At 60.6% G+C, this 56,468-nt stretch carries 52 protein-coding genes, 2 tRNA genes and 1 pseudogene (2 of these 55 running past the window's edge); 37 read left to right on the top strand and 18 right to left on the bottom strand.

What is annotated here, in order from left to right:
- The 3 genes in view from bufB to AB4N53_RS25865 are tightly spaced (each overlapping or abutting the next) and all read left to right on the top strand, a layout consistent with a single transcriptional unit that may run on beyond the window.
- On the top strand, positions 1–443 hold the 3' end of the coding sequence (gene bufB, locus AB4N53_RS25875) for an MNIO family bufferin maturase (protein ID WP_460124689.1). It extends 445 nt beyond the left edge of the window; 443 of the gene's 888 nt are visible here — the last part of the coding sequence; the start codon falls outside the window, past its left edge; it ends in the stop codon at positions 441–443.
- Complete coding sequence (locus AB4N53_RS25870; protein ID WP_460124686.1) at positions 440–1,198, top strand: HvfC/BufC N-terminal domain-containing protein; 759 nt, start codon at positions 440–442, stop codon at positions 1,196–1,198. Before bufB ends, AB4N53_RS25870 begins: the two co-directional genes overlap by 4 nt.
- Positions 1,195–1,671 (top strand): DoxX family protein, encoded by a 477-nt coding sequence (locus AB4N53_RS25865; protein ID WP_460124683.1) that lies wholly within the window; start codon positions 1,195–1,197, stop codon positions 1,669–1,671. The genes AB4N53_RS25870 and AB4N53_RS25865 overlap by 4 nt, the downstream gene beginning before the upstream one ends.
- Positions 1,672–1,769: 98 nt before the next feature.
- Here AB4N53_RS25865 and AB4N53_RS25860 read toward each other — a convergent pair whose 3' ends face one another.
- Positions 1,770–2,684 carry a LysR family transcriptional regulator gene (locus tag AB4N53_RS25860; protein WP_460124680.1) on the bottom strand — a complete coding sequence of 305 codons (915 nt, stop codon included), beginning with the start codon at positions 2,682–2,684 and terminating at the stop codon, positions 1,770–1,772.
- A gap of 103 nt (positions 2,685–2,787) precedes the next feature.
- On the opposite strand from AB4N53_RS25860, the gene AB4N53_RS25855 reads away from it, so the two are divergent.
- From AB4N53_RS25855 to AB4N53_RS25845, 3 genes are all read left to right on the top strand, one after another.
- A complete protein-coding gene (locus AB4N53_RS25855) occupies positions 2,788–3,387 on the top strand; it encodes a short chain dehydrogenase (RefSeq protein ID WP_460124677.1) in 600 nt (199 codons plus the stop codon).
- A gap of 60 nt (positions 3,388–3,447) precedes the next feature.
- Positions 3,448–4,101 (top strand): COG3650 family protein, encoded by a 654-nt coding sequence (locus AB4N53_RS25850; RefSeq protein WP_460124675.1) that lies wholly within the window; start codon positions 3,448–3,450, stop codon positions 4,099–4,101.
- A gap of 96 nt (positions 4,102–4,197) precedes the next feature.
- On the top strand, positions 4,198–5,811 hold the full coding sequence (locus AB4N53_RS25845) for an NAD(P)/FAD-dependent oxidoreductase (RefSeq protein ID WP_460124673.1): 1,614 nt from the start codon (positions 4,198–4,200) through the stop codon (positions 5,809–5,811).
- A 138-nt stretch (positions 5,812–5,949) separates the two neighbouring features.
- Here the strand turns inward: AB4N53_RS25845 and AB4N53_RS25840 are convergent, their stop codons facing one another.
- Complete coding sequence (locus AB4N53_RS25840; protein WP_460124671.1) at positions 5,950–7,044, bottom strand: PLP-dependent cysteine synthase family protein; 1,095 nt, start codon at positions 7,042–7,044, stop codon at positions 5,950–5,952.
- A 248-nt stretch (positions 7,045–7,292) separates the two neighbouring features.
- Here AB4N53_RS25840 and nhaA point away from each other — a divergent pair, with 248 nt between their 5' ends.
- The 5 genes and pseudogenes from nhaA (at position 7,293) to AB4N53_RS25815 (ending at position 10,642) form a co-directional block, all read left to right on the top strand.
- The gene (nhaA, locus tag AB4N53_RS25835; RefSeq protein ID WP_460124669.1) at positions 7,293–8,477 is read left to right on the top strand and encodes a Na+/H+ antiporter NhaA; all 1,185 of its coding nucleotides are present in this window, start codon (positions 7,293–7,295) and stop codon (positions 8,475–8,477) included.
- Positions 8,478–8,629: 152 nt separating this feature from the next.
- Positions 8,630–9,863: pseudogene (locus tag AB4N53_RS25830) on the top strand (S-type pyocin domain-containing protein).
- A gap of 7 nt (positions 9,864–9,870) precedes the next feature.
- A complete protein-coding gene (locus AB4N53_RS25825; protein WP_434767940.1) occupies positions 9,871–10,122 on the top strand; it encodes a colicin E3-like toxin immunity protein in 252 nt (83 codons plus the stop codon).
- Positions 10,123–10,368 (top strand): colicin E3-like toxin immunity protein, encoded by a 246-nt coding sequence (locus tag AB4N53_RS25820; RefSeq protein WP_460124666.1) that lies wholly within the window; start codon positions 10,123–10,125, stop codon positions 10,366–10,368. It begins immediately after the preceding gene.
- 22 nt (positions 10,369–10,390) lie between these two features.
- On the top strand, positions 10,391–10,642 hold the full coding sequence (locus AB4N53_RS25815) for a pyocin S6 family toxin immunity protein (RefSeq protein ID WP_460124664.1): 252 nt from the start codon (positions 10,391–10,393) through the stop codon (positions 10,640–10,642).
- Between the two features lie 72 nt (positions 10,643–10,714).
- Here AB4N53_RS25815 and AB4N53_RS25810 read toward each other — a convergent pair whose 3' ends face one another.
- From AB4N53_RS25810 to dinG, 6 genes are all read right to left on the bottom strand, one after another.
- Positions 10,715–11,179, bottom strand: a complete 465-nt coding sequence (locus AB4N53_RS25810; RefSeq protein WP_016771369.1) for an outer membrane lipoprotein — start codon at positions 11,177–11,179, stop codon at positions 10,715–10,717.
- 180 nt (positions 11,180–11,359) lie between these two features.
- Entirely contained in the window at positions 11,360–12,007 is a 648-nt protein-coding gene (gene pdxH / locus AB4N53_RS25805) for a pyridoxamine 5'-phosphate oxidase (RefSeq protein WP_460124661.1), read from the bottom strand.
- 24 nt (positions 12,008–12,031) lie between these two features.
- Positions 12,032–13,135 carry an OmpA family protein gene (locus AB4N53_RS25800; RefSeq protein ID WP_460124658.1) on the bottom strand — a complete coding sequence of 368 codons (1,104 nt, stop codon included), beginning with the start codon at positions 13,133–13,135 and terminating at the stop codon, positions 12,032–12,034.
- Between the two features lie 113 nt (positions 13,136–13,248).
- Positions 13,249–14,394, bottom strand: coding sequence for a serine hydrolase domain-containing protein (locus AB4N53_RS25795; protein ID WP_460124655.1), 1,146 nt, complete (start codon positions 14,392–14,394; stop codon positions 13,249–13,251).
- Between the two features lie 210 nt (positions 14,395–14,604).
- A complete protein-coding gene (locus AB4N53_RS25790; RefSeq protein WP_460124652.1) occupies positions 14,605–17,073 on the bottom strand; it encodes a beta-galactosidase in 2,469 nt (822 codons plus the stop codon).
- Positions 17,074–17,168: 95 nt separating this feature from the next.
- Entirely contained in the window at positions 17,169–19,313 is a 2,145-nt protein-coding gene (gene dinG / locus AB4N53_RS25785; RefSeq protein WP_024011911.1) for an ATP-dependent DNA helicase DinG, read from the bottom strand.
- Between the two features lie 97 nt (positions 19,314–19,410).
- Between dinG and AB4N53_RS25780 the strand changes: the two genes are divergently transcribed.
- Positions 19,411–19,875: a CopD family protein gene (locus tag AB4N53_RS25780; RefSeq protein WP_460124649.1), complete on the top strand. Its 465-nt coding sequence runs from the start codon at positions 19,411–19,413 to the stop codon at positions 19,873–19,875.
- A gap of 42 nt (positions 19,876–19,917) precedes the next feature.
- Here AB4N53_RS25780 and AB4N53_RS25775 read toward each other — a convergent pair whose 3' ends face one another.
- The 4 genes from AB4N53_RS25775 to AB4N53_RS25760 form a co-directional block, all read right to left on the bottom strand.
- The gene (locus AB4N53_RS25775) at positions 19,918–20,676 is read right to left on the bottom strand and encodes a collagen-like triple helix repeat-containing protein (protein WP_073475903.1); all 759 of its coding nucleotides are present in this window, start codon (positions 20,674–20,676) and stop codon (positions 19,918–19,920) included.
- On the bottom strand, positions 20,669–20,950 hold the full coding sequence (locus AB4N53_RS25770) for a DUF1145 domain-containing protein (RefSeq protein WP_016771375.1): 282 nt from the start codon (positions 20,948–20,950) through the stop codon (positions 20,669–20,671). Before AB4N53_RS25770 ends, AB4N53_RS25775 begins: the two co-directional genes overlap by 8 nt.
- A gap of 160 nt (positions 20,951–21,110) precedes the next feature.
- On the bottom strand, positions 21,111–21,833 hold the full coding sequence (locus tag AB4N53_RS25765) for an OmpA family protein (protein WP_460124646.1): 723 nt from the start codon (positions 21,831–21,833) through the stop codon (positions 21,111–21,113).
- Between the two features lie 90 nt (positions 21,834–21,923).
- On the bottom strand, positions 21,924–22,619 hold the full coding sequence (locus AB4N53_RS25760; RefSeq protein ID WP_024011908.1) for an OmpA family protein: 696 nt from the start codon (positions 22,617–22,619) through the stop codon (positions 21,924–21,926).
- 199 nt (positions 22,620–22,818) lie between these two features.
- Here AB4N53_RS25760 and AB4N53_RS25755 point away from each other — a divergent pair, with 199 nt between their 5' ends.
- From AB4N53_RS25755 to AB4N53_RS25740, 4 genes are all read left to right on the top strand, one after another.
- Positions 22,819–23,316: a DUF6231 family protein gene (locus AB4N53_RS25755; RefSeq protein ID WP_460124643.1), complete on the top strand. Its 498-nt coding sequence runs from the start codon at positions 22,819–22,821 to the stop codon at positions 23,314–23,316.
- A gap of 4 nt (positions 23,317–23,320) precedes the next feature.
- The gene (locus AB4N53_RS25750) at positions 23,321–23,797 is read left to right on the top strand and encodes a YchJ family protein (RefSeq protein WP_460124640.1); all 477 of its coding nucleotides are present in this window, start codon (positions 23,321–23,323) and stop codon (positions 23,795–23,797) included.
- 136 nt (positions 23,798–23,933) lie between these two features.
- Positions 23,934–24,419, top strand: a complete 486-nt coding sequence (locus tag AB4N53_RS25745; protein ID WP_024011906.1) for an LEA/WHy family protein — start codon at positions 23,934–23,936, stop codon at positions 24,417–24,419.
- Between the two features lie 5 nt (positions 24,420–24,424).
- Positions 24,425–24,628, top strand: coding sequence for an SEC-C metal-binding domain-containing protein (locus AB4N53_RS25740; protein WP_003198420.1), 204 nt, complete (start codon positions 24,425–24,427; stop codon positions 24,626–24,628).
- A 199-nt stretch (positions 24,629–24,827) separates the two neighbouring features.
- Here the strand turns inward: AB4N53_RS25740 and AB4N53_RS25735 are convergent, their stop codons facing one another.
- Positions 24,828–25,385, bottom strand: coding sequence for a cysteine hydrolase family protein (locus tag AB4N53_RS25735; RefSeq protein ID WP_460124637.1), 558 nt, complete (start codon positions 25,383–25,385; stop codon positions 24,828–24,830).
- 201 nt (positions 25,386–25,586) lie between these two features.
- On the opposite strand from AB4N53_RS25735, the gene AB4N53_RS25730 reads away from it, so the two are divergent.
- The 10 genes from AB4N53_RS25730 to pdeM all read left to right on the top strand — a co-directional run bounded on the left by AB4N53_RS25730 (position 25,587) and on the right by pdeM (position 38,722).
- On the top strand, positions 25,587–28,037 hold the full coding sequence (locus AB4N53_RS25730; RefSeq protein ID WP_460124634.1) for a penicillin acylase family protein: 2,451 nt from the start codon (positions 25,587–25,589) through the stop codon (positions 28,035–28,037).
- 188 nt (positions 28,038–28,225) lie between these two features.
- Positions 28,226–29,260, top strand: a complete 1,035-nt coding sequence (locus AB4N53_RS25725) for a ligase-associated DNA damage response exonuclease (RefSeq protein WP_122704997.1) — start codon at positions 28,226–28,228, stop codon at positions 29,258–29,260.
- Positions 29,257–30,945: an ATP-dependent DNA ligase gene (locus AB4N53_RS25720; protein ID WP_460124631.1), complete on the top strand. Its 1,689-nt coding sequence runs from the start codon at positions 29,257–29,259 to the stop codon at positions 30,943–30,945. Before AB4N53_RS25725 ends, AB4N53_RS25720 begins: the two co-directional genes overlap by 4 nt.
- A 257-nt stretch (positions 30,946–31,202) precedes the next feature.
- The gene (locus AB4N53_RS25715) at positions 31,203–31,985 is read left to right on the top strand and encodes a transporter substrate-binding domain-containing protein (protein WP_039762609.1); all 783 of its coding nucleotides are present in this window, start codon (positions 31,203–31,205) and stop codon (positions 31,983–31,985) included.
- 56 nt (positions 31,986–32,041) lie between these two features.
- Positions 32,042–32,770: an ABC transporter permease gene (locus tag AB4N53_RS25710; RefSeq protein ID WP_016771383.1), complete on the top strand. Its 729-nt coding sequence runs from the start codon at positions 32,042–32,044 to the stop codon at positions 32,768–32,770.
- Positions 32,767–33,477 (top strand): ABC transporter permease, encoded by a 711-nt coding sequence (locus AB4N53_RS25705; RefSeq protein WP_460124627.1) that lies wholly within the window; start codon positions 32,767–32,769, stop codon positions 33,475–33,477. The genes AB4N53_RS25710 and AB4N53_RS25705 overlap by 4 nt, the downstream gene beginning before the upstream one ends.
- 27 nt (positions 33,478–33,504) lie before the next feature.
- The gene (locus AB4N53_RS25700) at positions 33,505–34,623 is read left to right on the top strand and encodes a succinylglutamate desuccinylase/aspartoacylase family protein (RefSeq protein WP_460124624.1); all 1,119 of its coding nucleotides are present in this window, start codon (positions 33,505–33,507) and stop codon (positions 34,621–34,623) included.
- 12 nt (positions 34,624–34,635) lie between these two features.
- The gene (locus AB4N53_RS25695) at positions 34,636–35,400 is read left to right on the top strand and encodes an ABC transporter ATP-binding protein (RefSeq protein WP_460124621.1); all 765 of its coding nucleotides are present in this window, start codon (positions 34,636–34,638) and stop codon (positions 35,398–35,400) included.
- A 182-nt stretch (positions 35,401–35,582) separates the two neighbouring features.
- On the top strand, positions 35,583–38,072 hold the full coding sequence (locus AB4N53_RS25690) for a ligase-associated DNA damage response DEXH box helicase (RefSeq protein WP_460124618.1): 2,490 nt from the start codon (positions 35,583–35,585) through the stop codon (positions 38,070–38,072).
- On the top strand, positions 38,069–38,722 hold the full coding sequence (pdeM, locus tag AB4N53_RS25685; RefSeq protein WP_460124615.1) for a ligase-associated DNA damage response endonuclease PdeM: 654 nt from the start codon (positions 38,069–38,071) through the stop codon (positions 38,720–38,722). Before AB4N53_RS25690 ends, pdeM begins: the two co-directional genes overlap by 4 nt.
- A gap of 44 nt (positions 38,723–38,766) precedes the next feature.
- On the opposite strand, the gene AB4N53_RS25680 is transcribed toward pdeM, so the two are convergent.
- A complete protein-coding gene (locus AB4N53_RS25680) occupies positions 38,767–38,973 on the bottom strand; it encodes a hypothetical protein (RefSeq protein ID WP_039762600.1) in 207 nt (68 codons plus the stop codon).
- Between the two features lie 107 nt (positions 38,974–39,080).
- Positions 39,081–39,647 (bottom strand): dCTP deaminase, encoded by a 567-nt coding sequence (dcd, locus tag AB4N53_RS25675; RefSeq protein WP_007940589.1) that lies wholly within the window; start codon positions 39,645–39,647, stop codon positions 39,081–39,083.
- A 355-nt stretch (positions 39,648–40,002) separates the two neighbouring features.
- Here dcd and AB4N53_RS25670 point away from each other — a divergent pair, with 355 nt between their 5' ends.
- Both AB4N53_RS25670 and AB4N53_RS25665 read left to right on the top strand, forming a co-directional pair.
- Complete coding sequence (locus tag AB4N53_RS25670) at positions 40,003–40,212, top strand: cold-shock protein (RefSeq protein WP_002554837.1); 210 nt, start codon at positions 40,003–40,005, stop codon at positions 40,210–40,212.
- 130 nt (positions 40,213–40,342) lie between these two features.
- Entirely contained in the window at positions 40,343–41,797 is a 1,455-nt protein-coding gene (locus tag AB4N53_RS25665) for a toxin-antitoxin system YwqK family antitoxin (protein ID WP_460138996.1), read from the top strand.
- A gap of 50 nt (positions 41,798–41,847) precedes the next feature.
- Here the strand turns inward: AB4N53_RS25665 and AB4N53_RS25660 are convergent, their stop codons facing one another.
- A complete protein-coding gene (locus AB4N53_RS25660; RefSeq protein ID WP_460124607.1) occupies positions 41,848–42,855 on the bottom strand; it encodes a DUF481 domain-containing protein in 1,008 nt (335 codons plus the stop codon).
- 166 nt (positions 42,856–43,021) lie between these two features.
- Between AB4N53_RS25660 and AB4N53_RS25655 the strand changes: the two genes are divergently transcribed.
- The 4 genes from AB4N53_RS25655 to AB4N53_RS25640 all read left to right on the top strand — a co-directional run bounded on the left by AB4N53_RS25655 (position 43,022) and on the right by AB4N53_RS25640 (position 47,794).
- The gene (locus tag AB4N53_RS25655; protein WP_071174585.1) at positions 43,022–43,375 is read left to right on the top strand and encodes an MGMT family protein; all 354 of its coding nucleotides are present in this window, start codon (positions 43,022–43,024) and stop codon (positions 43,373–43,375) included.
- 43 nt (positions 43,376–43,418) lie between these two features.
- Positions 43,419–44,978 (top strand): AmpG family muropeptide MFS transporter, encoded by a 1,560-nt coding sequence (locus AB4N53_RS25650; RefSeq protein ID WP_310406819.1) that lies wholly within the window; start codon positions 43,419–43,421, stop codon positions 44,976–44,978.
- Positions 44,979–45,107: 129 nt separating this feature from the next.
- Positions 45,108–46,823, top strand: coding sequence for a proline--tRNA ligase (locus AB4N53_RS25645; RefSeq protein ID WP_460124602.1), 1,716 nt, complete (start codon positions 45,108–45,110; stop codon positions 46,821–46,823).
- Between the two features lie 17 nt (positions 46,824–46,840).
- Positions 46,841–47,794 carry a hypothetical protein gene (locus tag AB4N53_RS25640; RefSeq protein WP_206420954.1) on the top strand — a complete coding sequence of 318 codons (954 nt, stop codon included), beginning with the start codon at positions 46,841–46,843 and terminating at the stop codon, positions 47,792–47,794.
- Positions 47,795–47,919: 125 nt separating this feature from the next.
- Here the strand turns inward: AB4N53_RS25640 and dinB are convergent, their stop codons facing one another.
- The gene (dinB, locus tag AB4N53_RS25635) at positions 47,920–48,981 is read right to left on the bottom strand and encodes a DNA polymerase IV (protein ID WP_460124599.1); all 1,062 of its coding nucleotides are present in this window, start codon (positions 48,979–48,981) and stop codon (positions 47,920–47,922) included.
- A 279-nt stretch (positions 48,982–49,260) separates the two neighbouring features.
- Here dinB and AB4N53_RS25630 point away from each other — a divergent pair.
- From AB4N53_RS25630 to AB4N53_RS25610, 5 genes are all read left to right on the top strand, one after another.
- Positions 49,261–49,337: transfer RNA gene (locus tag AB4N53_RS25630), tRNA-Met, on the top strand.
- Between the two features lie 217 nt (positions 49,338–49,554).
- Positions 49,555–49,631 (top strand) — tRNA-Met (locus AB4N53_RS25625).
- Between the two features lie 279 nt (positions 49,632–49,910).
- Positions 49,911–52,550, top strand: a complete 2,640-nt coding sequence (gene mprF, locus AB4N53_RS25620; RefSeq protein WP_460124596.1) for a bifunctional lysylphosphatidylglycerol flippase/synthetase MprF — start codon at positions 49,911–49,913, stop codon at positions 52,548–52,550.
- Positions 52,550–53,845 carry a virulence factor family protein gene (locus tag AB4N53_RS25615; protein WP_460124593.1) on the top strand — a complete coding sequence of 432 codons (1,296 nt, stop codon included), beginning with the start codon at positions 52,550–52,552 and terminating at the stop codon, positions 53,843–53,845. The genes mprF and AB4N53_RS25615 overlap by 1 nt, the downstream gene beginning before the upstream one ends.
- 721 nt (positions 53,846–54,566) lie before the next feature.
- Positions 54,567–54,896, top strand: coding sequence for a DUF3077 domain-containing protein (locus tag AB4N53_RS25610; RefSeq protein ID WP_460124590.1), 330 nt, complete (start codon positions 54,567–54,569; stop codon positions 54,894–54,896).
- 197 nt (positions 54,897–55,093) lie between these two features.
- On the opposite strand, the gene AB4N53_RS25605 is transcribed toward AB4N53_RS25610, so the two are convergent.
- A protein-coding gene (locus AB4N53_RS25605; protein WP_372339860.1) for a potassium transporter Kup crosses the window boundary here: on the bottom strand, positions 55,094–56,468 show its 3' portion. Its footprint extends 467 nt past the window's final position; 1,375 of the gene's 1,842 nt are visible here — the last part of the coding sequence; the start codon falls outside the window, past its right edge; the stop codon is at positions 55,094–55,096.

Here is a 56,468-nt window from a genome sequence, read left to right as displayed (position 1 = left end):
AACGACCGATGCTGCTGGAGAACCCGGCGACCTATCTGGGGTTTGAGCACTCGACGATCGACGAGGCCGAGTTCATCGCCGAAGTGATCCGCCGCAGCGGCTGCGGCTTGTTGCTCGACGTCAATAATGTCTACGTGTCGTGCATCAATCATCAGCGCAATCCTTTGGCCTACCTTGATGCGTTACCGCTGCACGCGGTCGGCGAGATTCATCTGGCCGGCTTCGCTGAGGATTGCGACAACCTCGGCGACCGCTTGCTGATCGACGATCACGGCGCGCCGATTGATCAGGCCGTCTGGGATCTGTACCGGCAAGTGCTGCGCCGTATCGGCCCGGTGGCGACGTTGATCGAACGTGATAATCACGTGCCGGCCTTTGACGTATTGCTCGCCGAAGCGCGACAAGCCGCGACGCTGTTGCGTCGCGCGGAGCGTGCGGCATGAGTACGCAAGCGGACTTCGCCGCCGCCCTGCTCAATGTGCAACTGCCGTACCCCAAGGGCCTGTGCAGCCGCAACGGCGCCGATCCGTCACGGCGTTTCGCGGTTTATCGCAACAATGTGCAGAGCTCGCTGATCAATGCTCTGGCCGACAGTTACCCGGTGGTGCAGCAGTTGGTCGGTGAGGAATTTTTCCGTGCCATGGCGGCGATTTTCGTACGCGGTCAGCCGCCGCGAAGTCCGTTGATGAGCCGCTATGGCGAGGACTTCGCCGACTTCATCGCGCAATTCGAACCGATTGCCGGCGTGCCTTATGTCGCGGACGTCGCGCGCCTTGAGTACCTGCGCACTGTCGCCTACCACGCCGCCGATGCGCAGCCCATCCGGCCGGAGCAAGTCAGTGCCGCGCTGGCCGATCCGCAGTCGCTGAGCGAGTTGTGTTTCAAACTGCATCCCTCCCTGCACCTGCTCGACTCAGCCTACGCGGTCGTTGCGATCTGGGCCGCGCATCAGCAGGAGCAAGGTCTGGCGGGAATCGGCCTGAACCAGGGCCAGCATGCCTTGGTACTGCGCAACGGTCTCGACGTTGAAGTATTTGCTCTTGAGCCGGGGGCGAGCGTGTTTATTCGCCATCTGCTCAAGGGTTCGCCATTGCTCGCGGCGGCAGAGAACAGTCCGCCGTTCGATCTCGCCCAAACCCTCGCCTTACTGATTGCGCACAACGCGATCACCCAGCTGAATTACAAGGAGTTGCCATGAACGCTTTTATCCTGCGTGTCATCGCGCTGTTCGAAAAGATCCCGCACAGCCTGATTGCCTTCATCGCGCGTTTCTCCATTGCCGCGGTGTTCTGGAAGTCCGGGCAAACCAAGGTCGAAGGTCTGGCCATCGACTTGATTGACGGCACCTTTGAACTGGGCTGGCCACGTTTGGCCGATTCGACGATTCCGTTGTTCCAGAGCGAGTACAACCTGCCGCTGCTGTCGCCGGAAATGGCCGCGCATCTGGCGGCGTTTGCCGAGCATGTGTTTCCGCTGCTGATCCTGCTCGGCCTGGCGACGCGGTTTTCGGCGCTGGCTCTTCTCGGCATGACCCTGACCATTCAACTGTTTGTCTACCCGGATGCCTACCCGACCCACGGCACCTGGGCGGCGGTGTTGCTGTACCTCATGGCGACCGGGCCGGGCAAATTGTCGATCGATCACCTGATTGCCCGCCGATGCCAAGGCTGACTTGAAACAGTAGGAGCTGCCGAAGGCTGCGATCTTTTGATCTTGCTTCTAAAAATCAAAAGATCGCAGCCTTCGGCAGCTCCTACACAGGTTCGGTGTCAGCGCTGGAGTCGATCCAGTGCCTCGCCACTGCGCTTGAACCAGCCCATCAGATAATCCGCGAGCACTTGCGTGCGTTTCGGCAATCCCCCCTGATACGGGTGCACCAGATACATCGGCATCCGTCGGGTCTGGTAATCGCGCAGCAGCCAGCGCAAGCGGCCGTCAGCCAATTCGGCTTGCAGCAGATACGAAGGCAAACGGGCGATGCCGGCACCGGACAGCGCGGCTTTTTTCAGCAGGTTGTAATGGTTGCTGGCGAATGGGCCTGAGACCCGCACCCGGAGCAGTTCGTGTTGCTGGTGATACAGCCATTCTTCGCGCCCGCTGTAATGACTGTTGAGCAGGCAACGATGCTCGGCCAAGGCATGCGGCGTCGCCGGCTCGCCGAACCGCTCAAGGTAGGCCGGGCTGGCGCAGGTCATTTCGTGCCACGCCAACAGCGGCTTGGCCACCAGCCGATCGTCATTGGCCACTTCGGCGCGAATCGCCAGATCAAAGCCATCGCGCGACAGATCGCGATAGTTGTTGTTCAGCTCCAACTCGATCTGCACCTCAGGGTATTGCCCGGAAAATTCCAGCAGCAAGCCATCGAAGAAAGTCTCGCCGAGCGATACCGGAACCGTCATGCGTACGGGGCCGGCCATGTCGTCCTTCAAACGTGCCAAAGCCTGCCGCGCGCGTTCGACCTGAGCCACCAGCGCCTGCGCCTGTGGCAGCAGCGCCGCCCCCGCTGCCGTCAGGCTCAAGCGCCGGGTGGTGCGTTGCAGCAACACCACACTGAATTGTGCTTCGAGCTGGCTGATGCGCTTGGACAACTGGCCCTTGCTGCAGCCCAACTGCTGTGCAGCGAGGGTGAAACTGCCGGCCTCGATCAGTACCGCAAACGCAGCGAGGTCATCCATTTCGCTCATGGATTGTTTCCATTTGAAAACCAAAGGTTGCCTATTAGTGCGCTTATCCACCGAAAAAACCACTCTAGACTGAAACCTCATTACTCACTTGGGGTACAGCTCGATGAAGATTCTGTTGATAGGCGCCGGTGGCACCATCGGTTCGGCGGTGGACACAGAGTTGTCACAACGCCATGAGGTCATTCGTATCGGACGCAGCAGCGGTGAATTGCAGGTGGATATCAGCGACAGCGCCTCGATCCGCAAGCTGTTCGAACAGACCGGCAAGTTCGACGCGCTGATCTGCGCGGCGGGCAACGTCACGTTCGCAGCGCTGGACGAAATGACCGAAGACAGCTTCGCCCTCGGCCTGAAAGACAAGTTGATGGGCCAGGTCAACCTGCTGCTGATCGGCCGCGAGTACGCCAATGACGGCGCCTCGTTCACCTTCACCACCGGCGTACTCAGCCACGACCCGATTCGCAGCGGCGCCTCGGCAGCGCTGGTCAACGGCGCGCTCGACAGCTTCGTCCGCGCCGCCGCCATCGAACTGCCGCGTGGTCTGCGGGTGAACTCGGTGAGCCCGACCGTACTGACCGAAGCCCTGGGCAAATACGCGCCTTACTTCCGTGGCTTCAAGTCAGTTCCTGCAGCGGAAGTGGCGTTGGCCTACGCGAAAAGTGTCGAAGGCCTGCAAACAGGTCAGACGTTTCACGTGGGTTAAGGCCCTTGTGATGAGCGGTCAGGCTGCGTAACGTGGCGACACTTGTCTGGAGAGCCAAAGATGCGTGTTGCCCGTTCGATCATCCTCGTTGCCCTGCTGCCGTTGTTTGCCGCCTGCCAGTTGTTCGACGGCCAGCGGGAAAGTGTGTCCCATGCCGGGCAGACGCGCATGCAGGGCCAACTGACCGCCGCCGACGGCAAACTGATGTTCCAGCCGTGTCAGGATCAGCGGCAACTGGTGGTCAACGACATCGGCGGTACCAGCGTCCTGCAAGAGGCCGCCACCCTCGCCGACGAGCAGGGCAAGCTGTTTGCCGATGTGCGCGGCAAGGTCTCCGGCGACCGCCTCGACCTGGGTCAGTTGTATCGCGTCGAACGCTCGGGCACGGCCTGCGACGATCCGAACTTCAAACTGTTGATCCTGCGCGCTGCCGGCCATGGCCCGGAGTGGAATGTGAAGGTCAGCGGCAAAGGCATGGTCATCGAGCGCGACGGCCAGGCTCCACTGGCCGTGCCGTATGTGGAAGAGCAACTGGGCGACGGCCGCTTCAATCTCAGCAGCGAAGCCAACAACCAGCGCATTGAATTGTGGGTCGCGCCACAGCGCTGTGTCGACAGCAGCACCGGCAGCGTGCAGCACATGAGCGCCGAGTTGCGCATCGACGGTCAGGTCCAGCGCGGCTGCGGCTATTTCGGCGGCGCACGCAACGACTGATCGTTTTTCCCCCACGGATCCGCTCGCGGCGGCTTATAATCGCCGCCTTCAAACGCCCTGGCGCAGTTGTGCGCCCCGCGAATCCGGATCCCCGCCATGTTACGAATCACCGAACTCAAGCTGCCAATCGACCATCCCGAAGAAGACCTGCGCGTCGCCATCGTGCAACGCCTGGGCATCACCAGCGATGATCTGCTCGATTTCACCTTGTTCAAGCGCAGCTATGACGCGCGCAAAAAGTCCTCCGAACTGTGCTTCATCTACACCATCGACCTCAACGTACGCGACGAGGCCAAGGTGTTGGGCAAGTTCGCCGACGACCGTAACGTCAACGTGGCACCGGATGTCAGCTACAAATTCGTCGGCCAGGCACCCAGCGATCCGGGGCAGCGGCCGATCGTCGTCGGTTTCGGCCCGTGCGGTATCTTCGCCGGCCTGCTGCTGGCGCAGATGGGCTTCAAACCGATCATTCTCGAACGCGGCACCGAAGTCCGTCAGCGCACCAAGGACACCTGGGGCCTGTGGCGCAAAAGCGTGCTCAACCCCGAGTCCAACGTGCAGTTCGGCGAAGGCGGCGCGGGGACGTTCTCCGACGGCAAACTCTACAGCCAGATCAAGGACCCGAAATTCCTCGGCCGCAAAGTCCTGCACGAGTTCGTCAAGGCCGGTGCGCCGGAAGAAATCCTCTACGTCAGCAAGCCGCACATCGGTACGTTCCGCCTGACCGGTATGGTCGAAAACATGCGCGAGCAGATCCGCGAACTGGGCGGTGAAGTGCGCTTCCAGGAGCGCGTCAGCGACGTGCTGATCGAAGACGGCCAACTGGTGGGCGTGCAACTGGCCAGCGGCGAAACCCTGCATTCCAAACACGTGGTCCTGGCCCTCGGCCACAGCGCCCGCGACACCTTCCGCATGCTCCACAGCCGTGGTGTGTTCATGGAAGCCAAGCCGTTCTCGGTGGGTTTCCGCATCGAACACCCACAATCGTTGATCGACCGCGCGCGCCTGGGCAAGTACGCCGGCCACCCGAAACTCGGCGCTGCCGATTACAAACTGGTGCACCACGCCAAGAACGGCCGTTCGGTCTACAGCTTCTGCATGTGCCCGGGCGGCACTGTGGTCGCGGCGACGTCCGAGCCCAATCGCGTGGTCACCAATGGCATGAGCCAATACTCGCGTAACGAGCGCAATGCCAACTCCGGCATCGTCGTCGGCATCACCCCGGAAGTCGATTATCCGGGCGGCCCGCTCGCCGGTATCGAGTTGCAGGAGCGCCTGGAATCCCACGCGTTCATCCTTGGCGGCAGCGACTACAAGGCTCCGGCGCAACTGGTTGGCGACTTCATCAACGGCAAGCCTTCGACCGAGCTGGGCGAAGTCGAGCCGTCGTACAAGCCGGGCGTCGCGCTGGGCGATCTGGCGCTGGCGCTGCCGGACTTTGCCATTGAGGCGATCCGTGAAGCCTTGCCGGCGTTCGAGAAGCAGATTCGCGGTTATTCCCTGCACGACGCGGTGCTGACGGGAATCGAGACGCGCACTTCGTCGCCGCTGCGCATCACCCGCAACGAGTCGCTGCAGAGCATGAACGTCAAAGGCCTGTTCCCGGCCGGTGAAGGCGCGGGCTATGCGGGCGGAATTCTCTCGGCGGGTGTCGACGGGATTCGCATTGCCGAGGCAGTGGCGCGGGATATCCTCGGCCTCGACGCCTGATCCGCTAAGTTCGCAACAACGCAAAACCCTGTGGGAGCGAGCCTGCTCGCGAAAGCGGTCTGTCACTCAACGAAGTTGTTGAATGTGACTCCGCCTTCGCGAGCAGGCTCGCTCCCACAGTGGTTTCTGCATTTGGCTTTAGATATTCGCGCGCAGCACTGAGGTCGGCAGCGCCTCCCCGCGCTCGGCACTCGCCGCCACCGCTGCAATCAAATCACCCAGTTCATACCCCTGCGCCTTCAGCCATTCCTGATCGTAATACGTGTCGGCATAACGCTCGCCGCCATCGCACAGGATCGCCACGATCGACCCCGACTGCCCCGCCGCTTTCATCTGCTGCGCCGCCATCAGCGCACCGATCAGATTGGTCCCGCTCGACCCGCCGACATGCCGCCCCAAACGCTGCGCCAGATAATGCATGGCCGCCAGCGACAAGGCGTCCGGCACCTTGACCATCGCATCGATCACCTTGGGCAGGAACGACGCTTCGACCCGAGGCCGGCCAATGCCTTCGATGCGTGAGCCGCAGTCCAGGCGCAGGCTGGCATCTCCCGTCTGGTAGAAATCGAAGAACACTGAGCGCTCGGCATCGGCATACAACACCCGGGTGCAGTGCTGGCGATAGCGCACGTATCGGCCGAGGGTCGCCGTAGTGCCGCCAGTGCCGGGGCTGGAAATCAGCCAGGTCGGCTCAGGGTGTTTTTCGTAGCGCATCTGCTGGAATATCGACTCGGCGATGTTGTTGTTCGCTCGCCAGTCGGTGGCACGTTCGGCGTAGGTGAACTGGTCGATGAAGTGACCGCCATGCTCGCGGGCCAGGCGCTCGGATTCGGCGTAGATCTGCGTCGGATCCTGCACCAGATGGCTCTGGCCGCCGTAGAAGGCAATCTGGGCAATCTTCTCTTTCGAGGTGGTCGCGGGCATCACCGCGATAAACGGCAAACCGAGCATGCGCGCGAAATACGCTTCCGAAATCGCCGTCGAGCCGCTGGACGCTTCGATCACCGGCGCACCGGGTTTCAGCCAGCCGTTGCACAGCGCGTAAAGGAACAGCGAACGGGCCAGGCGATGCTTGAGGCTGCCGGTCGGGTGGCTGGACTCGTCCTTGAAATACAACTCGATGCCGGCAAAACCTGGCAGCGGCAAGGGGATCAGGTGGGTGTCGGCGCTGCGCTGGAAGTCCGCCTCAATGATGCGGATGGCTTCGCGGGCCCACTGTCGGTTGTCGCTCATAGTTTCGGTTCTCGTTGAATCAGCAGGAGATCGGTCTCCTGAAAAGGTCTGGCGCAAGCTTAGGAAAAATCCGGCAGACGGCAAAGATACAGCTGAGTCTCAATGTGTCAGGCAACTGCTAGGCTCAGTGCTGCCCGAGCCAGACAGCCTGTAACGACATATAACAAAAAAGAATATAACTTTTGTTTTAACAACTAACGGTACGGGTTAGGGTGTTTCACCTTTTCTTGAATCGATGGAGAGCGACCTTGCCTCTGCGTAGCACTTTCACGCGTTTCTTTCAGTTGGAAGCCGCCAGCGGTCTGCTGTTGATCGCCGCAGCCGTTCTCGCGCTGATCATCAACAATTCACCGCTGTCGTGGCTGTATACCGGCCTGCTCGACACCCCTGTGGTGGCGCAGATCGGTGCGTTGAAAATCGCCAAACCCCTGCTGCTGTGGATCAATGACGGCCTGATGGCGATGTTCTTCCTGCTGATCGGTCTGGAAGTGAAACGCGAAGTGCTCGACGGTCAACTGTCCAGGCCCTCACAGATCGTCCTCCCTGGCGCAGCGGCGATCGGCGGCATGCTGGTGCCGGCGCTGATCTACTGGTTCCTCAATCGCGACAACCCTGCCGCCCTGAGTGGCTGGGCCATTCCGACCGCCACCGACATTGCCTTCGCCCTCGGCGTATTGGCCCTGCTCGGCAAACGCGTGCCGGTGTCGCTGAAACTGTTCCTGATGACCCTGGCGATCATTGATGACCTCGGCGCCATCGTCATCATCGCAATCTTCTATTCCGGCGAACTCTCGACCCTGTCCCTTGGCCTGGCGGCTGCGTGCATTGCCGCGCTGGTGGCGATGAACCGGCTCGGCGTGGTCAAGCTCGGGCCGTACATGATCATCGGCCTGATCCTCTGGGTCTGCGTGCTCAAGAGCGGTGTCCACGCGACACTGGCCGGTGTGACCCTGGCTTTCTGCATTCCCCTGCGCACGAAAAACGCCGAGTCGTCGCCGCTGCTGACCCTCGAACACGCGCTGCACCCGTGGGTCGCCTACGGCATCCTGCCGCTGTTCGCCTTCGCCAACGCTGGCCTGTCACTGAGCGGCGTCACCGTCGAAAGCTTCACCCACGACGTACCGATGGGCATCGCCATCGGCCTGCTGCTGGGCAAGACCGTCGGCGTGTTCGGCCTGACCTGGCTGGCGGTCAAGATCGGCATCGCCGCCCTGCCCCAAGGCGCCAACTGGGGCCAGATCCTCGGCGTCGCGATCCTCTGCGGCATCGGCTTCACCATGAGCCTGTTCGTCGGCTCGCTGGCCTTCGAGCCAGGCGTCAGTGATTACGCCGGCATGGATCGCATGGGCATCCTCACCGGCTCGATCCTCGCGGCGGTGATTGGTTATGCGGTGACGGCGGCGGCGAGTCGCAAGAATTCACAACTGCAATGACCCCTGTGGCGAGGGAGCTTGCCCCTCGCCACAGATTCTCCGCCTGACAGTTACGCAGCGAACAATCCCCACGTCATTAGCGACCCGTCCTACAGCCACACTTTCTCCGCTTCGATAACGTCCTGCAGCCCCTTTCCGAGGGGCTGTCGATGATGAACGAAGGGACGATCAGTGGCGCGGAACAGGACATTCCCCGGGTGCAAAACCCACCGCAGGGCGACGGGCATCACGTTACCTGGCGGTATATGACGGCCGCAGAACTGGCCGAGCGCGAAGCCGGGCAAAACGCTTACGACGCGATGCTGGCGCGGCAGGAGGCTTTCGAGCACAGCCGTGAAGTGCCTGCGAAAAAACCTGAAGCCGTGCGTGCCGGCTGTGTATTCGCCAAGTCCTGCAAGTTGTCGGATGCGATTATCGATTACAGCAATCCTTCCGGCATGGTGCCGACCGACAGCCTGAAGGATTACGGCGAGCTGATCCTGCTCGGCGCTCGCGAAGCCGACGCAAGCGGCGGCATTCCTCTCAAGAAAATCAGCGCCAACACCATCCCGGTCGTGTTCGGCAGTCTGGCCTTGGCAGGCTCGGCTTTTGATGTGCTACCGGCGCTCGCCTCCCCTGCGGCGGCTGCGTCTTTGGTGGGACTGGTTGCCCTTTTGATGCCATCCAGCCTGGGCGACAGCGCGCTCTACACCGATGAGCAACTGAGCACACTCAAAACAAGCCCGAACCCGCGTGCGCCTGCGCGTCGAGCAACAGGCCGATGGCAGCCTCAAGGGTTACGGTTTCTACACCGGTAAGACCCGCGATTGGGAAATGGTCGATGTCGTGCAGTTCATTGCCCGCGGCGACCGGTTCGTTGCGGATCTTGGTGAAGGCGTCGAACTGCTCTGGACCCCGGCGGTGGATGGCTCGGACATTCTCGGCATTCCAGCACTGGAGGCCGCACCGCAGGCACCGCATATCTGGGTGTATCCACCGACGAAGGCGGCGGACGGGATACTGGTGAATCCGCTTTATCCACCGGAGTACAAAGATTTCATTCTGGTGTTTCCCGCAGACTCGGGTGTAAAACCGATTTATATCGTTGTCAGCTCTGCGAAAGGCACCGCTGAAGCGGGACATACCTATCACCCCGCTCCCGAAACGTCGGATATCACAGCCTTTCCCGATTTAAGAAGAGCGAAAAAGAAAACACCGTTCAACGGTGGGCTTAGGGATCGCTGGATCAACGCAAAAGGCCGAATAATCTATGAATGGGACTATCTACATGGCGAGCTTGAAGCCTACCGCGCAAGCGATGGTAGCCATTTAGGCTCTTACGACCACAGAACTGGTGAACAGATAGATCCACCCAAAAAGAACCGTAGTATCAAAAAATATTTATGAGGATTACATGGGACTTAAAGCCAGACTCGAATGGTATGACCAACAAACCGAACTGGGTGAAGGGGAGGAACTGTCGAAAGACCTAGGCGAGGACGGCTCATTAATGGAAGCATTAGGCCTACCGTCGAAGAGCTTCAATAACGGCGGATTTGATGTGAAAGCCGATTGGATCAAGACTCTCCAGCCCCACTTCCAGCATTCCATTCAATTTTCTTCTTACGACTATCAGGTATCGTTCGTTTACCGGGATCAATGGTAGATGGGACTGGAACTGAGATTGGAATGGTACGACACAGCAGCCTTGGAGTTTCAGGGGGAAGAGTCGTCAAAAGACCTGGGTGGTGACGAGTCAGTGTTAAGCGCCTTGGGGATTCCCGCCGCGGACAACATCAACAATGGCAGTTTCAACGTCGCTCAAAATTGGCTCGCCACCATTCAGCCGTATTTTCAACATCAAATCGATTTGAGAGTTCACGACTATCAAATTTCGTTTGACTACGGCTAACAGCCCCGGAAGTATTAGCTCCATGCACTTTCTTTTAATTACCGGTTTTTTCCCTGACGAAGTCCAAGATGACTCCTTGCAATTCGAGCTGGATATCACAGGCAGCGAGATGAATGAAAAAGTGGCTCAGCTCATTGAATCCAAGCCCTTGGATGAGGTGGAACCCGGCGAGCTGCTGTTGACTCAGGATCAGGTAACCGCATTGGAAACCCTGCTCAACGTCAGTTTTCCAAAGGGCCTCGAATACTTCATGGGCACCTGCGCCACATACTGAATGAGCAATTCACAAACAAAGAAAAACCCCGACCAGTCACCTGATCGGGGTTTCTTTTACCCGCCTTCCCGCTTAGTGCGAAACGCGGCTGGTTCCGCCAACGGTGGAAATCCGTACCCGCTCGCCAACGCGGAATACTTCATTTTCCTGAACCTGCTGCACATAGGCACGCATGCTGCCGTCGTCTTCGCGGACGGTGATTTCCACGCCTTGGGTGCGGGTCAGGCCTTCTTCGGTGGCCGAGCCAAGCAGGCCGCCAGCCACTGCACCGATGACCGCAGCGACGATGCTGCCCTTGCCGCCGCCGATGGCACTACCGCCGACGCCGCCGACCACTGCGCCCGCTGCGCCGCCGATCGGGGTCTTGGTGCCTTCGATTTTTACCGGTCGCAGGGATTCGATGGTGCCCATGCGAATCGTCTGCACGCGACGCGCTTCGTCACGGGAGTAGGAGTCGCCGGTGAGGCTCGATTGGCAGCCGGTCAGCAACATCGCCATCGTCGAAAAGGAAGCAACCAGCAGAACAGACTTACGCATAGCATCAACTCCAAAAGAACATGTGTTCATTAAACCCCGTGGCCTGGCGCCTGTCACGACACCATCCGGATAAAATTGGCTTCCATTCAGGCCTGGTACAGATGCCCGCGAGCGTCCACTCAAGGTAGCGTCAAATCAGCGATCCTGCGCCATCCGCGTTTATCTCGCTCGGTAGACTGCTCAGGGTGCCAGTCGTTCCAGAATCCACTCGGCGCCCTGGAGGCGGTAGTTGAGGCGATCGTGCAGACGGCTCGGACGGCCCTGCCAGAACTCGATGCGCTCGGGCAACAAACGGTAACCACCCCAATGTTCCGGGCAGTGCGGCTGAGTGTCGCTGAAGCGTTGCTCGGTGGCTTTGAGCAGATCTTCCAGTTCACCACGACCGTTGATGACCCGGCTCTGCGGTGAGGCCCAGGCGCCGAGACGACTGCCCAGAGGACGCACCTGGTAATAAGCATCGGACTCCTGCGGCGTGACCTTCACTACCCGCCCTTCGACGCGCACCTGACGCTCCAGCGTTGGCCAGAAGAAAGTCATGGCGGCAAACGGATTGGCCGCCAGATGCTGGCCCTTGGCGCTGTCGTAGTTGGTGAAGAAGGTGAAGCCCTGCTCGTCCAGGCCTTTGAGCAACAAAATGCGGCAATGCGGACGACCGTCGGCATCGACCGTGGCCAAGGTCATGGCATTGGCTTCCACCGGCGCCTGCTCGGTTTTCACCGCATCGGCGAACCACTGGTGAAACAGCGCAAACGGCTCGGCCGGGGCTTGCGCCTCGGTCAAACCGTCACGGGTGTAGTCGCGACGCATATCGGCCAGAGCCTGGGTCATGGCGGATTCCTTTTCGTTAGCGGATCACTTTTTTGCGGCGTCGGCTGCGGCGACTTTCTTGTCGGTCGCGGCGGCTTTGGCTGGCGCAGTCTTTTTCGCCGGAGTCTTGGCAGGAGCCTTCTTCGCTGGGGCCTTGGCGGCAGCTTTCTTGGCTGGCGCCTTTTTCGCCGCCGGCACAGCGGCTTTTTTCGCGGCAGGCGCCGGAGTAACCGGTTTGGCCACTGGCTTGACGTCTTGCGCAGCAACCATCGTCACCGGCTTCGGCGCTGGCATGTTGTATTTGCTCAGCAGCGCGACCATGGTGTTTTGCGGCGTCACCAGCAGCTCGACACGACGGTTCAAGGCACGGCCTTCAACGCTGTCATTGGCCGCACGCGGCGCTTCGGAACCCATGCCGCGCAACATCAGGCGATCGCGCTGCAAACCACTGAGGCGGAAGATTGCCGCCACCGATTGTGCACGCTCCTGGCTCAGTTTGATGTTGGCCGGCGCAGCACCGCTGGTGTCGCTGTGACCGAGCACCAGCACGGCGGTTTTCGGGTCGGCTTCAAGGATTTTCGCCACGCGAGTGAACGGGCCAAGGGTGACCGGCAGCAGCATCGCCGGGCGATCCGGGTTGAACGAACCTTCAACCGGCGCCGTCACCACCAGCACGTTGTCGCGACGCTCGAGTTGCAGGTTGCTGTCCTTCACCGCCTCACGCAGACGCGGCTCATAGTCGTCGAGCCAGGCCTGAGTCACCTTCGGATCCGGCATCGGCACGGCTTTGACGGTTGGCTGATCCTTGCCGCCGAACGGCCACCACCATTTGCCATTGGACTGCGCCTCGGCTTTGGCCACTTCGACCGGTTTGGCTTCAGGTTTGACCTCGGCCTTCAGATCGGCCTTGACTGCTTCATCGCTGGAACCGAACGGCCAGTACCACGGGTTGCTGCTTTCGGCTTTGGCCACTGGCGCGGTCGCCGCAGGTTTCAAAGGAGCCGGGGCCGGGGCTGAATCTTTGGCCGCGACTTTGTCGGAAGAACCGAACGGCCACCAACTGCCACCGTCTGCATCGTTTTTCGGGTTCTGTGCGCAACCGGTGATCGCTACACACAGGGCCAGGGCGAGGGTCTTTTTAGATGACATTGAAAATCCACAAAATGAAGTAATGAAAAATCAGAGCACTTTCGCCCGGATAAACAGCCGTTTTGAAACGCAAATCCCTTCGAGGTTCCGACCCTGGAACCTCTGTTGAAGCTTTACAGACAAGTGGCAAGCACCCGCGCCAGCTTTTGTGCGCGCGGATCCATCAAAACGTAAGGCCCCAGGGTATTTGTCACGAAGCCGAAAGCCACATCGTGCTCAGGATCAGCAAAACCGATCGAGCCGCCCGCTCCCGGATGGCCGAACGCGCGCGGGCCGAGGCCATAGGTGGCGTTGGGCACGTCCGGTTGATCGAGCATGCAGCCGAGGCCGAACCGGGTGCGCGTGAGCAAGATCTTGTCGTCGCCGAGGCTGTGCTCGCGGGTCAGCTCTTCGAGCATCTCGCTCCCGAGCAGGCTGCCGTCGAGCAGGCCGGCATAGAACCCGGCGAGACTGCGCGCATTGCCGTGGCCGTTGGCCGCCGGTTGCTGCATGCGTCGCCATTCCGGCTTGTTGGTGCTGGTCAGCACTGACGGCGGATTGGTAAAAGCGCGGGTGGTCATCGCCGTCGGTTCGCGCATGGTCACTTGCAGCAGGCGCTGGGCCGCAGCGTCGCCGGCGTTGCCCTTGCCACGGGCGATGTGCGCTACCCGATGAAATTCTTCGTCGGCCAGGCCCACATGGAAATCCAGGCCCAACGGTTTGGCCACCCGAGCGACGATAGACTCGCCCGGCCCACGACCGTCGGCGCGGCGCAGCAATTCGCCGACCAGCCAACCGTAGGTGATCGCGGCATATCCGTGGCCGGTGCCCGGCGTCCACCATGGCGCTTCGGCCGCGAGTGCGTCGACCATGGTTTGCCAGTCGTAAAGGGCTTCTGGGGCGAGCAGTTCGCGCAGCGCCGGCAAGCCGGCCTGATGGCAAAGCAATTGGCGCAGGGTGACGGATTCTTTGCCGGCGGCGGCGAATTCCGGCCAGTAGCGGGCAACCGGGGCCTCGAGTTGCAACTTGCCTTCAGCCACCAGTTGCAGCGCGGTAACGGCGGTGAAGGTCTTGGTGCAGGAGAACAGGTTGGCGATGGTGTCGCTCTGCCAGGCTTCGCTGCCGTCCTTGTCGGCGGTACCGGACCAGAGGTCGAGGACGGTTTCTCCACCGACCTTGATGCACAAGGCTGCGCCGCGCTCCTGGGGATCGTCGAACAGTGCGGCGAAAGCCTCGCGCACCGCTTCGAATTGAAGCTCGTAATGTCCCTGAATCTGCACCCGCAACTCCCCCGCGAAAACGCTCTACAAAGTGGCCCGCATTGTTCCAGCCCTTGAGGGATTTGGGAACAGGCGCGGGCCAGACGGTTGATCGGCAATTTGTGGTGATCACTTCGCGAGCAGGCTCGCTCCCACACTGGGTCTCAACAGCAGCGGAGATCCCCTGTGGGAGCGAGCCTGCTCGCGAATAACGACTACGCGGTCTGAAACCTAGTGACCATTGCCCGAATGCCCACCCGCCTGTGCAGCCTCCGCCGCTTTGCCAGCCTCGGCCTTGCGCCCGCCTTCAACCTCGGCAGCCGGGGTTTTCTGCGCCTCCTTGCCCAACTGTTCCAGCGCCTGCAAATTGCTTTTACGCACCGCCTCGACAAAGCCCTGATACGGCAGGTCAGTGACCCCGACCAGACCGAAATGGCCGTTTTCGCCGTCGAGCAAACGCCCGGTCACCGGTTGGTCGAGATACTGGAACCAGTGCACGCCGACAATCGACGGTTCGCTCAGCGCCTGTTTGAGGAAGTTGGCATAGGCCGGACCGCGATCTTCCTCCTTGGCCAGCTGCGTCACGCCGCCCCAGAACGGACCTCGGTCGGCCGAGCCGAAGTTGAATTCGGTGATCAGCACCGGTTTGTCCAGCGCCGCCAGCGCGGCGAAGTCGTAGCCGTCCTGCGGCTTGAGCGTGTACATGTTGAAGCTCAACACATCGCAATACTGCGCGCAGGAGGCCACGGCTTCAGGGGTACTGATGGCGAAGCGACCGCCAAGGAGCATCTGGTTCGGCGCGTGCCATTTCAGCGAATCGGAAATGGTCTTGAAGTAGGTATCGGCGAAGACCTTTTGGAAGTACCTGAAATCCGCCTCGATTTCCGGATGTTCCGGGTTCGGCAGCGGCGGCACGAACCCCGGGTCTTCCATCAATTCCCATGCCGGCAACTCGATGCCCCAGGCCTTGGACAGTCCGGCCTGATTGCGGTACTTGTCGCGCAATTGCTTGAGAAAGGCGCGTTTGGCCGGCACGTCGGTGGTCATTTTCAACGTGCCGTAAGCCAACGCGTAGCGAGCCTTCGGATCGTCGCCAGGGCCGGCCCAGGCCAGTTCGTTGTCGGCGTAATAACCGATTAGCCAAGGATCATCACGGTGATCGCGGGCGGCAATGGCTACGGCGCGCTCGGTGGCCATGGCGAAACGCGGATCGAACGGATCCGGCATGCCGCCCCACCAATCACTGCCAGTGCTGATACTGGCGTAATCGCCGACGATCGACAGCGGCAAGGTGTACGGCACGCGTTCAGCGTCCGCCAGCGCTGGCGCGCTCCAGTTGCCAACGGTGTTGAAACCCCAGGCTTGCAGGCGATCAAGGGTATGGCGGGTCCAGCGCTCCTCATCAATCCTGGCTGTGCACGGAGCTGTTTGCGTGCTGGACGCTTGCACCGCGTCAGTCTGCGCCGCTTCGGCGATACCGGATTTCGGCTCGACAGGCACCGCTGCAGTCTCAGCCGCCTGCACCGAATCGGCCTCAGCCGCCCCAGCCTTCGCCGCTTCGGCAATCCCGGCCTTGTTGTCGCTGTCGGCCTTGCACGGTTCGCCGTACAGGCGTTGCAGATTGGCGCCATAGAAGTCGTACCAGCGGCCGTTGCCGTAGCCACGGCCCTGATCGGCACCGTTGCCGCCACGGTTGTCGCCCTCGCCGAAATGCGCGGCCAGCGGGTCGTCGTTCTTCGGCAACGATTCAAACATATATTCACGACCAGCCACGTAGGTCTGGTTGACTTGCGAGCTCACCGTGTTGACGCCCAGCGAGTAGAACGGGTGGCCTTCAGGCGTCACCAGATACCAGCGGCCATCGCGTTTTTCCGTGCGAAAGAAACCGCTCGCCTTGAAGGCCGGGCCTTTGTTCCAGCCGCCGAACTTGTCCAGCGAAGCCTTTTCACGCGCGGCCAGCCACGTATTCAGCTGTTGCTGCTCTTTGCTGGCGGCGCTTTTCAGTTGTTCGTCGCTGCTGACTTTTTCCGGCCATTTACTCCGGGTTGACTGCCCGTAGGCGTCGACCAGATTGCCGTACACCGCGCGGGTCAGCGATTCGCCGTCCTGCACGCCGAACCGCTCGAGCAACAGGCTCTGGGCAACTTTCGGCTGATCCATCGACAGACTCACCGAAACCACCTGGCTGCGATCAATCTCGCCGGTGCTGCTGGCCAGCAGAATGCGTTGGCCATCGACAGTCATTGGCATCGGCGGCCCGGCTTTCATGCCCTGGCTCAGCGGCGTCGAAGCCACCAGCGGCACCAGCAAGGTTTGCGCGGGGCCGGCCGGCAGATCGACGCGGCTGAGCAGGGTGCGGCCATCGTTGCTCTGGATCTGCACATAGACCGTCACCGCCCAGTTCATCGCACTTTGCAGACGCAAGCTCATCATGCCGGACTGCGACCAGTCCCAGGCGCCGGTCTGCGGGGTCAGGCGCAAGGTTGGCCGGGCGACCGGGTTGAACGTCACCCGCCGCAGCACTTCGCCTTCGGCGGTCTGTTCGGCATTGGCCTGCGGCAGGTCGGCGTTTTCCGTAGCGACCTTGACCACGTCGGCCGGGCGCACGAAGTTGAACAGCGTCTGCTGACCGGCAGGAGCCGCCAGCAACGGCGCGGCAAAGATCAAGGCGAAAACAGCGGGCAACGAACGGCGGATCATAAGAACGGAGTTCTCCCTAACGACCAGTCAAGGCCAGTGGAACAGCGGTGGCAGAGAGATAGACAACGCGGTGGGCCAATCGGCCCACCCGTGTCTCAGGATATTTCACGACGGAAAGGCGGCAACGCATTGAGGATCGCCTTGCCGTAGCGCTGAGTGACCAGACGCCGGTCGAGCAAGGTGATGGTGCCGCGGTCTTCTTCGGTGCGCAGCAATCGGCCGCAGGCCTGAACCAGTTTCAGTGAGGCATCGGGCACGGAGATTTCCATGAACGGATTGCCGCCGCGCGCCTCGATCCACTCCGACAACGCGGCTTCGACCGGATCGTCAGGCACCGAGAACGGAATCTTGGCGATCACCACGTGCTCGCAGTAGGCACCCGGCAAATCGACACCTTCGGCAAAACTGGCCAGCCCGAACAGCACGCTGGAATCACCGCCATCGACCCGCGCCTTGTGCTTGTTCAGAGTTTCCTGCTTCGACAGGTTGCCCTGAATGAATACTTGCTTGCGCCAGTCGCGGTCGAGACCGTCGAACACGTCCTGCATCTGCTTGCGCGAAGAGAACAACACCAGCGTGCCGCGCGAACCTTCGACCAGATCCGGCAGTTCGCGAATGATCGCCGCCGTGTGGGCAGCGGCATCGCGCGGGTCGGCCTTCAGGTCCGGCACGCGCAACACGCCGGCATCGGCATGATGGAACGGGCTCGGCACCACCGCTGTGACAGCCTTTTTCGGCAGCCCAGCGCGCATGCGGAAACGATCGAAAGTGCCCAGCGCCGTCAGCGTCGCCGAGGTCACCAGGCAGCCGTAAGCGACATTCCACAAACTGCGACGCAAGGTTTCCGCCGCCAGAATCGGGCTGGCGTTGACCTCGATGTCGAACAGCGAACCGCTTTCGGCCAGGGTCAGCCAGCGTGCCATGGGCGGGCTGTCTTCCGGGTCTTCGGCGGTGAACGCGGTCCACAATTCCCAGTTGCCGGAAGCGCGGGACAACAGGCTGCCGAACAGCGGATACCATTCTTCGGCCTGATTGCTGGCGATGCCGATATTGACCTCGCCATCCATGCCTTCCTTGAGCAGGTCGGTCAGGCGCTGGAACAGGTCGTTAAGGCGCGAATAGCCTTTTTTCAGCTCGATGCCCATCTCGCGCATGTCCTCGGGAATCACCCCGCCGACAAAGCGATGTCGTGGACGTTCGCGGCCTTCGACGTCTTCGCCGGGTTTGAAATCGGCGATCTGCTCGCACGCGGTGAACATGAACTGCTGCTGGGTCTTGATCTCCCGCGCCAGCTCCGGCACCTGCTCGATCAGCTTGCCAAGATCGCCCGGCAGCGGATGTTGCGCGAGCAGTTTGGTCAGATTCTTCGCGGTGGTCTCCAGCCAGTCGGCGGTGGAACGCAGGCGCGTGTAATGGGCGAAGTGGCCGATGGCCTTGTCCGGCAGGTGGTGGCCTTCGTCGAACACGTAAATGGTGTCGCGCGGGTCGGGCAACACGGCGCCGCCGCCCAACGCCAGATCCGCCAGGACCATGTCGTGGTTGGTGACGATCACGTCGACCTTGCCCATGCCTTCGCGAGCCTTGTAGAAGGCGCACTGGCCGAAGTTCGGGCAATGACGGTTGGTGCACTGGCTGTGATCGGTGGTCAGGCGCGCCCAGTCGGCGTCTTCCAGCGCGTTCGGCCAACTGTCGCGGTCGCCGTCCCACTTATTGCCGGCGAGCTTTTCGATCATGCTGGTGAACAGCTTCTGACTGGCCTCGTCGACTTCGATCTTGAAGCCTTCTTCTTCGAACAACTGCGCGGTGGCGGTTTGCGCGTGGCCTTCCTGCAACAGCATGTCGAGCTTGGACAGGCACATGTAGCGGCCACGGCCCTTGGCCAGGGCGAAGCTGAAATTCAGCCCGCTGTTGCGCATCAGGTCAGGCAAGTCCTTGTAGACAATCTGCTCTTGCAGGGCGACGGTCGCGGTGGCGATCACCAGACGCTTGCCGGCCAATTTCGCCGTGGGGATCGCCGCCAGGCTGTAGGCCACCGTCTTGCCGGTACCGGTGCCGGCTTCCACCGCGACAATCGCGGGGTCGCCACTGCGCCGGCCTTCGTCGTCGGTGTCGATATCCCCGAGGACCTTGGCGATTTCGGCGATCATCAGGCGCTGGCCGTAACGCGGCTTGAGGCTCTTGGCCTCTAGAAAACGCGAATAGGCGCCCTGGATCGTGGTTTTGAGTTCAGTGCTGATCATTGAGTGTCGGGCGCAAAACGCTGGATAAATTTTCAGTGGTTTGATTCGGCGGCTATCATACCCCGCTAATCGATCCCGCGCAGAACGGAGTGCCCGAATGACACCTTTTAGCCTCGTTTACCCCCTGCATGTCCTTGCCGCTCTGGTGTGGGTCGGCGGCATGTTTTTCGCCTGGATGGTCTTACGCCCTGCGGCTGTGAAGGCTCTTGACGGCCCCGCTCGCCTGACCCTGTGGGTGGAAGTGTTTCAAGGTTTTTTCCGTTGGGTCTGGGTCGCGGTGCTCCTGTTGCCGATCAGCGGCGTGGGCATGTTGCATCTGCAACAGGTCGGCTTCGAGACCGCGCCGAAGTATGTGCAGGTGATGATCGGTTTGTATGTGGTGATGACGGCACTGTTCATCCGCATTCAAGGGCTGATGCTGCCGGAGTTGCGCAAGGCGGTTGAGGCGAAGGATTGGCCGGCGGGTGCGGCGGTGCTGGGGCGGATTCGGCGGGTGGTAGGGCTTAATCTGCTGGTCGGGTTGGTGCTGGTGGCGGTGGCTGCGGCTCGGCCGATGTTCTGACGATGATCGTTCCCACGCCGAGCGTGGGAACGATCAGCCTTCTTACAAACGTTGCACGGTAACCGAACCCGCCGCCCCCACCGGCCCCGGCTGGCCATCCGCGCCGGCCTTGCCGTTCTTGCCGCCGTCAGCGCGGTACACCAGGCAGCCCTTCGACTTGCCGCCCTTCCCTGCCTTACCACCGACACCCGCCGGGCCGCCGGCACCGCCAGCCACGTTGACCTTGATCAGCTCGGCCGGGAAATCCCGTGGCACGGCGAGGCGCACCAGCGCACCCGGCGCGCCTGGCTGGCCATCGCTGCCGTCACTGCCATCGGCGCCGTGGCCGGCCGAGCCGTAGGTGCAGCCCGGATCTTCACCGTTGCCGCCGTCGAGGCCGACAAAACCTGGCGCACCCCTGCCACCACGGGCATCGACCGTCAGTTGCGGCGCGCTCAGGGCCTGGAATTGCAGATTCAGATTGCGCCCGGCCCGGGCCGCTTTTTCGTAAGTGCCGGGGGCGCCGCGTGCAGTGATCTGGCTGCCCTCGCTCAACTCAGCGCGCTTGACCTTCACTTCCAGCGCTTGTTCAGCCGGAACGATGGCGATGCGCGCTTCGTGGCCCAGACGCAATTCATCGATGTTCAATTCGGTCACATTGGACGGGATCAGCAAGGTGCCGTAATCGGCGACCTCCAGCTTCTCCAGTTGCAGCGTGCTGGTGGTGTTGGGCAAACGCATCAGCGAATTGCTTTGCACATTGACCACCTGGGCGCAGGCCAGTGGACTGATGAATGCAGCGAGCAGGCAGAGTTTACGCATGGGAAGAAGCCTCCGGAGCGGCCGGGGCCGGGATGGTTTGCAGGTGGAAAACGCCGAACAACAGGATGCGGCCTCGATCACGCCAGGGATGCGGACGACCCTTGAGGCTGCGGTTGCACAGCAGCACTTCGAGTAGATGAATCAGCAACAACAGAGCGCCGGCCAGATTGACCAGCAGATGCAGCGGATGAACAAACGGCACCAACTGATTGGCCAGTACCACGCAGCAGAACAGCAGGGTCAGCAAACGCCCCAGCCCCCAGAACACCTTCATACGCTCCCCCGTGTTGCGAATTATTCTTTGCACGCACAGTACCGGCTTCTGCGGGGGATAAGCCAGAGGGAAAAATGAAATTTGTGCAAACGCTGATGAAATGGCTGCCGGGCCGATGATTTCGGCCCGGCAGCTCTAGCCAGCGGACTACAGACCCTTCCTAACGATTGATATGCAGTTCGACCCGGCGATTTTCCGCGCGGCCTTCATCGCTGGCGTTATCGGCCACCGGTTCACTCTCCCCCCGGCCTTCGCTGGTGAGTTTGTTCGGCGCCAGGCCTTGACTCAGCAAGTACGCGGCGACACTGCTCGCGCGCCGCTCGGACAAAGCCTGGTTATAGGCGTCGGAGCCTTTGCTGTCGGTGTGCCCGATAACTTTGATGCTGACCACATCAGCATTGCGCAGTTTGTCCATCAAGGTATCGAGCTGGGCTTTTGCCGCCGGGGTCAGATCGGATTTGTCGAAATCGAACAGCACATTGCCGGCATCGTTCAAGGTAATCACCTCGGTTTGCGGCACCGGTTCGACCGGTTTTACTGCCACCGGATATTGCGGCAGCGGGCAGCCACGGTGATCGACTTCGGTGTTTTCCGGCGTGTCCGGGCAGCGGTCGCGGCGGTCAAACACGCCGTCGCTGTCTTCGTCGCCGTCCTGGGCGTAACAGATCAGCCCGCCGGTGACGATACCCAGTGCCGCGCCGCCACCGGCCCAGCCGGCGCTTTCGATGGCGCCAAGACCGCCGCCGACCAGGCCACCCAGCAGGCTGCAGATCGGCCACGTACGTTGATTGAGAGGGGCGGTGCCATCGCTGTGAGTGGCACAACCGGTGAGCAAGCTGCCAAGCAGCAGCACCGGCAAGACGGACCTTGAGAAAACACGCATTTGTGAACGCTCCTGTGTACCGGCCCATACCGGTTACACAGGAGTAAAGACCCGCATCCGCGACTGCACAAGCCGCGGATGCGAGAGGGGCTAGCGGACGATTTTGATTTCGGTGCGACGGTTCTGTGCACGACCATCGGCCGACTTGTTGTCAGCGACAGGCTGGCTTTCACCAAGGCCCGACACCGAAACGAAGCTGGCACGTGGCACGCCCTGCTGGATCAGGTATTCCACCACCGAATGCGCACGACGATCCGACAGTTTCTTGTTGTAGGCATCGCTGCCGACACTGTCGGTGTGACCGGTCACGGTCAGTTGCGCGGTAGAGGATTCCTGTTTCAGGCGATCGGCAACCTTGTCCAGCACCTGCTTGTCAGGGCCGGTCAGCGTGGCTTTGTCGAATTCGAAATGCACATCACGAATGACGATGGTTTCTTCCTTGACCACAACCGCTTCTTCGACCACTGGCGCAGGCGTCGGTGGCGGGCAACCGTCAGCATCGACCTGCACGCCTTTAGGTGTGCCCGGGCACTTGTCGCGACTGTCCGGCACGCCATCGCCGTCTTCATCGCCATCACCATGCACCCAGCAGTAAGCCGCTGCCGTACCGCCGACCAGCAGCGCACCGTAGCCAGCCCACGATGCGCTTTCCGTCGCGCCGAGACCGGCACCGACCACACCGCCGACCGCCGCACAGGTCGGCCAGTCGGTTTTCTGCAAACCTGCACAACCAGTCAACACACTGGTTAGCAGAACCAAGGGTAATGCTGTCCGAACTATGCTCATCTAGTTTTCTCCTGAGGGATCGGCTTAAAACCGATTCAGGGAGTAAAGACCGGAGTTTTAATCTCCGCCAGCAATAGGCCACCGCTGTTTGCGACCGTGTTCACAGGGGTTTGCCTCTTTATAGGGGAAACGACGCCACCGGGCGCTTTGCCGACGCAGTCTGGCAGGCTAGTCTTGGCGGTCTGACTGAGGAGCTTCGATGAACGTCGCCATTTCTTCGCGCACGCCACAACAGGCGTTGGCCGCTTTGCTGGATCGCTACGCCCCGGCTCGACTGCTGCTGATCGGCGCCAGCGAATTTCCCGCATTGAGCGCTTTCAAGGGCGCACATCCAGACACCGTGGTCGCCCATGCCGCGCCCGGCGCACTGCCCGCCGAACTGGCCGCGCAACGCTTCGATCTGGCACTGGTAGTCGATTGCCTGGAACATTTGCCCAAGCGCGATGGCCTGAATCTGTTGGGCGGCATCCGCAATCTCAACGCCAGCCGCATCGCGGTGCTGGCGGATCTGGCGGCCAGTGGCTGGCAGGAAACCGATTTCTATTCGCTGGCCCTGCAGGCCAGCGAGCGCTTCCAGCGCGACGAGCAGGTGCTGACCCTGTTCACCTACGATCTGCTTGACTACAAACAAGTCCCCGACTGGCTCAATTCACGCTTCTGGGCCAATCCGGAAAACTTCGGGAAATACTGGTGGTAATGCAATGAGTACAGCCATTTGCCCTTGCGGCAGCGGCAATCTGCTGGACGCCTGCTGCGGCCCTTATCATGACGGTCACCCGGCTCCGTGTGCGGAAGCCTTGATGCGCTCGCGCTACAGCGCTTATGTGCTGGGGCTGGTCGACTATCTGGTGGCGACTACCCTGCCCGCCCAACAAGCGGGATTGAACAGGCAATCGATCAGCGACTGGAGTGCACAAAGCACCTGGCTTGGCCTTGAGGTCGAGAGCTCGGAAGTGTTCGGCGGCCAGCCGGAACACGCTTTTGTGTCCTTCACTGCGCGCTGGCATGACAGCCAGGGCGAGCACAGTCATCGCGAGCGCTCTTCATTCGTGCAGAACGCCGGGCGCTGGTACTTCATCGATCCGACGGTGCAGATGAAACTGGGGCGCAATGACGGCTGCCCGTGTGGCAGCGGGCAGAAGTTCAAGAAGTGTTGTTCGGGGTATTTCGGCGCTTGAAAGCCAAGATCAAAAGATCGTCCGATCGCGGCCCGAGCCTTCGGCAGCTCCTACGCAGGATTTGCGTCCATTCTGCAGGAGCTGCCGAAGGCTGCGATCTTTTTAGGTCTAGACTGGCACCAAAGGGAGTAACACCATGCTTGGTCGCCGGCGCACATTACATTTTCTGCTGTTAATGCTGATCGTAAACCTCGGCGGCTGTGCCTCGTGGTTCAGCGACGACAGCGTCGAGCCCGCCGTGCACCTGGTGAAAGTCGAGGTGGTGCGGGCCAAGCTGCTCGAGCAGAAATTCATCCTGCACTTTCGCGTCGACAATCCCAACGACAGCGACCTGACCGTGCGCGGCCTCGAATACCGGATTCACCTGGCCGACATGCTGCTCACCGAAGGCGAGCATGAGCACTGGTTTACCGTCGGGCCCAAGCGCAGCGCTTACTTCAAAGTGCCGATCCGCACCAACCTCTGGCCGAAGGTCAAACAGGTGGTGAAACTGCTGAAAAACCCGAACCAGCAGATTCCCTATCGATTGCAGGGGGAAATGGAAACCGGTTTATTCATCGCCCACTACGTGCACCTTGAGCGCAATGGCGTGATAATCCCCGCCGATCTAACTCCGGAGTGACCTCGATGACCCAGCAACCCCATGTCCATGGCCCTGACTGCAACCACGATCATGACCACCATCACGATCACGACCATGGCCATGTCCACGGCCCGAACTGCGGCCACGCCCACCAGGAACCGGTGCGCAACGCCCTGAAAGACGTCGGCCGCAACGACCCTTGCCCATGCGGCAACGGCAAGAAATTCAAGAAGTGCCACGGCGCTTGATGGCACTGGCGAAGATCTTCCTCGCCTGACACACCGCTTTCGCGAGCAGGCTCGCTCCCACAGTTGATCTGCAGTAATCACATTTTTGTGAACCTGCGCAGCTCTTGTGGGAGCTGGCTTGCCAGCGAGGGGCGGCACATCCTGCATTGATGTCGCCTGATTTACCGCAATCGCTGGCAAGCCAGCTCCCACAGGTCTATCAGTCGGCTGCCAGAATCAGGGCAGCACTGACCACCGTCGCATACTCCCCATCAAGATTCCCCAGCGACATCCCGTGCACCTCTTCAGCGGTACGCGGTGTGCCGAAATAATCGGCCTTGTCGAAGGTGAAGCACGCATCATCAGCCACAAACGTATCGAATCCCAAATTGCCTGCGGTGCGCGCCGTCGACTCAACAGAGTTATTGGTCGCCACACCAACGATGATCAGTTGCCCGATCCCAGCCTCACGCAATTGCGCCTCCAGCCCACTGGCACAAAACGCATCCGGCACCTGTTTCTTGATCAGCCATTCCCCGTCCCGAGGAACAAATCGCTCTTGAAACTCCACTCCGTCCTGCTCGGGCCAGAACACCGAATCAGGCGAGCGCGACAAGTGCTGCACGTGAATCACCGGGCGCCCGCTGCGCCGCCACAGCGCCAATAACTCAAGCATTCTCTCTTCGGCCTGAAGATTATTCCGCCGCCCCAGACGCGGATGCAAAATGCCTTTCTGCTGGTCGATGATGATCAGCGCAGCGTTGCTCTGAAGCTCCATAGCGATCTTTCTCCTGACAGGTATCGAGACTTATTCCGTAGTTCAACATCAGCGCTTTCCCACAGGCAACTGTCACGCCTCTGACCGATCAGCCGACAACTGCATAAATAACCGCTCGCCCCGCTTGCGCGGCCCTCGCGCCGTCACTAACGTAGCGGCTTTATTGCGCCCCCAGCCTTATACCCCCGCAGGAGCTTCGCCATGGCCTCGCCAGCCCTTACACATTTTCTTCCCCGGTTCGGCGTTGCCGCAGCAGTGGCCGGTGTCCTCGGCTTGTCCGGTTGCCAGACCTGGAACGCTCAGGACAGCCTGGCGCCGACCTCCGGCGTGCAACCGCTCAAGGGCCTGGCGCAAAACGTTTCGGTGCGAAGCAATGCGATGGGCATGCCGCTGATCGAGAGCAACAGCTTCCATGACGCGCTGTTCAGTCTCGGTTACGTCCACGCCAGCGACCGCATCAACCAGATGGTCACCCTGCGCCTGTTGGCCCAGGGCCGGCTGGCGGAAATGTCCGGCGCTTCGATGCTCGATGCCGACCGCTACATGCGCGCGGTCAATCTGAAGAAAAGCGCCGGCGAGCTGTACAAAGCCTCGTCGCCACGGCTCAAGCGCTTCTTCGAAGTCTACGCACGGGGCGTCAACGCCTACCTGTTCCGCTACGCCGACAAGTTGCCGGGCGACCTCGCCGCCAGCGGTTACAAGCCGGAATACTGGAAACCGGAAGATTCGGCGCTGATTTTTGCCCTGCTGAATTTCAGCCAGTCGGCCAACCTGCCGGAGGAAATCCAGTCGCTGGTGCTCGCGCAAACCGTGACCACTGACAAACTCGCCTGGCTGAGCCCGTCAGCACCCGATGAAAACCTGCCAGTGGCTGAAGCCGACAAGCTGCAAGGCCTCAAGCTCAACGGGCAGATTCCGGGGCTGACGGAATTGAGCAACGCCAGCCAGCAACTGTCGTCGCTGAACCTGCTCGCCACGCCGACTGCGAACAACTGGGCGATTGCCCCGCAACGCAGCCGTAGCGGCAAAAGCCTGCTGGCCAGCGATGCGCACGGGCCGCTGGCCGCACCGTCGCTATGGAGTTTCGTGCAGATTCGCGCGCCGAAATATCAGGCGGCTGGGGTCACGATTGCCGGTCTGCCGATGGTTCTCGGTGGTTTCAACGGCAAAGTGGCGTGGAGCATGACCAGCGTGCTCGGCGATAACCAGGATCTGTTCCTCGAGAAAATCCGCCGTCAGGGCAGCAGCCTCACTTATGAAGTCAATGGCAAATGGCAGCCGCTGGGCGTGCGCAACGAGACCTACTTCGTCAAAGGCCAGCGGCCGATTCGCGAAGCCGTGTACGAAACCCGCCACGGCGCGCTGCTCAACAGTGCTCAGGCAGCGGCGCAAGGCAGCGGTTTCGGCCTCGCGTTGCAGACGCCAAGCTTCACTGACGACAAAACGCTGGATGCCTTCTTCGATCTGACCCGTGCGCAAAACGTCGAGCGGGCCTCGGACGCCAGCCGCGAAATCCGCGCTATTACCCTGAATCTGGTATTCGCCGACGCAAGTAATATCGGCTGGCAAGTCACCGGGCGCTTCCCCAACCGTCGCGAAGGCGAAGGTCTGCTGCCCTCGCCGGGCTGGGACGGACGCTACGACTGGGACGGTTACGCCGACCCGATGCTGCACCCCTACGATCAGGACCCGGCACAAGGCTGGCTCGGCACCGCCAACCAACGCGTCATCCCCGACGGCTACGGCATGCAGCTGTCGAAATCCTGGGCGGCACCGGAGCGCGGCGAACGCCTGGCGGAAATGGCCGGTGGCGGTAAGCACGACAGCCGCAGCGTGATCGCCATGCAGTACGACCAGACCACCACCTTCGCCGCCAAGCTGAAAAAAGTCTTCGAAGCGCCGGGCATGAAGCAACCGCTGAAACAGGCGATCGACGCCCTGCCGGAAGCCGAGCGCAGCAAGGCCCGCGAAGCCTTCACGCGCTTGATGGCGTTCGACGGCAAGCTTAGCCCGACCTCGGCGGATGCGGCAATCTACGAACTGTTTTTGCAGGAAAGCATGAAGCAGATCTTCCTCGATGAACTGGGTCCTGAGTCGAGCCAGGCGTGGAAGGCCTTTGTCGGCAATGGCGATCTGTCCTACGCGGCGCAGGCCGATCATCTCTTGGGGCGTGAGGACAGTCCGTTCTGGGATGACCTGCGCACACCGCAGAAAGAAGACAAAGCGCTGATTCTCGCCCGCAGCCTCGCTGCTGCGATTACCACGGGCGACAGCCAGTTAGGCGGCGATCACCGCGCCTGGCAGTGGGGCAAACTCCACAGCTATGCATGGAAAAACAGCGGCGGCCAGACCGTTCGCGGGCCGTTGCCGGCCGGCGGCGATCACACTACCCTGAACACCTCGGCGTTTGCCTGGGGCCAGGACTTGGTCACCACGCGCGCGCCGTCGATGCGCTTTATCGTCGACTTCGGCCAGAGCGAACCACTGATGGCGCAGAACGGTACGGGGCAGTCGGGCAATCCACTGAGTCCGAACTACCTGAACGGGATCGATGCGTGGCTCAAGGGTCAGTACATCGGCCTGCCGATGCAGCCGCAGAACTTTGATCGGGTGTATGGCAAGGCCCGCTTGACCCTCACACCCGGCAAGTAAACGCAGTTCCCCTGTGGGAGCGAGCCTGCTCGCGAAGACGGAGGCACAGTCAGAATTGATGTGTCCGGTAAACCGCTTTCGCGAGCAGGCGCGCTCCCACATTTGCGTTGCATCGCCCTTAAAAGTCGATCGAACTTCCAGCTTCACGCCCGCCTCATAGTTAACAAGCCCCCCATTGCGGTCATGACATGGATCTTGTTATCGCCCGACCTGAAGGTCTCTACTGCCCCGCCGGGGATTTCTATATTGATCCGTGGCGGCCGGTGGAACGTTCGGTGATCACCCATGCCCATGGCGATCACGCGCGCACCGGTAATCAGCACTACCTGTCGAGCAGTGCCAGCGCCGGGATTCTGCGCGCGCGCCTCGGTCAGGATATCCAGTTGCAAACCCTCGATTACGGCCAGCGCCTGACCCATCACGGTGTGACCTTGAGTTTTCACCCAGCCGGGCATGTCCTTGGTTCGGCGCAGGTGCGCCTGGAATACGGCGGCGAAGTCTGGGTCGCGTCAGGCGATTACAAGGTCGAGCCGGATGGCACCTGCACGCCGTTCGAACCGGTGCGCTGCCACACGTTCATCACCGAATCGACCTTCGGCCTGCCGATCTATCGCTGGCAGCCGCAGGCGCAGATCTTCGCCGAGATCAATCAGTGGTGGGCGGCCAACATCGCCGCCGGCAAGGCCAGCGTGTTGTTCTGCTATTCCTTTGGCAAGGCCCAGCGGATTCTCCACGGCATCGACGAAACCCTCGGGCCGATCCTCAGCCACGGCGCGGTCGAACCGCTGAACCGCGTCTACCGCGATGCCGGTGTGTACCTGCCGCCGACGATCTATGCGGGCGACGTGAAAAAAAGCGATCCGATCATGCGCCAGGCGCTGGTCATTGCTCCGCCGTCGGCGGGCGGCAGCACGTGGATGCGCCGTTTCGGCGATTTCAGCGATGCCTTCGCCAGTGGCTGGATGCGTCTGCGGGGGACGCGGCGGCGGCGCGGCGTCGATCGCGGCTTCGTCCTCTCCGATCACGCCGACTGGCCCGGCCTGCTGTGGGCGATCAACCAGACCGGCGCGGAACGGGTGATGGTTACCCACGGTTCGATCGGCGTGCTCGTGCGCCATTTGCGCGAGCAAGGCCTCGACGCGCAAGGCTTCACCACTGAATACGGCGATGACGAAGACGACAACATCGCCTCTGAACCCACCGTTGCCGAGACCTCCCCATGAAAGCCTTCGCCGAGTTATATGCCGAACTCGACGCCACCACGTCGAGCAACGCCAAGCTGGCGGCGATGCAGGCTTACTTCGCGCAGGCCGCGCCAGAAGATGCCGCATGGGCGGTGTATTTCCTGTCCGGTGGCCGGCCTCGGCAACTGGTGCCAGTGCGCATCCTGCGCGAGTTGGCGGTCGAAGTCTCAGGACTGGAGCCGTGGTTGTTTGAAGAAAGCTATCAGGCCGTAGGCGATCTGGCGGAGACCATTTCTTTGGTGCTACCGGAAAATGCCCACAGCTCCGAGGCCGGTCTTGCTGAATGGATCGAAGACAAGCTGCTGCCATTGCGCGGCGAAACGCCGGAGTATCTGGCGCGCCAACTGCCGATGTTGTGGGCGCAACTGGATCGGCCGAGCCTGATGCTGTGCATCAAGCTGATCACCGGCAGTTTCCGCGTCGGCGTGTCGAAGTTGCTGGTCACCCGCGCCCTCGCCTCCATGGCCGGGCTCGACAGCAAGCGCGTGGCGCAGCGTCTGGTCGGTTACACCGATCTGTCGAACCGGCCGAACGCCGCCAGCTATCTGAAACTGATCGCCCCGGAATCCGCCGACGAACACGCCCAGCGCGGTGGTCAGCCCTACCCGTTTTTTCTCGCCCACGCTTTGTCGCAACCGGTGGAGGAATTCGAAGCCCTGCTCGGCCCGGCCAGCGACTGGCAGGTGGAATGGAAGTGGGATGGCATCCGCGCGCAAGTGGTCAAACGCGACGGCAAGCTGTGGGTGTGGTCGCGCGGCGAGGAATTGGTCACGGAGCGCTTCCCCGAGTTCGATGTGCTGGTCCACGGCTTGCCCGACGGCACGGTGATCGACGGCGAAATCGTCGTGTGGAAGAGCACCCATCCAACCACCGAAGATGCCTTCGATCCGCAATCCGACGAGCCGCCGGCCGTGCAACCGTTCGCCCTGCTGCAACAACGCATCGGTCGCAAGACGCTCGACAAGAAGATTCTCGAAGAAGTGCCAGTGGTGGTGCTGGCCTACGACGTGCTGGAATGGCAGGGCGAAGACTGGCGCAACCAGCCGCAGATCAAGCGCCGTGCGCAACTCGAAGAGGTGATCGCGCGCTGCAACAGCCCGGTACTGCTGCCCTCCCCGGTATTGACCGGCGAAGACTGGCTCGACCTTGGCCGTCAGCGCGAAGCGTCACGCAAACTCGGCGTTGAAGGCATGATGCTCAAGGCCCGCGATTCGCTGTATGGCGTCGGCCGCACCAAGGACATGGGCGTGTGGTGGAAGTGGAAAGTCGACCCGTTCAGCGTCGACGCGGTACTGATTTATGCCCAGCGTGGACACGGCCGCCGCGCCAGTCTGTACAGCGATTACACCTTCGCCGTGTGGGACGGCCCGCCGGAATCCAGCCAGCGCTCGCTGGTGCCGTTTGCCAAGGCGTATTCGGGGTTGACCGATGAAGAGATGCGCCAGGTCGACAGCATCGTGCGCAAAACCACAGTGGAAAAATTCGGCCCGGTGAGCAGCGTGAAACCGAGTCTGGTGTTCGAACTGGGTTTCGAGGGCATCGCCCTGTCGCGTCGGCACAAGAGCGGCATCGCCGTGCGTTTCCCGCGTATGCTGCGCTGGCGCAAGGACAAGACCGTCGAGGAAGCAGACAGCCTCGCTACCCTGCAGGACCTGTTGGCCTGACTCATTTCCCGAGCCGGCGATGATCGTTCCCGCGCTCCGCGTGGGAACGATGGGTCATGCGGGCGCCAAAACGGTGCAGAAATTTTCAGGCATTCACGCCGACGCACTAAATTCTCTCCTGCCCCTGTGCTACAACCTTTTTAAAACACCTGTTCGGCACTCTGGTTCGGAAATTGCTACTTTCTATAGGTCGTAAGCGTTGCAGTAACAATAATTCTGCGCCACAAGCGCTCATATTGGTTCTTAGGGATTGAATAATGAAAAAAGCATTGCTGACCCTTTCTGCACTGGCGTTGTGCATTTCCGCCGGCTCCGCGCTGGCCAAGGAATACAAAGAGCTGCGCTTTGGCGTTGACCCTTCGTACGCACCGTTCGAGTCGAAAGCGGCCGATGGCAGCCTGGTCGGGTTCGATATCGATCTGGGTAACGCGATCTGCGCCGAACTGAAGGTCAAGTGCAAGTGGGTCGAAAGCGATTTCGACGGCATGATTCCGGGCCTCAAGGCCAACAAATTCGACGGTGTGATCTCGTCGATGACCGTGACCCCGGCCCGCGAGAAGGTCATCGATTTCTCCAGCGAACTGTTTTCCGGCCCGACCGCTTACGTGTTCAAGAAAGGCTCCGGCATCACCGCCGACGTCGCTTCGCTCAAGGGCAAAACCGTCGGTTACGAGCAAGGCACCATTCAGGAAGCCTACGCCAAAGCCGTGCTGGACAAGGCTGGCGTGAAAACCCAGGCCTATCAGAACCAGGATCAGGTGTATTCCGACCTGACCTCTGGCCGTCTCGACGCCGGTATCCAGGACATGCTGCAAGCCGAACTGGGCTTCCTGAAGTCGCCAAAAGGCGCCGAGTATGAAATCAGCCAGCCGGTCGACAGCGAATTGCTGCCAGCCAAAACAGCTGTCGGTATCAAGAAAGGTAACACTGAGCTGAAGGCACTTTTGGATAAAGGTATCAAAGCGTTACACGACGACGGCAAATACGCCGAGATTCAAAAGAAACACTTTGGCGACCTGAATCTGTACAGCGGCAAATAATGCCCCGGCGCCCATCCTCGATGGGCGCCTTTTCCATCCGCTCAGGTTGCTGATTTATGTTTGAAACCCTCCTGCAAAATCTGGGGTTGGCCTCGTTCAGTCTGCAGGGCTTCGGCCCGTTGCTGCTGCAAGGCACCTGGATGACCATCAAATTATCGGCGATGTCGCTGCTGGTGGCCGTGTTGCTCGGCCTGCTCGGCGCCAGTGCCAAACTGTCGAAAGTCAAACTGGTGCGCCTGCCCGCGCAGCTCTACACCACGCTGATTCGCGGCGTGCCGGATCTGGTGCTGATGCTGTTGATCTTCTACAGCCTGCAAACCTGGCTGACGTCGCTGACCGACTACATGGAATGGGAATACATCGAAATTGACCCGTTCAGCGCCGGCGTGCTGACGCTGGGCTTCATTTATGGCGCGTATTTCACCGAGACCTTCCGTGGCGCGATCCTCGCGGTGCCGCGTGGTCAGGTCGAAGCCGCCACCGCCTATGGCCTCAAACGCGGCCAGCGCTTTCGCTTTGTGGTGTTTCCGCAAATGATGCGTTTTGCCCTCCCAGGCATCGGCAACAACTGGATGGTCATGCTCAAGGCCACGGCGCTGGTATCGATCATTGGCCTCGCCGATCTGGTCAAGGCAGCGCAGGACGCCGGTAAAAGCACCTATCAACTGTTCTATTTTCTGGTCCTCGCCGCCTTGATCTATCTGCTGATCACCAGTGCTTCGAACTTCATCCTGCGCTGGCTCGAACGCCGCTACGCCGCCGGTGCCCGGGAGGCCGTACGATGATCGAACTTCTCCAGGAATATTGGCGCGCCTTCCTTTATACCGACGGCCAGAACATCACCGGGCTGGCGATGACGATGTGGCTGCTGACTGCCTCGATCTGCATCGGCTTCGCCGTCTCGATTCCGTTGTCGATTGCCCGCGTCTCGTCGCACTTCTATGTCCGCTGGCCGGTGCAGTTCTACACCTATCTGTTCCGAGGCACGCCGCTGTATATCCAGTTGCTGATCTGCTACACCGGCATCTACAGCCTCGCCGCCGTGCGCGAACAGCCGATCCTCGACAGTTTCTTTCGCGATGCGATGAACTGCACGATCCTCGCCTTCGCGCTGAACACCTGCGCGTACACCACGGAGATTTTCGCCGGGGCGATTCGCAGCATGAACCACGGCGAAGTCGAAGCGGCCAAGGCTTATGGCCTGACCGGCTGGAAGTTGTACGCCTACGTGATCATGCCGTCGGCACTGCGCCGTTCGTTGCCTTACTACAGCAACGAAGTGATCCTGATGCTGCACTCGACGACCGTGGCGTTCACCGCGACCATTCCCGATATTCTGAAAGTCGCGCGGGATGCCAACTCGGCAACCTTCCTGACCTTCCAGTCATTCGGTATCGCCGCGCTGATTTATCTGACCATTACGTTTGCGCTGGTCGGCCTGTTCCGCCTCGCCGAACGCCGCTGGCTGGCCTTCCTCGGGCCGACTCACTAGCACCGGCTTGAAAATAAAGAGATAACAATGCGCCACCAGATCCATGACTTGCTGGCCCCGCTGCCGGGGACCGCACGGCAGATTCACAGCTTCCACTTCGGCCCACAGCAGGCCAAGGGCAAGGTTTACATTCAGGCGTCGCTGCACGCCGACGAACTGCCGGGCATGCTGGTCGCCTGGCACCTGAAACAGCGTCTGGCCGAGCTGGAAGCCGCCGGCCGCCTGCGCAGCGAAATCGTCCTTGTGCCGGTGGCCAACCCGGTCGGTCTCGAACAAGTGCTGATGGATGTGCCGCTGGGCCGTTACGACCTCGAGAGTGGGCAGAACTTCAACCGCTGGTTCGTCGACCTCAGCGAAGAAATCGGCAACGCCATCGAAGGCCAGTTGAGCGACGATGCGCAGCACAACCTCGAACTGATCCGCGCCAGCCTGCGCAACGCCCTCGACCGTCAGACGCCGACCACGCAACTGCAATCCCAGCGTTTGACCCTGCAACGCCTGGCCTGCGATGCCGACATGGTGCTGGATTTGCACTGTGACTTCGAGTCGGTAGTGCACCTGTACACCACGCCCGAGGCGTGGCCACAGGTCGAGCCCTTGGCGCGCTACATGGAAGCGCAGGCCAGCCTGCTTGCTACCGATTCCGGCGGGCAGTCGTTTGACGAGTGCTTCACCCTGCTCTGGTGGCAATTGCGCGAGCGCTTCGGCGAGCAGTTCGAGATTCCGCTGGGCAGCTTTTCGGTGACCGTCGAATTGCGCGGCCAGGGCGACGTCAATCACCCATTGGCCAGCCGCGATTGTCAGGCGCTGATCGATTATCTGATCCAGTTCGACGCCATCGTCGGCGAGACCAAGCCGCAACCGCCACTGCCGTACCCGGCCACGCCACTGGCCGGGGTCGAACCGGTGACCACGCCAGTCGGCGGCCTGCTGGTGTACTGCGCCACACCCGGCCAATACCTGGAAGCCGGCCAGCAGATCGCCGAAATCATCGACCCGGTCCACGACAAGGTCACCCCCATTCATTGCACCGCCGCCGGCCTGCTGTATGCGCGCTCGCTGCGGCGCATGGCCACTGCCGGCATGGTCATCGCCCACGTCGCGGGCGCCCAGGCCTATCGCAGCGGCTACCTACTTTCGCCTTGAGGATGCTCGTCCATGTACAAACTGACCGTTGAAGGCCTGCACAAAAGCTATGGCGATCATCAGGTGCTCAAAGGCGTTTCGCTCAAGGCCAAAACCGGCGACGTGATCAGCCTGATCGGCGCCAGCGGCTCGGGCAAAAGCACCTTTTTGCGTTGCATCAATTTTCTCGAACAACCGAATGACGGCGCCATGAGCCTCGATGGCCAGGCGATCCGCATGGTCACCGACCGCCACGGCATGCACGTCGCCGACGCCGATGAACTGCAACGCCTGCGCACGCGGCTGGCGATGGTGTTCCAGCATTTCAACCTGTGGAGCCACATGACCGTGCTGGAAAACATCACCATGGCCCCGCGCCGGGTGCTGGGTTGCAGCAAACAGGAAGCCGAGGATCGCGCCCGACGTTATCTGGACAAAGTCGGCTTGCCGGCGCGGGTCGCCGAGCAATACCCGGCGTTTCTCTCCGGCGGCCAGCAACAGCGCGTGGCGATCGCCCGGGCACTGGCGATGGAGCCGGAAGTGATGCTGTTCGACGAACCGACCTCGGCACTCGACCCGGAACTGGTCGGCGAAGTGCTGAAAGTGATTCAGGGCCTGGCCGAGGAAGGCCGGACGATGATCATGGTCACCCACGAAATGAGTTTTGCGCGCAAGGTGTCGAATCAGGTGCTGTTTCTGCATCAGGGTCTGGTGGAAGAAGAAGGTGCGCCGGAAGACGTGCTGGGCAACCCGAAAAGCGAACGCCTGAAGCAATTCCTGAGCGGCAATCTTAAATAACGCCGTACACAATTCCCCTGTAGGAGCTGCCGAAGGCTGCGATCTTTTGACTCTGCTTCAAGGATCAAAAGATCGCAGCCTCGTTTCACTCGTCAGCTCCTACAAGGGAATCGCGTTGTTTTAAACCTTTGGTCTGTTGCTGTGGTCTCTGAAACAACACCTCCAGAGCGCACGCAGCCGGCATGGCGAAATCCCCCGACTTTGCAAAAACCTGGTTCAGCGCCCGCGACTGGAAGCCGTTCGCCTTTCAGAAACAGGTATGGGCGGCGGTGAAAAACGGCGAATCCGGGTTGCTCCACGCCAGCACTGGCGCCGGCAAAACCTATGCGGTGTGGTTTGCTGCACTTAACCGCTTCGCCCGCTTGCAAACTCCCGTGGCCACGCCGCGCAAACGCAAACCGCCGGCCGAACCGCTGACGGTGCTGTGGATCACGCCGATGCGGGCCCTCGCCGCCGATACCGCCCGCGCGCTGCAAAGCCCGGTGGATGATTTACAGATCCCGTGGAGCATCGGCCTGCGCACCGGCGACACCAGCAGCAGCGAACGCGCTCGTCAGGGCCGGCGCTTGCCGACGACGCTGATTACCACCCCGGAAAGCCTGACTCTGTTGCTCGCCCGCGCCGATGCGCGCACGGCGTTGTCGACCCTGCGCATGATCGTCGTCGATGAATGGCACGAGTTGCTCGGCAACAAACGCGGCGTGCAACTGCAACTGGCGCTCGCTCGCCTGCGGCATTGGCAGCCGGAACTGATCGTTTGGGGCGTTTCCGCTACCCTTGGTAATCAATCTCACGCCGAGCAAGTGCTGATCCCACAGGGCGGCGGCGTCAGTGTTCAGGGCAAAAGCGAAAAAACCCTGCAAGTCGACACCCTGCTCCCACCGGCCATCGAGCGTTTTCCCTGGGCCGGCCACATCGGTCTGAAGATGCTGCCGCAGGTGGTGGCCGAACTCGATGCCTGCGCCAGCAGCCTGGTGTTTACCAACACCCGTGCGCAATCAGAGATCTGGTATCAGGCGCTGCTGGAAGCGCGGCCGGACTGGGCCGGGCTGATTGCGTTGCACCACAGCTCACTGTCCCGGGACACCCGCGACTGGGTCGAGCAGGCGTTGAAGAATGGCCAATTGAAAGCGGTTGTGTGCACCTCGAGCCTGGATCTGGGCGTGGACTTCTTGCCGGTCGAGCGCGTGCTGCAGATCGGCTCGGCGAAAGGCGTCGCGCGCTTGATGCAACGTGCCGGGCGCTCCGGCCACGCACCTGGGCGCACCTCGCGGGTAACGCTGGTGCCGACCCACAGCCTGGAACTGATCGAGGCGGTCGCCGCACGCGACGCCGTCGAGCAACGGCGCATCGAGCCGCGCCTGTCGCCGCACAAGCCGCTGGACGTGCTGGTCCAGCATTTGGTCAGCATGGCCCTTGGCGGTGGCTTTATTCCTGAAGACTTGTACGAAGAAGTCCGTGGCGCCTGGGCTTATCGTGACCTGACAGCGGCAGACTGGGCCTGGGCGCTGACGTTCGTACGCCATGGCGGGATGTCTCTTACAGCGTATCCGGATTACCGCCGGGTCGAGCCGGACGAACACGGCGTCTGGCGTGTGCCGGATGCGCGTCTGGCGCGGCGCCATCGCATGAGCATCGGCACCATCGTCAGCGACGCGAGCATCAACCTGAAATTCTGGAGCAAGGGCGGCGGCGGCAAACAGCTGGGCAGCGTCGAGGAAGGCTTTATCGCCCGACTGAAACCCGGCGATGGCTTCCTCTTCGCCGGCCGCTTGCTCGAGTTGGTGCGGGTGGAAAACATGACCGCCTACGTCAAACGCAGCACGGCGAAAAAAGCCGCTGTACCGCGCTGGAATGGCGGACGCATGCCGTTATCCAACGAACTGGCCGAAGCGGTGGTTGCACGCTTCAGCGCCGCTGCTCAAGGTCAATTCAAAGGCCCGGAAATGCACGCGTTGCGGCCCCTGCTGGAGACGCAGATACGCTGGTCCGGCTTGCCCACCACGGAAAATCTGCTGGCCGAGGTACTGAAATCCCGCGAAGGCTGGCACCTTTTCCTTTATCCATTCGCCGGACGACAAGTGCATCTGGGACTGGCCAGCCTGTTGGCGTGGCGCGTCAGTCAGCGCCAGCCCGTGACCTTCTCGATCGCGGTCAACGATTACGGCCTGGAACTGCTCAGCGCCACACCGGTGGATTGGACTACGCATCTCGACGCGCACCTGTTCAACGGCGATGACCTGTTGCTGGACGTGCTGGCCAGCCTCAATGCCGGTGAACTGGCGCTGCGCCGCTTCCGCGAAATCGCGCGGATCGCCGGGCTGGTGTTCGCCGGATATCCAGGCGCACCGAAAAGCACCCGCCAGGTGCAGGCGTCGAGCGGTTTGTTCTTCCAGGTATTCAAACAATACGACGCGGACAACCTGCTGCTGGTCCAGGCTGGGGAAGAAGTCCTACGCGAAGAACTGGATATTCGTCGTTTGGAGCAGACTTTGGAGCGGATCAACCGGATGAAACTGGACGTGCATCAAGTTAAACGTCCTACACCACTGGGCTTTCCGCTGCTGGTAGAGCGGATGCGGGAGAGCATGAGTTCGGAAAAACTGGCTGACAGGATCAGAAGAATGGTCGGTGACCTGGAAAAAACCGCTGATAACGGAAAATCGTCGTGAGTGCGTACCCGGTGCGCTTGGCCGGCGAAGAATTGTGGTTGCTGCCGGAGAAAGCGCTGTATTGGCCAGCGCAGGAAGCATTGCTGATCGCCGATGTGCATTTCGGTAAGGCAGCGGCCTATCGCAGCCTCGGCCAGCCGGTGCCGCATGGCACGACCGCGAGCAACATTGAGGTGATCGACGCGTTGCTGGCGCGGCTACCTTGTCGCCAGTTGATCTTCCTCGGGGATTTTCTGCATGGGCCTGGTTCACATGTCCCGACCACACTGAATGCGCTGGCAGAGTGGCGAGCACGGCACGCTGACCTGCCGATGACGCTGATTCGCGGCAACCACGACAAACGCGCAGGCGACCCACCAGCCTCGCTGAATATTCGCGTGGTGCCAGAACCGCTGTTACTCGGACCGTTCGCCCTGCAGCATGAGCCCGATCCGCATCCCGAGCGGCACGTGCTCGCCGGCCACGTGCATCCGGTTTATCGATTGCACGGCAAAGGTCGGCAGAGCTTGCGCCTGGCCTGCTTCAGGTTGGGTGAGCGCATCAGCCTGATGCCGGCGTTCGGTGCGTTTACCGGCGGCTATCAGGTCGAGCGCGACGACAGTTGCCGAGTCTTCGTGATCGGCGACAACGAAATATGGCCCGTCAACTAGATCGCAAATCGATCAGGCTGACGGGCCATATTCATCACAGTGGATCAGGCCACAGGAGCCGGAGGAGGTTCGTCCGGCAGCGTCGGTTCGCCTGGTTCGGTCGGTTGTTCGTTGGGAGTATCGGGATCGGGCTGGCCGGGCACGCCGGACAGGCTCAAAGACGGATTCGCCAATAACGACCAAGCCAGAACGCCTATCTGATTGGGCTCAAGCCTTGCCAGTTCAGCGCTGATTCGCGGGTCGATCTTCATAGGGCACTCCTCAGTGAAGGCCCGGATTTGTGTGTAACAAAAACGGGCAGTACACCCCATAGAGTGTCTGCCCGCCAAAGAATTCCCGACATCCGTCGGATGGTCGATCAGGTACGCGGCAAGGTCACGCCACGTTGGCCCTGATATTTGCCGCCACGATCCTTGTAGGAAACTTCACATTCCTCATCGGATTCAAGGAAGAGCATCTGCGCCACGCCTTCGTTGGCGTAGATTTTCGCCGGCAGGTTGGTGGTGTTGGAGAACTCCAGCGTCACGTGACCTTCCCACTCAGGCTCAAGCGGAGTGACGTTGACGATGATGCCGCAGCGCGCGTAGGTGCTTTTACCCAGGCAGATGGTCAGCACGTTGCGCGGAATGCGGAAGTACTCGACGGTGCTGGCCAGGGCGAAAGAGTTCGGCGGAATGATGCAGACGTCGCTGTGGATGTCGACGAAGCTGCCGGCGTCGAAGTTCTTCGGGTCGACAATGGCGGAGTTGATGTTGGTGAACACTTTGAAGTGGTTGGTGCAACGCACGTCGTAGCCGTAGCTCGACACGCCGTAGGAAATCACCCGACTGTCATCGCTGCCGCGCATCTGGCGCTCGACGAACGGTTCGATCATCCCGTGTTCCTGCGCCATGCGGCGAATCCACTTGTCCGATTTGATGCTCATGGCGGGTTTGTCCTGAATAGCGAGGTGGAAAAATTCTGTCCGGCATCTTACCGGGCGCGTCGTCTCGTTCAAAGTGCGCAACGCAAATCTCGGCGAACACCCCGTATTTACGCGATGTGGCGACGAACCGTCGCACCGCCGATCCCTAAAACACAGAATCCTTTGCAAGAAACATTGGCACGTTCCGGAAAAAGGGTTAAGGTGGCGTCACTGTGTTGCTTGTGTCACTGAGAATCTCTACACGATATGTTGAATTTCGATCCAACCATCTACAAGAATTTTTCCTGCTCTTTGCACTCAGTCTCGGCCAGGGTTCTTCCTGAGTCGCAGTTATCTTTGTTCAAGGAGTTACACCATGTCTAATCGCCAAACCGGTACCGTTAAGTGGTTCAACGATGAAAAAGGCTTCGGCTTCATCACTCCACAATCCGGTGACGACCTGTTCGTTCACTTCAAAGCTATCCAATCCGACGGCTTCAAAAGCCTGAAAGAAGGCCAACAGGTTTCTTTCATCGCTACCCGCGGTCAGAAAGGCATGCAAGCTGAAGAAGTACAAGTTATCTAACTTGTAGCTTCTTTAGAAAAGAGCCCCGCCCTTAAAAGCGGGGCTTTTTTGTGTCTGTATATTTTGTTTGCCCCTCTTTTTGCCTCCGCTCTATATGATCCGCGCCCTGGAATCACATGGAAGAAGCAGGATGCAATTCATCTCTTGGAACACATTCAACGCGTTGCTGTTGGCGTTCGCCCCCCCTCTGAATGCAGAGACCAAATCTGATCATCCGACGGTGATTCTCGACATGAACCCTCGTGCGACATATCTGGCGAAAGGACCAGAAGTCAATGGCCACTCTTCGATGCAACTCAGAGGCGCAGCGCTCCTGACGCTCTCGACTCCTCACGCCTGCGGGAGCAACGAGGTCTATTTGACGCCAGAATCATTGGGCATTCCGAACGAATCATTTCGACGAGCGATCGGCGAAGTCCAAGACTTGATCGACCAAAAAATCCCCCTGATTCTGACGCTCTCCGCTTGCGAGCGAAAACGCGCCTTCTTCGAAAAGGTACGCCCCTGCACTCCTGAGGAGTGCGCAGACCTGACGAACCCTCTGGCAGACGACAAGCTTTATCTGGACGAGCACCTCAAGCCGATCGGCGAAGGCCTGGCGTTGTACTACCTGAAAATGCCAATGTCCTATGACGAAAAAAAACAGGCGTGGCAAGCACAAATTTTTTACCGGGACACGCGAAGTCTACGCAGCGAGCATTACGTCGACAGAGAAGACTTCGCTTCAGCGAAACCCGTTCTGACATACAAAGCTTACTATCGAAACGGAAAACCCCGCCGGACCTACCAGAATGATGCTAATGGCCTGCGTCAGGGCGAGGCGCAGACATATTCCGAACAAGGGGTCGTCATCAAGCGTGAAAACTACCTCAACAACCATCTCGAGGGTTGGCAATTTATCTATCACGAAAATGGCAAAATCGCTGAGTCCTACAATTGGCATCTGGGCAAGCATGTAGATGGCGAGTATTTGGAATATGACGAGGACGGGACGCTGATCGGGCGCAGCAGTTATCGAAATGACGTTCTCCACGGCCCTGCCCTTGGATACCACTCGAATGGACAGATCAGGTACGAAACCGTTTTCATCAACGGCAAATCCCAAGGGCCAAATAATCATTATTTTGATAATGGAGCCGTTGAGACCTCCCGCACCAATGTCGACGGCAAGCCAGATGGCTGGCTAACCACTTACTTCATCGACGGGACAGTCAAAGAGAAACAGTTTTACAGGGACGGTGTGCAACGAAGCTATGAGCAATGGAATGAGCAAGGCAGGCAAACCTTGCAGTGGCAGTGGGATGAAAAACATCGCCAACAGGGCGACTTCAAACAGTGGTACGCGACCGGCCAGCTTAAAGAACATCGAAAATACAAAGACGGCAACCTTCACGGATCATCCACGACATGGCACGAAAACGGTGAGATGGCTTCATTTACCGATTATATCGATGGTGCCGAGCATGGACCGATGCGCTTCTTCAGGAAAGACGGCAGCCTGAGCTACCAATGCCAATACCAGATGGGCGTCAGGCAGGGAGAATGTGTTTCGATTCCCGTCAGCAAGACCAAAGCAGAAAGCTGACAATGAAAAGCCCCGCAATCACGGGGCTTTCTCCTTTCTAGCGCAGGTGTTTACCAGGCCACGCCAAACCCAGCGGTATAACGGGTCTTGCTCAGATCCGCATCGTTGGTGCCACTGATGATGTCGCGCTCGGCCTTGAGGTTGAGCGACGCCCAGTCGGTGACCTTGTAGCGCAGGCCCAGCTCGGCATCCAGTGCGTAATCGGCAACGCCCGAGAGCGGCTTGCCGACTTCGCCATTGGTGAAGAACTCGACCTTCTTGCCGATCAGGTAGCGGTTGTAGTCCCACTTCATCGCGACGGAATAGAAGTTGTCCTTGCTGCCATCGCGATATTCGTAATCGGTGCGGTTGAGCAACGAACCCAGCGAGAACGCGCCCAGTTCGTCATCCCAGAACTGGTAGCCCGGACCGGTACCGACCACGCGCTGACGCGCCAGCTCTTCAATGTGATCACGCTTGTAGTTGATGCGCCCCTGCCAGAACCACTGATCGGTGAGGAAGCGGTCGAGGGAGTATTCGGCGCGCCAGTTGTTGGTGGTGGTTTCCGCATCCTGCACTTCGCGGTTGTACTCGCCCTCGGCGGTATGGCGCCAGCGACCATGGCGAGCCGAGGTCTTGAAGCCAACGTCGTAATCGTCAGTGTCCTTTTCGGCGCGCTGATAATCCAGGGCCAGATCGACGTTGCCCTTCCATACCAGGTCGGTGACGATCGGCTTGGGCTTGAGGATCTGCTGAATGCTCGCCAGCTCGACCGTCTTCGGCGCCTCGCCATTGGCCAGGGTGACCTTGCCATCGTCGGCCGCCGTGAGCGACTTCGACACTTCGCCAGCGTAGGCGTCCTGCTTCACTAGCAGGTGCTGATCGCTGTCGAGGGTCTTGACCTCTTTCCAGTCAATCGCCACCGCACCGGCGTATTTGGTCTGGATCAACAGCTTGCCGCCGTCGAATACCGTGATGGTGCCGCTCAGCTTGTCGCCGTTTTTCAACCAGACGGTGTCGGCAAGCAGGGGCGTGGACGCGCTGAAAACAGCAAGGCACAACAGGGTTCTGGGGAACATAAGCAGATCGGGGGCTCAGAGTTGGCGAAAAAGGGTCGGCATTATCCGTAGGATTTTGCCCATGACAAGGACTGACCGGACTATTTCAATTGAGTTCATTTCTCAACTGGACCGCGAGCGTTTACCCTTGTCGCCATCGTCACGCCAATGCTCAGGAGCCGCGTACGTGAAAGACCCGCTCGACAGCGTCGAAAACGATGCGCAAATCCGACGCACGGCACTCTACTCGACGCTCGCGCAAGTGCCCGAAGGCAAAGTCGTCAGTTATGGACAGTTGGCCGAACTCGCCGGACTGGGCCGCGCCGCGCGCTGGGTCGGACGGACCTTGAGCCAGTTGCCCGGCGACACCAGGCTGCCCTGGCACCGTGTTCTCGGCGCCGGCGGGCGCATCAGCCTGCCGGTCGGCAGCCCCTCCGGTGATGAGCAACGTGCGCGATTGCGCATGGAAGGCATCACCGTCCAGAACAATCGTGTGGATATTCGGCGCCATGGCTGGCGTCCGGTAGAGCACAGCGGTTAGAGTGCGCGCTTTGTTTTCGCAATTTTGAGGCAGACTTCAGCCCATGCCCCGTAAAACCTGGCGCGCCGCGCTCGCCGCCTATGCCAGTCCTTCGACGCTCGTGCTGTTGTTGCTCGGTTTTGCCGCCGGCCTGCCGTACATGCTGGTGTTCTCGACGCTCTCCGTATGGCTGCGTGAAGCGGGCGTGGCCCGTGAAACTATTGGCTATGCCAGCCTGATCGGCCTGGCGTATGCGTTCAAATGGGTCTGGTCACCGCTGCTCGACCAATGGCGCCTGCCCTTGCTGGGCAAGCTCGGCCGCCGCCGTTCCTGGCTGGTGCTGTCTCAGGCACTGGTGATTCTAGGCCTGATCGGCATGGGTTTCTGTGATCCGCAGAAGCATTTGTCCTGGCTGATCGCTATCGCCGTCGTCGTCGCCTTTGCCTCCGCCACCCAAGATATCGCGGTCGACGCCTATCGCCTGGAAATCGCCGATGACAGCCGCCAGGCCGCCCTCGCCGCCAGCTACATGTCCGGTTACCGCGTTGCCGCCCTGCTCGCCACCGCCGGCGCGCTGTTCTTCGCCGAGGGGTTCGGCTCCACCGGCTTCAACTATAAACACGCAGCGTGGACCGGCACCTATGTGCTGTTCGGCGCATTGATGGTGCCCGCGCTGCTGACCACGCTGTTCATGCGTGAGCCGCCCGTGCCGCTGCGCACGCAGCTGCAGGCCGGGCGCTATACGTTCATGCATCAATTGATGTCGGTGTTCGTGCTGATCATATTGCTGGTCTCCGTACCGGCGATGTTTACCCAGTTGTACAACACCGATTTCGCTGGTGTGCTGTTCGGCGACATGAGCCCGCTCGATCTGCTGCTGGAAGACCGCGCCTTCCTGCGCGCCATTCTCTATACCCTTCTCACCGGGATGTGTCTGTCGGCCATGGGCCGGCGCGGACTGGCACCGGTGCTGACGCCGGTCAACGACTTCATTCTGCGTTATCGCTGGCAGGCGCTGTTGCTGCTGGGCCTGATCGCCACCTATCGCATGTCCGACACGGTAATGGGCGTCATGGCCAACGTGTTCTATATCGACCAGGGTTTCACCAAGGATCAGATCGCCAGTGTCAGCAAAATCTTCGGCCTGATCATGACTCTCGTCGGCGCCGGCATGGGCGGGCTGTTGATCGTGCGCTTCGGCATTCTGCCGATCCTGTTTATCGGTGGCGTGGCTTCGGCGGCGACCAACCTGCTGTTCGTCATGCTCGCGGACATGGGCCCGAACCTGCAGATGCTGGTGGTGACCATTTCCCTCGACAACTTCAGCTCGGGCCTGGCGACATCGGCGTTCGTTGCCTACCTGTCGAGCCTGACCAACCTGAAGTTTTCCGCTACGCAATATGCCCTGCTCAGCTCGATCATGTTGCTGCTGCCGCGTTTGATGGGTGGCTACTCCGGCGTGCTGGTGGAGAAATTCGGCTATCACAGCTTCTTCCTCATCACCGCCCTGCTCGGCGTGCCGACGCTGCTGCTGATTGCACTGCACTGGTTTCAGGAGCGCCGCCGCGAAGGGCCGACACCAACGCCCGAGCCTGCACCGACGCCGGTCACCGAAGAATCGTAGGACGCTTCGCCAGTGGCGGGAGGAATCCCGCCACTCGACCTCTGTGCCGGCCACACTTCTGTACGGCAGCAAAACTCGCCGGTACACTGCTCCGTCATTTCCAGTCATAGCAACCGACAACGGCCAACCATGCGCACCAGTCAATTTTTGCTCGCCACACAGAAAGAAACGCCTTCCGACGCGGTCGTGATCAGCCACCAGTTGATGCTGCGCGCCGGCATGATCCGCAAGCTTGCCTCGGGCCTCTACACCTGGCTGCCGATGGGCCTGCGAGTCATGCGCAAGGTCGAAGCCATCGTTCGCGAAGAGATGAACGCTGCCGGTTCTCTGGAAGTGTTGATGCCGAGCACCCAACCGGCCGAGCTGTGGCAGGAATCGGGGCGCTGGGAAGAATACGGCCCTGAGTTGCTGCGCATCAAAGACCGCCACGGTCGTGACTTCTGCGCGGGCCCGACCCACGAAGAAGTGATCACCGATCTGATGCGCAACGAGTTGAGCAGCTACAAGCAGCTGCCAATCAACCTGTACCAGATCCAGACCAAATTCCGTGACGAAATCCGCCCACGCTTCGGCTTGATGCGCGGCCGCGAATTCATCATGAAGGACGCCTACTCCTTCCACGCCGATCAGGCGTCGCTGCAGGTCACCTATGACCGCATGCACGAGGCGTACTGCAACGTGTTCACGCGTCTGGGCCTGAAGTTCCGCCCGGTAGAAGCTGACAACGGTTCGATCGGTGGTGCAGGTTCCCACGAATTCCACGTGCTGGCCGAGTCCGGCGAAGACGATATCGTCTTCAGCAACGGTTCCGACTACGCGGCAAACATTGAAAAAGCCGAAGCGGTGCCACGGGAAACCTCGCGCCCTGCGCCAACCGAAGAGCTGCGTCTGGTCGACACACCGGACACGAAAACCATCGCGGCGCTGGTGGAAAAATTCAATCTGCCGATTGAAAAGACTATCAAGACCCTGATCGTCCATGCCGAAGAAGAAGGCAAGCTGATCGCGCTGGTGATTCGTGGCGACCACGAGCTGAACGAAATCAAGGCTGCCAACCAGCCTGGCGTGGCCAGCCCGCTGGTCATGGCCTCCGATGCCGAACTGCGTGACGCGATTGGCGCCGGCGCCGGCTCGCTCGGCCCGCTGAATCTGCCACTGCCAATCATCATCGACCGCTCGGTCGCGATGATGAGCGACTTCGGCATCGGCGCGAACATCGACGACAAGCACTACTTCGGCGTGAACTGGGAGCGCGACCTGCCGGTTCCAACCGTTGCCGACCTGCGCAATGTGGTCGCCGGCGACCCAAGCCCGGACGGCAAAGGCACGCTGGAGATCAAGCGCGGCATCGAAGTCGGCCACATTTTCCAGCTGGGCAACAAGTACAGCAAGGCGATGAAGTGCGAAGTGCTGGGCGAGAACGGCAAGCCGGTGACCCTGGAAATGGGTTGCTACGGCATCGGCGTATCGCGCGTGGTGGCTGCTGCCATCGAGCAGAACAACGACGCCAACGGCATCATCTGGAGCGACACGCTGGCGCCATTCCAGATCGCGCTGGTACCGCTGCGCTATGAAACCGAGCAGGTGCGCGAAGCCACCGACAAGCTGTACGCCGACCTCACGGCCGCCGGCTTCGAAGTCCTGCTGGACGATCGCGACAAGAAAACCAGCCCGGGCATCAAGTTCGCGGACATGGAGCTGATCGGCATTCCACACCGGATCGTAGTCAGCGACCGCGGCCTCGCCGAAGGCAACCTGGAATACAAGAGTCGTTCCGAAGCAGAGGCGCAAGCACTGCCGGTGGCCGATGTTGTGTCCTTCCTTCAGGCCCGTATCCGCCGCTGAAACCAGATAGAGACGTCATGTTCAAGCGAAACACCTTAGGCCTCGGTGGCGCCGCCCTGTGCGGCGCCCTGCTGGTCAGCGGCTGCGCCAATCACATGTCGCAACGCAGCGAGCACGAAGAGCGGGTCGAGCGAAAGTTGCTCGATCACAGCCTGCAGATCGATGTCGGCGAGCCCAAGGTGCTCGAGCTGCCGCAGCGACGTGTAAAGATCAACGAGCAGAAGACTTTCGAAGTCACCGAGTTTGAGGTCACCCGTCGTTACGACCGCTACACGCCTTATCAACCCTGGCGCGAAGTCTATGAGATTCCGCTGGGTGCGGTGGCCGTGGTCGGTGGTGTCGGTGCCAACGTGGTCAACGTGTTCGCCCTCGGCAACCTGCCGGACAGCGTCACCAGGGATTGGCTGAGCTACGGTTTCGCCGGGCTCAACCCGTTCATGAACGTGCAGTCCAACGGTCGCGCGCAGCAGAACCTTGCGGGCATCGACGAAGTCCAGCGCGACAAGCGCACGGAGTATTCGAGCCTGCCATGGAGCGAGCGGCCGGTGCAGGTCAAGGCCGGCAAGCAGACCTTTGACATGACCACCGATCGCAACGGCGTGTTGCGCTTGAACCTGCTCGACAGCCCTTTCGCCGAACATGACCTCAACCATGTTGGCCGCTTGCAGATCAGTGTCGAAGACGCCAAGGACGACGTACATACCGACTCGACGCTAATGCTCAGCGGCCACCTGCGCGGTAAGTTGATTGAGGCGCACGGGCTGATTTACGACGATCTGGAAGATGACGAAGTGAGCCAGTGGGTACACCGGGTCAAACGCTTGTCGGAACTGGGTCTGGAAGAAGAAGCCAGCGAACTGGAGCAAAGCCTGATCGAACTGACCCGCAATGATCCTGAGTTGCAGACTGAGTTTCTCAAGTCTCTGGCCAAGGATGCCGGGCGTCTGGTGGCTGATCCGGGACCGAATTAACGCTTAAAAGCTTCGTCGGAACGCCGCCCGGAGCAGGCTCGCTCCCACAAGGGATTTGTGAACGCCGCAGATCCAATGTGGGAGCGAGCCCTGCTCGCGAAGAGGCCCTGCCAGGCGCCGCGAATCTACCGCTCAAACAACTCCATCTGCTCAAACCCGCCGCGCAAATCCTCCAGCCTCACCCCCACCCCCAACAACCGCACCGGCTTGCCACCGCGATTGAACGCCTGCGTCAGCAGTAGTTGATAACTGCCCAAATCGCGCCCTGCCCCGGCCTGTTCCAGCGTGGTCTGGGTGAAATCATGAAACTTCACTTTGACGAACGGCTTGCCCGGTCGATAACTGCTGTCGATTCGGGCCATGCGGGTTTTCAGGGTGTCGAGCAGCTCGGGCAATTTGTCGAGGCAACTGCGCAAGTCCGGCAGATCCACGTCGTAGGTATTTTCCACACTGATCGACTGACGCCGGCTGTCGTTGTGCACCAGCCGCTCATCGATTCCACGGGCCAGATTCCACAAGCGCTCGCCGAAACTGCCGAATTCGCGCACCAGCGCCAGCCTGCCCCACTCGCGCAGGTGCTGGCAGTCAACGATACCAAGCTTGCCGAGCTTGTCGGCGGTGACCTTGCCGACGCCGTGCAGCTTGCTCACGGGCAGACCACTGACGAACTCCTCGACCTGATCCGGGGTGATCACGAACAAACCGTTGGGTTTTTTCCAGTCGCTGGCGATCTTCGCCAGAAACTTGTTTGGCGCAACGCCTGCGGAAACGGTGATGTGCAATTGGTTGGAGACCCGACGACGAATGTCTTGGGCGATGCGCGTGGCGCTGCCGCCGAAATGCGCGCTGTCGGACACATCGAGGTAGGCCTCGTCCAGCGACAGCGGCTCGATCAGGTCGGTGTAGTCGGCAAAGATCGTATGAATTTCCTTCGACGCTTCGCGATAAGCCTCCATGCGCGGCTTGACGATGGTCAGGTCCGGGCACAGCTTCAACGCATGCCCGGAGGCCATCGCCGAGCGCACACCATAGGCGCGCGCTTCATAGTTGCAGGTAGCAATCACTCCGCGTCGATCCGCCGAACCACCCACTGCCAACGGCTTGCCGGCCAGACGCGGATCATCGCGCATCTCGATGGCGGCGTAGAAACAGTCACAGTCAATGTGGATGATTTTTCGCTGGGTCATGTCGGAAAAAGACAACGTGGCAAGCCGGAGCGGCAGTATCTCACTCACACCTGTATATAGCACCAGTGGTTGAATGTTCTTTTCCGACCGTAGGAGATTTCCAATGAATTTATTTTTTCAATCACAGATCAACGGGCAATAGAGCTGAAAGCCTTGCACCACCTGCCCTGCGCGACGGTCGCCCGCCCGGAAAAGACGCTAAGCGCTTGAACCTCAACAGATTTATCCAGATCGACGGTTGACACACTCGCGAACCTCTGTAGAATGCCGCCACACAGACGCGGGATGGAGCAGTCTGGTAGCTCGTCGGGCTCATAACCCGAAGGTCGTCGGTTCAAATCCGGCTCCCGCAACCAAACATCAGAAAAGGCTACTCGAAAGAGTGGCCTTTTTTGTGCGCGTCTGTTTTGCAAACGGGCGCCCTGCTCAATCGCTAGCGAAACGGCAATTCGTTGGATTTCCGAAACTTACGCATCACCTGCGACCGTTTGCCGCGATTGCGCAGTTATTTGGCCCATTCCGGGATTAGCGGTTGACACCTCGCCGTTCGCCTGTAGAATGCCGCCACACAGACGCGGGATGGAGCAGTCTGGTAGCTCGTCGGGCTCATAACCCGAAGGTCGTCGGTTCAAATCCGGCTCCCGCAACCAAACATCAAAAAAGGCTACTCGAAAGAGTGGCCTTTTTTGTATCTGTCGAAAAAGTCCTTTCGCAACAATGATCTGTCACTGTGCAGTGAACCGCTGGGGATCATCAGAACCACTGACTTGCGACTATGCTTGAGTCGCGGACAGGGTTTGTGCAATCCAGGAACTGCCCTCGCCGATGCCCGACGAGAGGCGTAGTATTTTGTGATTATTTTTTTCTACAGGGATTGGTAACTTGGCTGGATACCTCCATCCTGTCGCGCACAATCCAAGAGGTGATTGATGCGCGCCAACTCGTCTGATCCACAAGACACCGTTACAGCAGAACAACCGATCAAACCCGAGCGTTTGCGCTGGCTGGATCGGTTAAGCAAATACCGTCAGCCGATCGGTCTGGCCGTCACGTTGCTGCTGTTTGCCATTGCCCTGATTGCCTGCCGCCATCTGCTCGCCGAGCTTGATCTCGACGCGTTGCATGACTCGATTCTCGACGTGCCGAAACCCGCCCTGCTTGGCGCCATAGGTGCGACCGTGGTCGGTTTCATTATTCTGCTCGGCTATGAATGGTCGGCCAGCCGCTACGCTGGCGTGAAACTGCCGCCGCGCACGCTTGCCCTGGGCGGCTTCACCGCATTTGCGATTGGCAATGCCATTGGTCTGTCGCTGCTGTCCGGCGGCTCGGTTCGTTATCGTTTATATGCGCGATTGGGCGTCGGTGCGTCGGAAGTCGCGCACATGACCTTGTTCGCCAGCCTCTCGCTGGGCTGCGCTTTGCCACCGCTGGCCGCGCTGGCGACCTTGAGCAACCTGCCCGCCGCCTCGCAAGCCTTGGGATTGTCCGAAGCCTTGCTCGGCTCTGTCGCCGCTGCCGTACTGATCCTCGGTGCAGTGCTGGCGATCGGCATCTATCGCCGTCGTCTGCCGGAACAACCCTACCCCGACAATCTGCTGGTCCGTGCCGGGCGGCGCACCCTGCGCCTGCCGGGTCGGCGTCTGACCTTCCTGCAATTGGTGATCACCGCCCTCGACGTCGCGGCTGCCGCCACCGTTCTGTATTTGTTGCTGCCGGAAGCGCCGCCGTTTGCGCCGTTCCTGCTGGTGTACCTGCTGGCCCTCGCCGCCGGTGTACTCAGCCATGTGCCGGGCGGCGTCGGTGTGTTCGAAGCGATTCTGCTCGCCGCGTTTGCCGACAAGCTAGGCGCCGCGCCGCTGGCCGCTGCCCTGCTGCTGTATCGCCTGATCTACGTGGTGTTGCCGCTGCTGGTCGCGTGCGTACTGCTGCTGATCAACGAAGGCCAGCGCCTGTTTCAATCCCAGACCATGCGCGCCGCTTCCGGTCTGGCCGCGCCGGTGCTGGCGGTGCTGGTGTTCCTGTCTGGCGTGGTGCTGCTGTTTTCCGGCGCGACCCCGGAGATCGACACGCGCCTGGAGCACATCGGTTTTCTGATCCCGCATCGCCTGGTCGACGCCTCGCACTTCGGCGCCAGCCTGATTGGCGTGCTTTGCCTATTGCTCGCCCAAGGGTTGCGCCGTCGTTTGTCGGCGGCATGGATGCTGACCACCATTCTGCTGCTGGTCGGCGCCCTGCTCTCGCTGCTCAAAGGCTTCGACTGGGAAGAAGCCACGTTGATGACGTTGACGGCCGCGCTGCTCGGCGTCTTCCGCCGCTCCTTCTATCGCCCGAGCCGCCTGACCGAACTGCCGTTTTCGCCGCTTTATCTGGTCGCCAGTCTCTGCGTGCTGGGCGCTTCGGCCTGGTTGCTGCTGTTCGCCTATCAGGACGTGCCCTACAGCCATCAATTGTGGTGGCAGTTCACACTCGATGCTGACGCGCCGCGCGGCCTGCGCTCGCTACTCGGTGCGGCAGTGTTGCTGGTAATCATCTCGCTGACCTGGCTGCTGCGCACCGCGCGTCCGGTGATTCATTTGCCAACGCCGGACGAACTCGACCGCGCGGCAAAAATTCTCATGGCCTCGTCGCAACCCGACGGCGGTCTCGCGCTGACCGGTGACAAGGCGTTGCTGTTTCACCCCAACGACGAAGCGTTCCTGATGTACGCCCGTCGTGGCCGCAGTCTGGTGGCGCTGTATGACCCGATCGGGCCGAGCCAGCAACGTGCAGAAATGATCTGGCAGTTCCGCGACCTCTGCGACATCCACCACACTCGTCCGGTTTTCTATCAAGTGCGTGCAGAGAACCTGCCGTACTACATGGACATCGGCCTGACCGCGATCAAGCTCGGCGAAGAAGCCCGGGTCGATCTGCTGCGCTTCGATCTGGAAGCCAAGGGCAAGGAGATGAAGGATCTGCGCTACACCTGGAACCGTGGCACCCGCGATGGCCTGTCGCTGGAAATCCATGAGCCGGGGCAGGCGCCTATGGATGAGCTGAAGGTGATTTCCGATGCCTGGCTGACCGGCAAGAACGTGCGCGAGAAAGGTTTCTCCCTCGGTCGCTTCAGCGACGATTACCTGAAGCATTTCCGCATTGCGGTGATTCGCTTCGAAGGCCGCCCGGTGGCGTTCGCCAATCTGCTCGAGACCTACAGCCACGATCTGGCCAGTCTCGACCTGATGCGAGCGCACCCGGAAGCGCCGAAGCTGACCATGGAATTCATGATGGTCGGCCTGATTCAACACTATAAGAGTCACGGATACGCGCGCTTCAGTCTGGGCATGGTGCCGTTGTCGGGGTTGCAACCCCGGCGCGGCGCACCGCTGACCCAGCGCCTGGGCTCGATGGTTTTCCGCCGTGGTGAGCAGCTGTACAACTTCCAAGGCTTGCGCCGTTTCAAAGACAAGTTCCAGCCTGACTGGGAACCCCGTTATATGGCCGTGCCCGCCGGACTCGATCCGCTCGTGGCGCTGGCCGACACTGCCGCCCTGATCGCGGGCGGCTTGACTGGATTGGTGAAACGCTGATGATTCAACGCTCCCTGAAGTACATCCTGGCCGCCCTGCTGGTGCTGGCCGTGATTGCCGGCGGCGGTTACTGGTACCTCAAACGTCCGGCACCGGAACCGACCGTCGAACAGCTCAAACCCGCCGATGGCGCCGCCATGACCCGGGTCATCCCGGGCAGCAAGCCGAAAGCGCAGGTACTGGTCGCCGTTACCGACGAGCAGAAGCTCTCCGAAAAACAACTGACTACCCTCAGCCGTAGCGCTTCGGCGCAGATCGTGCAGGTGATTCTGCCCAAGGACTGCCTGCTGCAAAGCCGCGCCCTGCAATCGGGCCTGCGCGAATTGAACGGCCCGGCCACTCTGGTCAGCGGCATCGGCCCAGGCGCCGTGCTGGCGTGGCGCTGGCTGGCGGAACAAAAGGACGACAAGGCCCAGGCGGTCTCCGTCGACTTGGCTCTGGAAAAACCCGGCTGCACCCACCTGCTGCCGAAATCCGCCGCCCACGGCCACTGGCTGGTGGCGTGGAACGATAACCCGGACGACGCCAGCGCAGGTTTCGTGCGCGATCAACCGAACGCCGAAACCAGCATCAGCGACTACGACATCAACCTGCCGCAAGTGCTGAACAACGAACTGCGCAAGATCCTCGTCGGCGGCGACAAGGCCAACGGCGGCCTGGCGATCCCGGTCGTGGAAGTGCCGGCCGGCCAGGCCAATGACACCGTGACCCTGTTTCTCTCCGGCGACGGCGGCTGGCGCGATCTCGACCGCGACGTGGCCGGGGAAATGGCCAAGATCGGCTACCCGGTGGTCGGCATCGACACCCTGCGCTACTACTGGCAGCACAAGAGCCCGGAACAAAGCGCGCTCGACCTCACCGAACTGATGCAGCACTACCGGCAGAAATGGGGCACCAAGCGCTTCATCCTCACCGGTTACTCGTTCGGTGCTGATGTGTTGCCAGCGATCTACAATCGCCTGCCAGAGAACGAGCAGCAACGTGTAGACGCAATCATCCTGCTCGCCTTCGCCCGCACCGGCAGCTTCGAAATCGAAGTCGAAGGCTGGCTGGGCAACGCCGGCAAAGAAGCCGCCACCGGCCCGGAAATGGCCAAGCTGCCAGCGGCGAAGGTTGTGTGCATTTACGGTGAAGAAGAGACCGATGAAAGTGGCTGCACGGACAAGACTGCAGTCGGTGAAGCGGTGAAACTGCCCGGCGGGCATCACTTCGATGAGAACTATCCAGCGCTGGCCAAGCGTTTGGTGGACTTGATCGAGAAGCGTCAGAGCAAGGACTCGGTCGCCGAAGAGTGATCTGAGCCGTCCCCACAAAAAGCCCCCGCAACTTCAAGGTTGCGGGGGCTTTTTACATTCCAGCAGCCACCAAAATCCCTGTGGGAGCGAGCCTGCTCGCGAATGCGGTGGGTCAGTTTACAGATTCGGCGACTGACACTACGTCTTCGCGAGCAGGCTCGCTCCCACAGGGGTATTGCGCTGGATTCAGCGGTTTTGTGCCAAGGCTCGTAAATTTCTTGACTCTTCAGGAAGCTAAAATCACCAAATGTCCACATTCCATAAAACGTGGACACCTGCTTAATTGGCATTATCGAATCGTCAACTCCACACTCATTCATCTACCGAACAAATACCCACAAAATCGCCAGCAACGTTTAGTTTCGTTTACGTCCAGTCTCGCAATATCAGATGACGCCCACAGACCTTGTAGGCAAACTCCGAAACTCTTGTTGGGGCGCTGTGCCGCTCTATTGCGCTGTTTTTCGACGGGATACTCTGCGGACGTCGCTGACCCATTCAGCGATCGGGTGTGGTAACCCGGTTAGGCAAAGTGCAACAGTGCCTCCATCACGACATCAGGCGTTCTTTCACGCCTGTAATTCACTGTCATGGCAGCTGTACGTGGGAGACCTTCGGGTCTGCCGGTTTCTTTGCTCTCCCGGTTTACCACCCCGCGTACAGCTGCCACCCATTCGTGTGGTAACGAATGCGGCAGCTCCTCGTTTTAGGGAGCAAAACAATGAGCAAAGAAATTCCGTCAACGCCTTCAGACCTTAAAACCATCGGCTTCACCCCTTTCCTCTACAACTCGGATCAAGCGTTCTTCAACGTCCGCTCCGGCATCCCGATCATCGATGCCTTGTCCCAATCCTCCGACCTGCTATACCTCGCCAAATCCTTCGCAGAAGACGCCGCCTTCATCAGAGACACCGACCGCCATGCCTGGGCTGCGCATTACCTGACGGTGATGGGCAAGGCCTTGATTGATGATGTGATCCAAGCGCTGATCCCACGACCTGCGCGTACGAAGACCGAGTCTGAAGCTGATCTGTCTGAGCGCACCTCTTGATTCAACCCAATACCTTGTGGGAGCGAGCCTGCTCGCGAATGCGGTGGTTCAGCCACCACATGCTTCGACTGACACTAAGCCTTCGCGAGCAGGCTCGCTCCCACAGGGGATTTTCGGTGGATTGAAAGTGTATGAGCAGACACGAAAAAGCCCCCGCCAGCCACAAGGCTGACGGGGGCTTTCATTTGAGGTCAGGCTTACATCTCCACCTGCGTCCCCAACTCAATCACCCGGTTCAGCGGCAAATTAAAGAACCGCAAGTTCCCATTGGCATTCTTCAACATGAACGCAAACAGCGCCTCACGCCAACGCGCCATGCCTTCCAGCTTCGAAGCAATCACCGTTTCGCGGCTGAGGAAGTAGGTGGTGCGCATCGGGCTGAAATCCAGATCATCGAGATGACACAGCTTCAGCGCCTGCGGCACGTCCGGCTCGTCAGTGAAGCCAAAGTGCAGGATCACCCGGAAGAAGCCCTCCCCATGCGCTTCCACTTCGAAGCGTCGCGATGGCGGTACGCGCGGGATGTCTTCGTAGACCACGGTCAGCAACACCACTTGCTCATGCAGCACCTGGTTGTGCAGCAGGTTGTGCAACAACGCGTGCGGTACGGCGTCGGAGCGTGCGGTGAGGAACACCGCGGTGCCTTGCACCCGATGCGGCGGTTGCACGCGGATGCTGCTGATGAAGATCGGCAGCGGCAACGCGCCTTCGTCGAGGCGTTCGACCAGCAGTTGTTTACCGCGCTTCCAGGTGGTCATCAGCACGAACAGGGCGATACCGGCGATCACCGGGAACGCGCCGCCTTGAACGATCTTTGGCACGTTGGCGGCGAAGTACAGACCGTCCACCAGCAGGAAGCCCAGCAGCACCGGCACCGCGAGGATCGGTGGCCATTTCCACAGCAGCAGCATGACCGCCGACACCAGAATGGTGGTCATCAGCATGGTGCCGGTCACCGCCACGCCGTAGGCCGAAGCCAGTGCGCCGGAGGATTCGAAGCCGATCACCAGCAAGACGACGCCGACCATCAGCGCCCAGTTCACCGCGCCGATGTAGATCTGGCCCTGCTCGTCGCTGGAGGTGTGCTGGATGTACATGCGCGGAATGTAGCCGAGCTGGATCGCCTGACGGGTCAGGGAGAACGCGCCGGAAATCACCGCTTGCGAGGCGATCACCGTGGCCAGGGTCGACAGACCGACCAGCGGAATCAGCGCCCAGCTTGGTGCCAGCAGGTAGAACGGGTTGCGCGCGGCGTCAGGGTTATCGAGCAGCAATGCGCCCTGGCCGAAGTAGTTGAGCACCAGCGCCGGCAGCACCAGCAGAAACCAGGCGCGGGCGATGGGCTTGCGGCCGAAGTGGCCCATATCGGCATACAGCGCTTCCGCGCCGGTCAGCGCCAGCACTACGGCGCCGAGGATCGCTACGCCCATGCCCGGGTGCACGACGAAAAAATTCACCGCCCACATCGGGTTCAGCGCGTGCAGCACTTCCGGCGTGTGGCTGATGCCGTACACACCGAGGGCGCCGAGGACCAGGAACCAGGTGACCATGATCGGCCCGAACAGAATGCCG

The sequence above is a fragment of the Pseudomonas sp. H3_E04 genome, assembly GCF_054668915.1.
The sequence above is the reverse complement of the archived record's forward strand: the minus strand, read 5'-3'. Positions and strand labels throughout refer to the sequence as shown.

What these genes read in the sequence shown, in the direction of transcription:
- AB4N53_RS25870 (WP_460124686.1), top strand. Translation starts at nt 440, where the DNA reads ATGAGTACGCAAGCGGACTTCGCCGCCGCCCTGCTCAATGTGCAACTG.
- AB4N53_RS25865 (WP_460124683.1), top strand. Translation starts at nt 1,195, where the DNA reads ATGAACGCTTTTATCCTGCGTGTCATCGCGCTGTTCGAAAAGATCCCG.
- AB4N53_RS25860 (WP_460124680.1), bottom strand. Translation starts at nt 2,684, where the DNA reads ATGAGCGAAATGGATGACCTCGCTGCGTTTGCGGTACTGATCGAGGCC.
- AB4N53_RS25855 (WP_460124677.1), top strand. Translation starts at nt 2,788, where the DNA reads ATGAAGATTCTGTTGATAGGCGCCGGTGGCACCATCGGTTCGGCGGTG.
- AB4N53_RS25850 (WP_460124675.1), top strand. Translation starts at nt 3,448, where the DNA reads ATGCGTGTTGCCCGTTCGATCATCCTCGTTGCCCTGCTGCCGTTGTTT.
- AB4N53_RS25845 (WP_460124673.1), top strand. Translation starts at nt 4,198, where the DNA reads ATGTTACGAATCACCGAACTCAAGCTGCCAATCGACCATCCCGAAGAA.
- AB4N53_RS25840 (WP_460124671.1), bottom strand. Translation starts at nt 7,044, where the DNA reads ATGAGCGACAACCGACAGTGGGCCCGCGAAGCCATCCGCATCATTGAG.
- AB4N53_RS25825 (WP_434767940.1), top strand. Translation starts at nt 9,871, where the DNA reads ATGGGACTTAAAGCCAGACTCGAATGGTATGACCAACAAACCGAACTG.
- AB4N53_RS25820 (WP_460124666.1), top strand. Translation starts at nt 10,123, where the DNA reads ATGGGACTGGAACTGAGATTGGAATGGTACGACACAGCAGCCTTGGAG.
- AB4N53_RS25815 (WP_460124664.1), top strand. Translation starts at nt 10,391, where the DNA reads ATGCACTTTCTTTTAATTACCGGTTTTTTCCCTGACGAAGTCCAAGAT.
- AB4N53_RS25810 (WP_016771369.1), bottom strand. Translation starts at nt 11,179, where the DNA reads ATGCGTAAGTCTGTTCTGCTGGTTGCTTCCTTTTCGACGATGGCGATG.
- pdxH (WP_460124661.1), bottom strand. Translation starts at nt 12,007, where the DNA reads ATGACCCAGGCTCTGGCCGATATGCGTCGCGACTACACCCGTGACGGT.
- AB4N53_RS25800 (WP_460124658.1), bottom strand. Translation starts at nt 13,135, where the DNA reads ATGTCATCTAAAAAGACCCTCGCCCTGGCCCTGTGTGTAGCGATCACC.
- AB4N53_RS25790 (WP_460124652.1), bottom strand. Translation starts at nt 17,073, where the DNA reads ATGATCCGCCGTTCGTTGCCCGCTGTTTTCGCCTTGATCTTTGCCGCG.
- dinG (WP_024011911.1), bottom strand. Translation starts at nt 19,313, where the DNA reads ATGATCAGCACTGAACTCAAAACCACGATCCAGGGCGCCTATTCGCGT.
- AB4N53_RS25780 (WP_460124649.1), top strand. Translation starts at nt 19,411, where the DNA reads ATGACACCTTTTAGCCTCGTTTACCCCCTGCATGTCCTTGCCGCTCTG.
- AB4N53_RS25775 (WP_073475903.1), bottom strand. Translation starts at nt 20,676, where the DNA reads ATGCGTAAACTCTGCCTGCTCGCTGCATTCATCAGTCCACTGGCCTGC.
- AB4N53_RS25770 (WP_016771375.1), bottom strand. Translation starts at nt 20,950, where the DNA reads ATGAAGGTGTTCTGGGGGCTGGGGCGTTTGCTGACCCTGCTGTTCTGC.
- AB4N53_RS25765 (WP_460124646.1), bottom strand. Translation starts at nt 21,833, where the DNA reads ATGCGTGTTTTCTCAAGGTCCGTCTTGCCGGTGCTGCTGCTTGGCAGC.
- AB4N53_RS25760 (WP_024011908.1), bottom strand. Translation starts at nt 22,619, where the DNA reads ATGAGCATAGTTCGGACAGCATTACCCTTGGTTCTGCTAACCAGTGTG.
- AB4N53_RS25755 (WP_460124643.1), top strand. Translation starts at nt 22,819, where the DNA reads ATGAACGTCGCCATTTCTTCGCGCACGCCACAACAGGCGTTGGCCGCT.
- AB4N53_RS25750 (WP_460124640.1), top strand. Translation starts at nt 23,321, where the DNA reads ATGAGTACAGCCATTTGCCCTTGCGGCAGCGGCAATCTGCTGGACGCC.
- AB4N53_RS25745 (WP_024011906.1), top strand. Translation starts at nt 23,934, where the DNA reads ATGCTTGGTCGCCGGCGCACATTACATTTTCTGCTGTTAATGCTGATC.
- AB4N53_RS25740 (WP_003198420.1), top strand. Translation starts at nt 24,425, where the DNA reads ATGACCCAGCAACCCCATGTCCATGGCCCTGACTGCAACCACGATCAT.
- AB4N53_RS25735 (WP_460124637.1), bottom strand. Translation starts at nt 25,385, where the DNA reads ATGGAGCTTCAGAGCAACGCTGCGCTGATCATCATCGACCAGCAGAAA.
- AB4N53_RS25730 (WP_460124634.1), top strand. Translation starts at nt 25,587, where the DNA reads ATGGCCTCGCCAGCCCTTACACATTTTCTTCCCCGGTTCGGCGTTGCC.
- AB4N53_RS25725 (WP_122704997.1), top strand. Translation starts at nt 28,226, where the DNA reads ATGGATCTTGTTATCGCCCGACCTGAAGGTCTCTACTGCCCCGCCGGG.
- AB4N53_RS25720 (WP_460124631.1), top strand. Translation starts at nt 29,257, where the DNA reads ATGAAAGCCTTCGCCGAGTTATATGCCGAACTCGACGCCACCACGTCG.
- AB4N53_RS25715 (WP_039762609.1), top strand. Translation starts at nt 31,203, where the DNA reads ATGAAAAAAGCATTGCTGACCCTTTCTGCACTGGCGTTGTGCATTTCC.
- AB4N53_RS25710 (WP_016771383.1), top strand. Translation starts at nt 32,042, where the DNA reads ATGTTTGAAACCCTCCTGCAAAATCTGGGGTTGGCCTCGTTCAGTCTG.
- AB4N53_RS25705 (WP_460124627.1), top strand. Translation starts at nt 32,767, where the DNA reads ATGATCGAACTTCTCCAGGAATATTGGCGCGCCTTCCTTTATACCGAC.
- AB4N53_RS25700 (WP_460124624.1), top strand. Translation starts at nt 33,505, where the DNA reads ATGCGCCACCAGATCCATGACTTGCTGGCCCCGCTGCCGGGGACCGCA.
- AB4N53_RS25695 (WP_460124621.1), top strand. Translation starts at nt 34,636, where the DNA reads ATGTACAAACTGACCGTTGAAGGCCTGCACAAAAGCTATGGCGATCAT.
- AB4N53_RS25690 (WP_460124618.1), top strand. Translation starts at nt 35,583, where the DNA reads ATGGCGAAATCCCCCGACTTTGCAAAAACCTGGTTCAGCGCCCGCGAC.
- AB4N53_RS25680 (WP_039762600.1), bottom strand. Translation starts at nt 38,973, where the DNA reads ATGAAGATCGACCCGCGAATCAGCGCTGAACTGGCAAGGCTTGAGCCC.
- dcd (WP_007940589.1), bottom strand. Translation starts at nt 39,647, where the DNA reads ATGAGCATCAAATCGGACAAGTGGATTCGCCGCATGGCGCAGGAACAC.
- AB4N53_RS25670 (WP_002554837.1), top strand. Translation starts at nt 40,003, where the DNA reads ATGTCTAATCGCCAAACCGGTACCGTTAAGTGGTTCAACGATGAAAAA.
- AB4N53_RS25665 (WP_460138996.1), top strand. Translation starts at nt 40,343, where the DNA reads ATGCAATTCATCTCTTGGAACACATTCAACGCGTTGCTGTTGGCGTTC.
- AB4N53_RS25660 (WP_460124607.1), bottom strand. Translation starts at nt 42,855, where the DNA reads ATGTTCCCCAGAACCCTGTTGTGCCTTGCTGTTTTCAGCGCGTCCACG.
- AB4N53_RS25650 (WP_310406819.1), top strand. Translation starts at nt 43,419, where the DNA reads ATGCCCCGTAAAACCTGGCGCGCCGCGCTCGCCGCCTATGCCAGTCCT.
- AB4N53_RS25645 (WP_460124602.1), top strand. Translation starts at nt 45,108, where the DNA reads ATGCGCACCAGTCAATTTTTGCTCGCCACACAGAAAGAAACGCCTTCC.
- AB4N53_RS25640 (WP_206420954.1), top strand. Translation starts at nt 46,841, where the DNA reads ATGTTCAAGCGAAACACCTTAGGCCTCGGTGGCGCCGCCCTGTGCGGC.
- dinB (WP_460124599.1), bottom strand. Translation starts at nt 48,981, where the DNA reads ATGACCCAGCGAAAAATCATCCACATTGACTGTGACTGTTTCTACGCC.
- mprF (WP_460124596.1), top strand. Translation starts at nt 49,911, where the DNA reads ATGCGCGCCAACTCGTCTGATCCACAAGACACCGTTACAGCAGAACAA.
- AB4N53_RS25615 (WP_460124593.1), top strand. Translation starts at nt 52,550, where the DNA reads ATGATTCAACGCTCCCTGAAGTACATCCTGGCCGCCCTGCTGGTGCTG.
- AB4N53_RS25610 (WP_460124590.1), top strand. Translation starts at nt 54,567, where the DNA reads ATGAGCAAAGAAATTCCGTCAACGCCTTCAGACCTTAAAACCATCGGC.